Annotated in this window: 53 protein-coding genes and 1 pseudogene (1 of these 54 running past the window's edge); 27 read left to right on the top strand and 27 right to left on the bottom strand. The window is 72.8% G+C overall.

Annotated elements, in window-relative coordinates:
• A protein-coding gene (locus ABZ861_RS24445) for a BadF/BadG/BcrA/BcrD ATPase family protein (RefSeq protein WP_361633710.1) crosses the window boundary here: on the bottom strand, positions 1-200 show its 5' portion. 820 nt of this gene lie to the left of the window's left edge; the window shows 200 of its 1,020 coding nt (coding positions 1-200); its start codon is at positions 198-200; its stop codon lies off the left edge, out of view.
• Positions 201-406: 206 nt separating this feature from the next.
• Between ABZ861_RS24445 and ABZ861_RS24440 the strand changes: the two genes are divergently transcribed.
• Positions 407-1,354, top strand: coding sequence for a MurR/RpiR family transcriptional regulator (locus ABZ861_RS24440; protein ID WP_361633708.1), 948 nt, complete (start codon positions 407-409; stop codon positions 1,352-1,354).
• Positions 1,355-1,578: 224 nt separating this feature from the next.
• On the opposite strand, the gene ABZ861_RS24435 is transcribed toward ABZ861_RS24440, so the two are convergent.
• The gene (locus tag ABZ861_RS24435; RefSeq protein ID WP_361633705.1) at positions 1,579-2,310 is read right to left on the bottom strand and encodes a helix-turn-helix domain-containing protein; all 732 of its coding nucleotides are present in this window, start codon (positions 2,308-2,310) and stop codon (positions 1,579-1,581) included.
• Between the two features lie 84 nt (positions 2,311-2,394).
• Between ABZ861_RS24435 and ABZ861_RS24430 the strand changes: the two genes are divergently transcribed.
• The 5 genes from ABZ861_RS24430 (at position 2,395) to ABZ861_RS24410 (ending at position 6,420) form a co-directional block, all read left to right on the top strand.
• Positions 2,395-3,258 (top strand): SDR family oxidoreductase, encoded by an 864-nt coding sequence (locus tag ABZ861_RS24430; protein WP_361633702.1) that lies wholly within the window; start codon positions 2,395-2,397, stop codon positions 3,256-3,258.
• A 121-nt stretch (positions 3,259-3,379) separates the two neighbouring features.
• Positions 3,380-3,697: a hypothetical protein gene (locus ABZ861_RS24425; RefSeq protein ID WP_361633699.1), complete on the top strand. Its 318-nt coding sequence runs from the start codon at positions 3,380-3,382 to the stop codon at positions 3,695-3,697.
• A 366-nt stretch (positions 3,698-4,063) separates the two neighbouring features.
• Positions 4,064-5,257, top strand: coding sequence for an acyl-CoA dehydrogenase family protein (locus ABZ861_RS24420; protein WP_361633696.1), 1,194 nt, complete (start codon positions 4,064-4,066; stop codon positions 5,255-5,257).
• A 138-nt stretch (positions 5,258-5,395) separates the two neighbouring features.
• Positions 5,396-5,953 carry a pyridoxamine 5'-phosphate oxidase family protein gene (locus ABZ861_RS24415; protein WP_361633693.1) on the top strand — a complete coding sequence of 186 codons (558 nt, stop codon included), beginning with the start codon at positions 5,396-5,398 and terminating at the stop codon, positions 5,951-5,953.
• 155 nt (positions 5,954-6,108) lie between these two features.
• Entirely contained in the window at positions 6,109-6,420 is a 312-nt protein-coding gene (locus tag ABZ861_RS24410) for a DUF6400 family protein (RefSeq protein ID WP_361633690.1), read from the top strand.
• A 252-nt stretch (positions 6,421-6,672) separates the two neighbouring features.
• On the opposite strand, the gene ABZ861_RS24405 is transcribed toward ABZ861_RS24410, so the two are convergent.
• Positions 6,673-6,957 (bottom strand): hypothetical protein, encoded by a 285-nt coding sequence (locus ABZ861_RS24405; RefSeq protein ID WP_361633687.1) that lies wholly within the window; start codon positions 6,955-6,957, stop codon positions 6,673-6,675.
• Between the two features lie 266 nt (positions 6,958-7,223).
• Between ABZ861_RS24405 and ABZ861_RS24400 the strand changes: the two genes are divergently transcribed.
• The 4 genes from ABZ861_RS24400 to ABZ861_RS24385 all read left to right on the top strand — a co-directional run bounded on the left by ABZ861_RS24400 (position 7,224) and on the right by ABZ861_RS24385 (position 10,358).
• Complete coding sequence (locus ABZ861_RS24400) at positions 7,224-7,538, top strand: hypothetical protein (RefSeq protein WP_361633684.1); 315 nt, start codon at positions 7,224-7,226, stop codon at positions 7,536-7,538.
• 26 nt (positions 7,539-7,564) lie between these two features.
• Positions 7,565-7,867: a hypothetical protein gene (locus ABZ861_RS24395; protein ID WP_361633681.1), complete on the top strand. Its 303-nt coding sequence runs from the start codon at positions 7,565-7,567 to the stop codon at positions 7,865-7,867.
• 378 nt (positions 7,868-8,245) lie between these two features.
• Positions 8,246-9,229 (top strand): response regulator transcription factor, encoded by a 984-nt coding sequence (locus ABZ861_RS24390; protein WP_361633679.1) that lies wholly within the window; start codon positions 8,246-8,248, stop codon positions 9,227-9,229.
• Positions 9,230-9,239: 10 nt separating this feature from the next.
• Positions 9,240-10,358, top strand: a complete 1,119-nt coding sequence (locus ABZ861_RS24385) for a HAMP domain-containing sensor histidine kinase (RefSeq protein WP_361633676.1) — start codon at positions 9,240-9,242, stop codon at positions 10,356-10,358.
• Between the two features lie 81 nt (positions 10,359-10,439).
• Here ABZ861_RS24385 and ABZ861_RS24380 read toward each other — a convergent pair whose 3' ends face one another.
• The 3 genes from ABZ861_RS24380 to ABZ861_RS24370 form a co-directional block, all read right to left on the bottom strand.
• Positions 10,440-11,507 (bottom strand): NAD-dependent epimerase/dehydratase family protein, encoded by a 1,068-nt coding sequence (locus ABZ861_RS24380; protein ID WP_361633673.1) that lies wholly within the window; start codon positions 11,505-11,507, stop codon positions 10,440-10,442.
• Between the two features lie 275 nt (positions 11,508-11,782).
• Positions 11,783-13,075 (bottom strand): discoidin domain-containing protein, encoded by a 1,293-nt coding sequence (locus tag ABZ861_RS24375; RefSeq protein WP_361633670.1) that lies wholly within the window; start codon positions 13,073-13,075, stop codon positions 11,783-11,785.
• Positions 13,076-13,422: 347 nt separating this feature from the next.
• Complete coding sequence (locus ABZ861_RS24370) at positions 13,423-13,971, bottom strand: GNAT family N-acetyltransferase (RefSeq protein ID WP_361633668.1); 549 nt, start codon at positions 13,969-13,971, stop codon at positions 13,423-13,425.
• Between the two features lie 466 nt (positions 13,972-14,437).
• Here ABZ861_RS24370 and ABZ861_RS24365 point away from each other — a divergent pair, with 466 nt between their 5' ends.
• Together ABZ861_RS24365 and ABZ861_RS24360 are read left to right on the top strand one after the other, a co-directional pair.
• Positions 14,438-14,974, top strand: coding sequence for a hypothetical protein (locus ABZ861_RS24365; RefSeq protein WP_361633665.1), 537 nt, complete (start codon positions 14,438-14,440; stop codon positions 14,972-14,974).
• Between the two features lie 229 nt (positions 14,975-15,203).
• Positions 15,204-15,980 (top strand): alpha/beta hydrolase, encoded by a 777-nt coding sequence (locus tag ABZ861_RS24360; protein WP_361633662.1) that lies wholly within the window; start codon positions 15,204-15,206, stop codon positions 15,978-15,980.
• A 59-nt stretch (positions 15,981-16,039) separates the two neighbouring features.
• Here ABZ861_RS24360 and ABZ861_RS24355 read toward each other — a convergent pair whose 3' ends face one another.
• Positions 16,040-16,534: a cupin domain-containing protein gene (locus ABZ861_RS24355; RefSeq protein WP_361633659.1), complete on the bottom strand. Its 495-nt coding sequence runs from the start codon at positions 16,532-16,534 to the stop codon at positions 16,040-16,042.
• Positions 16,535-16,614: 80 nt separating this feature from the next.
• Here ABZ861_RS24355 and ABZ861_RS24350 point away from each other — a divergent pair, with 80 nt between their 5' ends.
• The 11 genes from ABZ861_RS24350 (at position 16,615) to ABZ861_RS24300 (ending at position 29,283) form a co-directional block, all read left to right on the top strand.
• Entirely contained in the window at positions 16,615-17,466 is an 852-nt protein-coding gene (locus ABZ861_RS24350) for a LysR substrate-binding domain-containing protein (protein ID WP_361633656.1), read from the top strand.
• Between the two features lie 845 nt (positions 17,467-18,311).
• Positions 18,312-18,857: a GNAT family N-acetyltransferase gene (locus tag ABZ861_RS24345; protein ID WP_361633653.1), complete on the top strand. Its 546-nt coding sequence runs from the start codon at positions 18,312-18,314 to the stop codon at positions 18,855-18,857.
• A gap of 210 nt (positions 18,858-19,067) precedes the next feature.
• The gene (gene ssuE / locus ABZ861_RS24340) at positions 19,068-19,625 is read left to right on the top strand and encodes an NADPH-dependent FMN reductase (protein ID WP_361633651.1); all 558 of its coding nucleotides are present in this window, start codon (positions 19,068-19,070) and stop codon (positions 19,623-19,625) included.
• Between the two features lie 47 nt (positions 19,626-19,672).
• The gene (locus tag ABZ861_RS24335; protein ID WP_361633648.1) at positions 19,673-20,776 is read left to right on the top strand and encodes an LLM class flavin-dependent oxidoreductase; all 1,104 of its coding nucleotides are present in this window, start codon (positions 19,673-19,675) and stop codon (positions 20,774-20,776) included.
• Between the two features lie 231 nt (positions 20,777-21,007).
• Positions 21,008-22,213, top strand: a complete 1,206-nt coding sequence (locus ABZ861_RS24330; protein WP_361633645.1) for an LLM class flavin-dependent oxidoreductase — start codon at positions 21,008-21,010, stop codon at positions 22,211-22,213.
• A gap of 20 nt (positions 22,214-22,233) precedes the next feature.
• The gene (locus ABZ861_RS24325; protein WP_361633643.1) at positions 22,234-23,637 is read left to right on the top strand and encodes an NtaA/DmoA family FMN-dependent monooxygenase; all 1,404 of its coding nucleotides are present in this window, start codon (positions 22,234-22,236) and stop codon (positions 23,635-23,637) included.
• 207 nt (positions 23,638-23,844) lie between these two features.
• Entirely contained in the window at positions 23,845-24,972 is a 1,128-nt protein-coding gene (locus ABZ861_RS24320; RefSeq protein WP_361633640.1) for an LLM class flavin-dependent oxidoreductase, read from the top strand.
• 211 nt (positions 24,973-25,183) lie between these two features.
• Positions 25,184-25,873: a GAF and ANTAR domain-containing protein gene (locus tag ABZ861_RS24315; RefSeq protein ID WP_361633637.1), complete on the top strand. Its 690-nt coding sequence runs from the start codon at positions 25,184-25,186 to the stop codon at positions 25,871-25,873.
• Positions 25,874-25,899: 26 nt separating this feature from the next.
• Positions 25,900-26,337 (top strand): hypothetical protein, encoded by a 438-nt coding sequence (locus tag ABZ861_RS24310; RefSeq protein WP_361633635.1) that lies wholly within the window; start codon positions 25,900-25,902, stop codon positions 26,335-26,337.
• Positions 26,338-26,716: 379 nt separating this feature from the next.
• A complete protein-coding gene (locus ABZ861_RS24305; RefSeq protein ID WP_361633632.1) occupies positions 26,717-28,042 on the top strand; it encodes a hypothetical protein in 1,326 nt (441 codons plus the stop codon).
• A complete protein-coding gene (locus tag ABZ861_RS24300) occupies positions 28,039-29,283 on the top strand; it encodes an MFS transporter (protein WP_361633630.1) in 1,245 nt (414 codons plus the stop codon). The genes ABZ861_RS24305 and ABZ861_RS24300 overlap by 4 nt, the downstream gene beginning before the upstream one ends.
• Positions 29,284-29,613: 330 nt before the next feature.
• Here ABZ861_RS24300 and ABZ861_RS24295 read toward each other — a convergent pair whose 3' ends face one another.
• From ABZ861_RS24295 to ABZ861_RS24250, 10 genes are all read right to left on the bottom strand, one after another.
• Positions 29,614-30,516, bottom strand: a complete 903-nt coding sequence (locus tag ABZ861_RS24295; protein WP_361633627.1) for an aminoglycoside phosphotransferase family protein — start codon at positions 30,514-30,516, stop codon at positions 29,614-29,616.
• A 14-nt stretch (positions 30,517-30,530) separates the two neighbouring features.
• The gene (locus tag ABZ861_RS24290; RefSeq protein WP_361633624.1) at positions 30,531-31,826 is read right to left on the bottom strand and encodes an MFS transporter; all 1,296 of its coding nucleotides are present in this window, start codon (positions 31,824-31,826) and stop codon (positions 30,531-30,533) included.
• Positions 31,819-33,003: an ATP-grasp domain-containing protein gene (locus ABZ861_RS24285; RefSeq protein WP_361633621.1), complete on the bottom strand. Its 1,185-nt coding sequence runs from the start codon at positions 33,001-33,003 to the stop codon at positions 31,819-31,821. The genes ABZ861_RS24290 and ABZ861_RS24285 overlap by 8 nt, the downstream gene beginning before the upstream one ends.
• Complete coding sequence (locus tag ABZ861_RS24280) at positions 33,000-34,223, bottom strand: ATP-grasp domain-containing protein (protein WP_361633618.1); 1,224 nt, start codon at positions 34,221-34,223, stop codon at positions 33,000-33,002. The genes ABZ861_RS24285 and ABZ861_RS24280 overlap by 4 nt, the downstream gene beginning before the upstream one ends.
• 100 nt (positions 34,224-34,323) lie before the next feature.
• Positions 34,324-35,550, bottom strand: a complete 1,227-nt coding sequence (locus ABZ861_RS24275) for an ATP-grasp domain-containing protein (RefSeq protein ID WP_361633615.1) — start codon at positions 35,548-35,550, stop codon at positions 34,324-34,326.
• A gap of 48 nt (positions 35,551-35,598) precedes the next feature.
• Positions 35,599-36,390: an SDR family NAD(P)-dependent oxidoreductase gene (locus tag ABZ861_RS24270; RefSeq protein ID WP_361633612.1), complete on the bottom strand. Its 792-nt coding sequence runs from the start codon at positions 36,388-36,390 to the stop codon at positions 35,599-35,601.
• Between the two features lie 52 nt (positions 36,391-36,442).
• Positions 36,443-37,435: an aldo/keto reductase gene (locus tag ABZ861_RS24265; protein WP_361633609.1), complete on the bottom strand. Its 993-nt coding sequence runs from the start codon at positions 37,433-37,435 to the stop codon at positions 36,443-36,445.
• 34 nt (positions 37,436-37,469) lie between these two features.
• Positions 37,470-38,711 (bottom strand): FAD-binding protein, encoded by a 1,242-nt coding sequence (locus tag ABZ861_RS24260; RefSeq protein WP_361633606.1) that lies wholly within the window; start codon positions 38,709-38,711, stop codon positions 37,470-37,472.
• Positions 38,708-39,757, bottom strand: a complete 1,050-nt coding sequence (locus ABZ861_RS24255) for a polysaccharide deacetylase family protein (protein ID WP_361633603.1) — start codon at positions 39,755-39,757, stop codon at positions 38,708-38,710. Before ABZ861_RS24255 ends, ABZ861_RS24260 begins: the two co-directional genes overlap by 4 nt.
• An 11-nt stretch (positions 39,758-39,768) precedes the next feature.
• Positions 39,769-40,578: a phytanoyl-CoA dioxygenase family protein gene (locus ABZ861_RS24250; protein ID WP_361633600.1), complete on the bottom strand. Its 810-nt coding sequence runs from the start codon at positions 40,576-40,578 to the stop codon at positions 39,769-39,771.
• 148 nt (positions 40,579-40,726) lie between these two features.
• Here ABZ861_RS24250 and ABZ861_RS24245 point away from each other — a divergent pair, with 148 nt between their 5' ends.
• Positions 40,727-41,977: an ATP-grasp domain-containing protein gene (locus ABZ861_RS24245; RefSeq protein ID WP_361633597.1), complete on the top strand. Its 1,251-nt coding sequence runs from the start codon at positions 40,727-40,729 to the stop codon at positions 41,975-41,977.
• Positions 41,978-42,092: 115 nt separating this feature from the next.
• Here ABZ861_RS24245 and ABZ861_RS24240 read toward each other — a convergent pair whose 3' ends face one another.
• From ABZ861_RS24240 to ABZ861_RS24215, 6 genes are all read right to left on the bottom strand, one after another.
• A complete protein-coding gene (locus ABZ861_RS24240; protein WP_361633594.1) occupies positions 42,093-42,971 on the bottom strand; it encodes an aminoglycoside phosphotransferase family protein in 879 nt (292 codons plus the stop codon).
• A 15-nt stretch (positions 42,972-42,986) separates the two neighbouring features.
• On the bottom strand, positions 42,987-43,214 hold the full coding sequence (locus ABZ861_RS24235) for a hypothetical protein (protein ID WP_361633591.1): 228 nt from the start codon (positions 43,212-43,214) through the stop codon (positions 42,987-42,989).
• Between the two features lie 272 nt (positions 43,215-43,486).
• On the bottom strand, positions 43,487-44,497 hold the full coding sequence (locus ABZ861_RS24230; protein WP_361633588.1) for an alpha/beta hydrolase: 1,011 nt from the start codon (positions 44,495-44,497) through the stop codon (positions 43,487-43,489).
• Between the two features lie 17 nt (positions 44,498-44,514).
• On the bottom strand, positions 44,515-44,739 hold the full coding sequence (locus ABZ861_RS24225; RefSeq protein ID WP_361633938.1) for a Rid family hydrolase: 225 nt from the start codon (positions 44,737-44,739) through the stop codon (positions 44,515-44,517).
• Positions 44,740-44,773: 34 nt separating this feature from the next.
• Positions 44,774-45,946: a cytochrome P450 gene (locus ABZ861_RS24220; protein ID WP_361633585.1), complete on the bottom strand. Its 1,173-nt coding sequence runs from the start codon at positions 45,944-45,946 to the stop codon at positions 44,774-44,776.
• 205 nt (positions 45,947-46,151) lie between these two features.
• Complete coding sequence (locus ABZ861_RS24215) at positions 46,152-47,048, bottom strand: TauD/TfdA family dioxygenase (protein WP_361633582.1); 897 nt, start codon at positions 47,046-47,048, stop codon at positions 46,152-46,154.
• 379 nt (positions 47,049-47,427) lie between these two features.
• Between ABZ861_RS24215 and ABZ861_RS24210 the strand changes: the two genes are divergently transcribed.
• The 3 genes and pseudogenes from ABZ861_RS24210 to ABZ861_RS24200 all read left to right on the top strand — a co-directional run.
• On the top strand, positions 47,428-47,697 hold the full coding sequence (locus ABZ861_RS24210; protein WP_361633936.1) for an acyl carrier protein: 270 nt from the start codon (positions 47,428-47,430) through the stop codon (positions 47,695-47,697).
• Complete coding sequence (locus tag ABZ861_RS24205) at positions 47,694-47,924, top strand: YqcI/YcgG family protein (RefSeq protein ID WP_361633579.1); 231 nt, start codon at positions 47,694-47,696, stop codon at positions 47,922-47,924. Before ABZ861_RS24210 ends, ABZ861_RS24205 begins: the two co-directional genes overlap by 4 nt.
• A pseudogene (locus tag ABZ861_RS24200) lies at positions 47,921-48,196 on the top strand (MOSC domain-containing protein); the annotation flags it as partial. The gene ABZ861_RS24205 and the pseudogene ABZ861_RS24200, both read left to right, overlap by 4 nt.
• Before the next feature lie 91 nt (positions 48,197-48,287).
• On the opposite strand, the gene ABZ861_RS24195 reads toward ABZ861_RS24200, so the two are convergent.
• The 4 genes from ABZ861_RS24195 to ABZ861_RS24180 all read right to left on the bottom strand — a co-directional run bounded on the left by ABZ861_RS24195 (position 48,288) and on the right by ABZ861_RS24180 (position 56,101).
• Positions 48,288-49,988, bottom strand: a complete 1,701-nt coding sequence (locus ABZ861_RS24195; RefSeq protein WP_361633576.1) for a RecQ family ATP-dependent DNA helicase — start codon at positions 49,986-49,988, stop codon at positions 48,288-48,290.
• Between the two features lie 240 nt (positions 49,989-50,228).
• The gene (locus tag ABZ861_RS24190) at positions 50,229-53,162 is read right to left on the bottom strand and encodes a hypothetical protein (RefSeq protein ID WP_361633573.1); all 2,934 of its coding nucleotides are present in this window, start codon (positions 53,160-53,162) and stop codon (positions 50,229-50,231) included.
• A gap of 2 nt (positions 53,163-53,164) precedes the next feature.
• Positions 53,165-55,012: an HSP90 family protein gene (locus tag ABZ861_RS24185; RefSeq protein ID WP_361633570.1), complete on the bottom strand. Its 1,848-nt coding sequence runs from the start codon at positions 55,010-55,012 to the stop codon at positions 53,165-53,167.
• A 102-nt stretch (positions 55,013-55,114) separates the two neighbouring features.
• Complete coding sequence (locus ABZ861_RS24180; protein WP_361633567.1) at positions 55,115-56,101, bottom strand: hypothetical protein; 987 nt, start codon at positions 56,099-56,101, stop codon at positions 55,115-55,117.
• Between the last annotated feature and the right edge of the window lie 295 nt (positions 56,102-56,396).

The raw sequence follows: 56,396 nt of genomic DNA, 5'->3' as shown, positions 1-56,396 counted from the left end.
GCGCGGCGCCGCTCCAGCAGCGGCAGGACGGCGGCGCGCACGGCGGACCGCGCCGCTCCCACTCCGCCGTCGGCGGCGAGCCCGGGAGCGCCGGGCGCCTCGCTGACGTCGCGGGTGCGAGCGCCGCCCGCGTCGCCTTCCTCCCACAGCACGGCACGGCAGCCGGTCTTCCCCAGGTCCACAGCCACTGCTGCTGTCATACGGCACGCCTCGCGTCTGCCAGGGATCCGTCGCGTCGGGCGGTCAGGGCGGCGGGCCGGTGACCGGGGCGGATCGCGGTCCAGCGAGTATCGGAAGGCCGGCTACCGCATGTCAATAAGTAACCTCATGCAAGCTGGTACGTAATTTTTTGACGCCCCGTGGGTTCCTGATTAGTCTGTCGATCACACCACCAGGAGGTCGGTCCATGGCCCGTAAGGAACCACCCCGCACACCGGACCTCCCGGCTGCCGACGCCTCCGCCGCCGACACGCTGGCCCGCATCCGGGCCTCGCTGCCGGGCCTGGCGCCCTCGGAGCGCCGGGTCGCTCAGGCCGTGCTCGCCGATCCGGCCCAGGCGTCGGAGCTGTCCATCAGCGCCCTGGGCGAGCGCGCCGACACCTCGGTGGCCACGGTGATGCGCTTCTGCCGGGCGATCGGCGTCGGCGCCTACCCGCGACTGCGCCTGGCGCTGGCCGCGGCGGCCGCCCGCGAGCACGCCCTCGGCGGCGAACGCCCGGCGCCCGGCGCCGACATCGACGCCGCGGACACGCTGAGCGAGATCGTCGGCAAGATCGTCTACAACGAGGTGCGCGCCCTGGAGGACACCGGCGCCGGCCTCGACACCGAGGCGCTGGGCCGCGCCGTGGACGCCATCGCGGGGGCCCGGCGGATCGACGTCTTCGGCGTCGGCGCCAGCGCCTTCGTCGGCCAGGACCTGCACCAGAAGCTGCACCGCATCGGTCACATGGCGTTCATCTGGACCGACCGGCACGCCGCCCTCACCGCTACGGCGCTCCTCGCGCCCGGCGACGTCGCCCTGGCCGTCTCCCACTCCGGGGAGACCGAGGACACCGTCGAACCCCTCCAGGCCGCCGCGGAGCGCGGCGCCACCACCATCGCCCTCACCAACGCCCCGCACTCCACCCTCGCGCGCAGCGCGGACCTGGTCCTGGCGACCTGCGCCCGGGAGACGCCGTTCCGCTCCGGCGCGACCGTCAGCCGCATCGCCCAGCTCGCGGTCGTCGACTGCCTGTTCGTCGGCGTCGCGCAGCGCTCCCTGGACGCCACGACCGAGGCGCTGGAACGGACCTATGGAGCGGTGCAGCGACGCGGACGCAGGCAGCCTCCGCGCCGGACCCCGGCCGGAGACTGACCGTCGTTCGCGGTCAGAGCCGCTGCGGACGCCTCCAGGGCGTCTGAGCACGCAGGCGCTCAGCGGCACGGCGTGCGAGGGCGCTGCGCATGCGGGCGTTTCGCATGCGGGCGTTTCGCGTACGGCCGCTTCTCGTGCGGGCGCTTCTCGTGCGGCCGCCCCTCGTGTGAGGCGTCATCCTTTTGCCGCGGCCCCGGGCCTCGCGACGGTCCGGGCGCCCCGGCTCACGGCGCCTCGTCCGCGTCTCCGTCCCCGTCCCCATCCGCGGGCAGGGCGCGCCGCAGCCACTCGTCCAGCAGCGCGCCCTCGACCGGGGTGAGGCGCGGCAGTTCGGGCACGAGGGCGCGGAACGCGGCGACGGCCGCGGCGACGTCGCCGGTCGGCAGGGCGGGCTCCTCGGTGAGGATCACGCGGGTCACCGCGTCGTACATCGCGTCGGCCAATCCGAGGTCGCGTTGCTCCGGCGGCAGCGCCAGCAGGGTGTGGACCACCCCGGTGCCCGCGGCGCGCATGAGGTCGACCGCCCGCTGCTCGCTGACGCGCAGCCGGCCGGCGGCGGCGATGCGGTGGACGCGCGCCGCCAGGAGGCCGACGCCCCGGGCGAGCGCCGGGGTGCTGCGGGCGCGGGCCGGGTCGGAGGCGAGCGCGAAGGCGGCCGGGTTCGCCAGGCCGAAGCCGACCTGCGTCCGCCAGCCCGCGTACAGATCGGCCACCGGGTCGTCCTCGTCCGCCGCGGCCTCCTTGGCGGCGACGTGCTCGGCGAAGACGTACTCGACCGCGGCGTCCAGCAGCGCGTCCTTGTCCGCGAACAGGCGGTAGAGCGCGGGCGGTTGCAGACCGGCGGCCTGCGCGACCGCGCGCGTGGTGACCGCGGCGACGCCCTGCGCGCTCAGCAGTTCGGCGGCCGTGCGGACGATGCGGTGCCTGGTGTCCTCGCGCTGCTCTCTCACCTTCACGTTAACGACGATACCGCACGTGTCGGTCACTGATGTTATCGTTGAAAACGTCGGAACGTTTCCAATGGAACCAAGAGGCATCTCATGATCATCGTCACCGGCGCCACCGGACAGCTCGGCGCCCGTACCGTCGACCGCCTCCTCACCCGCGTGCCCGCGGCGCGGATCGGCGTGAGCGTGCGCGACCCCCGTAAGGCGTCGCACCTCGCGGACCGGGGCGTGCGCGTCCGGCAGGGCGACTTCGGCTCACCCGAGACGCTCGCCCACGCCTTCGAGGGCGCGGAGCAGGTGCTGGTCGTCTCCGCCATGACCATCGGCCCGGAAGCCCGCGTCATGCACGCCGCCGCGATCGACGCCGCCCGCGACGCCGGCGCCCGCCGCGTGCTCTACACCAGTCACCAGGGCGTCAGCGACACCTCGCGGTTCGCGCCGATGCCGGACCACGCGGCCGCCGAACGCCGTCTCGCGGCGTCCGGCACAGCCCACACCTCGCTGCGCAACGGCTTCTACGCCTCCACGGTGCCGGGCCTGGTCGCGTCGGCGCTGCGGACCGGAAAGCTCGTGGCCCCCCACGACGGCCCGGTCTCCTGGACCGCGCACGACGACCTGGCCGAGGCCGCCGCGGTCATCCTCGCCGAGGAGGGCCGCTTCGACGGCCCCACGCCTCCGCTGACCGGACCGCAGGCGCTCGACCTCGACGACGTCGCCGCCCTGCTGACGAAGCTGACCGGGCGGACCGTCGAGCGCGTCACCGTCCCGGAGGAGGAGTACGTCGCCGCGCTGCGCGAGGACGGCGTGCCCGAAGCCGTCGCCCAGCTCACCCTCGGCATGTTCCGCGCCTTCGGCGACGGCGACTTCGACACCGTCACGGACGATCTGTCCACGCTCATCGGCAGGCCCGCGACCCCGCTGCGCACCCTCCTGGAGACGGTGGTGGCGGCCCAGTGAGCCAGGCGCGTCCGCGAGAGCCGCGAGAGCCGGGAGGGTGGAAGTGAAAGGCCCCGGAGGCGCCGTCCGGGATCTTGCCGCCGGACCGGGGTAAGCGGAAGGGGACCGAGGGAGGAATGCCATGACGACGTACGTCATCTCGGTGCCCGGTACGTTCACCGGCGGCGCCGGGCAGGGCACGCGGGACGAACTGACCCGGGCGCTGCGCCCGGCGGACCCGCACCACACGCACATCGGCAGCGAGGAAGACCTCGACGTCCTGACCGTGAACGACGACGACACCTTCACCGTCCGCCTCACCGTCGACGCCGACAGCGGTCCCGAGGCCGAGCGGGAGGCGCGTCGGCTGGCGGAGTCCGCCCTGAGCGCCGTGGGCATGGACGACCGCAGCGCACCCCTGGGCCCGGCGGTGATAACGGGCATCGACTCCGAGGCATGAGGCCGCGGCCGCCGACGCGGTGAGCCGGGCCGCGAGCGTCCGGTCACCGCGTAGCGGGGGCGGGGCGCGGGCCTGCTGGGGCCGCCCCCCGATCGACGAGGACGCGCGCCGCCGCCCTCTCGTCGGCCGGGCGGCGGTCCGGGTCGGCCCGCGCCCCCGCGACCACGCTGGGCGCCCGGTCACGGCGCCCGCCGCCCGGCCACCGCGTCTGGCCCCCGGCGACCGCGCCGTCCACGCGTCTTCCGCTCCCTCCCCGCTCTCCCCGCCTTCCGCCGTCTCACGTGCCCGTCCTCGCCGACGACGGTCTGAGAGCGGCCGCCGTTCTCGGGCGCGCATCGGACGGCCCGAGCGTGGAAGAAGGGCCCCATGACATCTCTTACGGATCATGGCCTCACCGCCGACTTCTACGACTTCGAGTCCGCGCTCACCGAGGAGGAGCGGAAAGTCCTGCTCAAGACGCGGCATTTCATGCGGGACGAGGTTCAGCCCCTGGTCGCCGAGAGCTGGGAGAAGGGCGCCTTCCCCAAGGAACTGATCAGCCGTTTCCGGGAGAGCGGGCTGGTCGGGCTGGCGTACGAGGGCTACGGGGAGCACGGCCCCGCGGCCAGCCATCTGCTCACCGGGATGATGGCCATGGAGATGAGCCGTGTCGACGCCTCGGTCGCCACCTTCTACGGCGTCCACAACGGGCTCGCGATGTACGCCATCCACCACGGCGGCGACCAGGCCCAGCGCGACCGCCTGCTGCCGGCCATGGCGAGGATGGACGTCGTCGGGGCGTTCGCGCTCACGGAACCGCTCGACGGCTCCGACATCGCCGCCGGCATGCACACCACCGCCCGGCGCGACGGCGACGCATGGGTCCTCAACGGCGCCAAGCGCTGGATCGGCAACGCGACCTTCGCCGACCACGTCGTCGTCTGGGCCCGGGACGTCGACGACGACCAGGTCAAGGGCTTCGTCGTGAACAAGGGAACCCCTGGGTTCACGGCGGAGAAGATAGCCCGCAAGACCTCGCTGCGCATCGTGGAGAACGCCGACGTCACCCTCACGGACGTCCGGGTGCCGGAGAGCGACCGGCTTCAGAACGTCTCCTCCTTCCGCGACGTCGCCGAGATCCTGCGCGCCACACGCAGCGGCGTCGCCTGGCAGGCCCTCGGCGTCATGATCGGCGCCTACGAACTGGCCCTGCGCTACGCCTCCGAGAGGGAGCAGTTCGGCCGCCCGCTCGCCGGTTTTCAGCTCGTGCAGGACCTGCTGGTCAAGTGCCTGGGCAACATCACGTCGAGCTGGGGCATGCTGCTCCAGCTCGCCCGCCTCCAGGACGCCGGAGTGTTCAAGGACGAGCACTCCTCGCTGGCCAAGGCGCACGTCACCGCCCGCATGCGCGAGGTCGTCGCCTGGGCCCGGGAGATCTTCGGCGGCAACGGCATCGTCCTGGACTACGACGTCGCACGCTTCTTCGCGGACGCGGAGGCCATCTACTCCTTCGAGGGCACCCGGGAGATGAACACGCTGATCGTCGGAAAGGCGATCACCGGCCAGAGCGCCTTCGTCTGACCCGGCTCAGGGGCGGCGCCGACGGCGCGGAGGAGGGCGTTCGGGGGAAGTGCGGCAGCTCGTGCAGGCGCCGGCAGAGGTGGCGATGAGTTCTGCGCGGGAAACCGGTCTTCAAGAGCGAGAGGGAGGAGACCCGCCATGGCCGCACACGAACCCGCTCGGGGCCCGACCGCCGAGCTGGACGCCCGCTACAGTTCCGCGCTCCATCCCCGTCCCGGCGCCGAGGACGTCACCGCCGCCGAGTGGGCCGAGGCCCGGCGGCTGATGGAGGCCGCCGAGATCTTCTGGGCGTCCACGGTGCGCCCCGACGGCCGGCTGCACGTGACTCCCGTGCTCGCCGCCTGGCACGACGGCGCGCTGTACTTCTCCACCGGCCCCGGGGAGCAGAAGGCGAAGAACCTCGCCCACGACGGACACTGCGCCCTGACCACCGGGGGGAACGCGCTCACCGAAGGACTCGACCTCGTGATCGAGGGCACGGCGGAGCGGGTCGTCGATCCGGCGCTGCTGGAGGAGGTGATCACGGCGTACGAGGCGAAGTACGGCGCGCACATCACCTCGCCGGAAGGCGCCTTCCACGGGATAGGCGACGCCTTCCGCAGAGGCGACGTGCTGGTGTTCGCGGTGGCCCCGGCCACGGCGTACGGCTTCGGCCGCGACGACGGCGTGTACACCCACACCCGCTGGTCGTTCTGACCGCCCCGAGCCCGCCGACCGCCGGCTGACCCGGCTTCCTGCCCGCATAAACGCGGGAGGAAGCGGCAGTGCGACCGCCGACCTCCGACCTCCGAGCTGTGACGTCTCCCACCCGCCCTTGCCTCGGCCCGCGCGCCTTCCTTACGTTCGGTGGTATGTCCACCCATGAGCCCTTCCGTCCCGGCGAACCGGATGAGCCCGCCGGACCGAGCGGGCCCGCCGCGACGCCGTCCGATGCCGCGCTGGTCGACTTCGCCTTCGACCTCGACGCCCACGAGATGCTGCGGCGCACGCACGTCCTCGCCGCCCTGGGCCCCGACTGGGACCCTGTCGCGGCCCTGCGCGGCGAGGAAGAGGCGTACGACCTGCTGTACTCCGGTCTCAGCGCGGAGCAGCAGCGCATATACGACGAACTCGTCGCCGCCGGTGTGCTGCCGATGCGCGGAGGCGGCCCGGCCGCGGCATGACCGGAGCACCGCAGGCGTGTGCCGCCGTCACCGTGGACACGGCGTGACCTAGGCGCCGCGAGCGCTTGTCGCCGTCACGCCGGGTGCGGTGACGTGGGCGGCATGTGCGCGGGGGCGCCTCGTCCGCAGCGGTCCCGTCGGCGGTGGCCTTCCCTGTCCGTCCGGCCCGCACGCGGTTCGGGTCCGGGCCGGACGTCGGGTCGTTCTGCGCGGGCCCCAGCCCCGGGCTCGCGGCGTTCCTCCTGGCAGTCGTCACCTGTCGTCGTAGCGGGTGGGTGGATAGGCGTCGCGTGCGGCGTCGTCCGAGGGGATCACGCCCTGCCGCACCTGCCGGTCCACCTCTGCCTCCGCTTCGGTGTACGCCGTCTCGTCGATCTGCTGCGCGGACGGGGCGTCCGACGGCGTCAATCCGGCCTCCTGGCGGTCCACTTCGGTGCGCACCCGGAGTTCTTCCTGATCGGGGCGGAGGGGCAGGCCGCGACCGTGTCCGAACTCGGGGTTTCCTTCGACTTCCTGGTTCGACTTGTGGTGTCCCATATCTCCTCCTCATCCCATTGTTCGCTCCGTTTCCCGCGGCCCCGCAACCGGCCCCGCGCCGGTCGCGGGGCGTGCACGGTTCGCGTACGCCCGGAGTCCTTCCGCCCTGCCCCGGCCCTGTCTCCGCGTTGCTGCGCTCCTTGCGGCGACGGGGCGCCCGGACGCGGTGCACATAGGGGCGCCGACGTGATCTGTTGCGAGCATGCCAACCGCGCTACGGTGTGTCCGCGTCACTGAGCTCTCCCCCCACGAGGAGTGGATGCGCCGTGCCCGTCGTCAGAAAAATCCTCGCCGCCGCCGTCCCCGCGCTCGCGACCGCCGCACTGCTCCAGACGCCCGCCCATGCCGTGGTCGTCCCGGAGCACGCCGTCATCACCTGCCAGAGCGCCAGCTTCTACGCCAACTACGACAGCTCCTCCGGGCCCACCGGCCTCATCCGGACACTGTCGTACGGCGACAAGGTCGGACACACCCGCGGCGTCCACCCCGTCTACAACGGCTGGGCCGCCACCTTCGACTTCGGTCCCAACGACTGGGGCTACGTGCGCTACGAATGCATCGGCGGCTACGGCTCGTGGTGAGCCCCGGTTCCGGAGGTAAGAAGACCATGACGGTATCCCTCGCCGCCCTCGCCGCCCCCGCCGTCCGCGCCTCCGTGCTCGCGGCGGCCGTCGCCGCCGTCTTCGCCGGCTCCGTGGACGCGCAGGCCGCCAACGGCACGGTCGGCGTCCGCGAGACCGTCTGCGCCCAGGACCTCTTCGTCCGCACCGATCCGGGAGGCGCCTGGACGGGCACCCTCAGCAAGGGGCAGACGTTCCTGGTGGAGAGCAAGCAGTCCGGGTGGGCGTACGGCTTCGCCTACGGCGACATCAACCGCCACGGCTGGGTCCAGGACGGCTGGTTCTGCTGAGCGGATCACCTCCGTCGGCGCGCGCACACGCAGGACGAACGCGCACGCGTTGAATCCCCGTGCCACGACAAGGCTCCCGCCCAGCCGCTGGACGGGAGCCTTGTCATGGCCTCGCGAGCCGGGATCGGCGCCGCCCGACGGGGACACGGGCCAGGACCCACGGCAGGCCCGCGGCCTCGTCGAGACACGGCACAACGACGCCGACAGCGGGCGCCGCGGCGCTCGCGGCGCCGTCGGGCGGGGGAGGAGGGATCACGTCGTCACCCCGCGGACGCGTATCGGACCTGAGCCGCGACCGCTCCTTACGAAACGCGGACATCGCCGCCCGGCGGGCGCCTCCCCGATGACCTGCCTCGTCGCCGGTGCGAGTCTGGTCCCATGCGCACATCACCACAGGGCGGCCGCATCCTGGTCGTGGAAGACGATCCGACCGTCGCCGAGGTCGTCGAGGGCTACCTCGTCCGCAGCGGACACGACGTGGACCGCGCCGCCGACGGGCCCGGCGCCCTCGCCCGCGCCGCCGCGCACTGGCCCGACCTGGTGGTGCTGGACCTGATGCTGCCGGGCATGGACGGCCTGGAGGTCTGCCGGCGGCTGCGCGCCCGCGGGCCCGTGCCGGTGATCATGCTGACGGCGCGCGGCGACGAGGACGACCGCATCCTCGGTCTGGAGGTCGGCGCGGACGACTACGTGACCAAGCCGTTCAGCCCGCGCGAACTCGTGCTGCGGATCGAGTCCGTGCTGCGCCGCAGCGGCGCGGCCGCGCCGGTGGACCGCCCCGGGCCGCTGCGCGTCGGCCCCCTCTCCCTCGACGTCCGAGCCCGCCGCGCCACCGCGGACGGCAGGGACCTGGCGCTGACCGTCCGCGAGTTCGATCTCCTGGCGTTCCTGCTGCGCCACCCCGGGCGCGCCTTCACCCGTGAGGAGCTGATGCGGGAGGTGTGGGGCTGGGACTTCGGCGACCTGTCCACGGTCACCGTCCACGTACGGCGGCTGCGGGGCAAGGTCGAGCGTGACCCGGCCACGCCCCGGCTCATCCAGACCGTCTGGGGCGTCGGCTACCGCCTGGACGCCCCCGGAGACGAGACCGCGGGCGAAGACCTCAGCGCCCCCGCGCACCCCGCCGACTCCCTCGGCCCGGCACAGGACCGCCCGCACCGCTCGCACGACCCGTACGACCCGCACACCCTGAACGAGCCGGACGGACCGCACGTACCCGACCCCTTGAACCGCCCGCACGGTTCAGACGATCCCCACGGCCCAGACGGTTCGCACGGCCCCCACGGACCGAACACCCCGAACGGTCCGCGGCGCCCGGATCCGGCCCCCGACCCCAACCCCACACACGAACCGAGGAGTTGACGGACCCGCCGTGCACGACATCCTGCTCATCGCCCTGTACGCGCTCGCCGGGGCCGCCGGCGCCGCCGTCGTCGGGGCCGGGGCGCTGCTCGCTCTGCGCCGCCGCTCCCTGACGGTCTCGCTCGCGGTCGTGGTCTGCGTCGCGGTGACCGCCATGCTGGCGGGCACCCTGACCGTCGCGTGGGCGATGTTCCTCTCCCCGCACGACCTGACGGTGGTCACGACCGTCGTCGCCATGGCGGCGGTCGTCTCGCTCGCGGTCGCGCTGCCCCTGGGACACTGGGTCGTGGCCCGCAGCAGAGCCCTGACCGCCGCGGCCCGCGCCTTCGGGGAGGACGGCGGCTTCACCGCGCCGCACGCCCCGGCGACCGCCGAACTCACCGCCCTCACCGCGGAACTGGAGGCGACCAGCCGCAAGCTGGCGGCCTCCCGCGCACGCGAGCGCGCCCTGGAGGACTCACGTCGCGAACTGGTCTCCTGGATCTCGCACGACCTGCGCACCCCGCTGGCCGGTCTGCGCGCCATGTCCGAGGCCCTGGAGGACGGCATGGCCGCCGACCCGGCCCGCTACCTGCGCCGCATCAGAACCGAGGTCGAGCGGATGAACGCCATGGTCGGCGACCTCTTCGAACTCTCCCGCATCCACGCCGGCGCGCTCGCCCTGACCACCTCCCGCATGTCGGTGTACGACCTGGTGGGCGACGCCCTGGCCGGCGCCGACCCGCTGGCCCGCGAGCACGGCGTCCGCCTCGTCGGCGACGGCGTGGAATCCGTGCCCGTGGAGGTGGACGGCAAGGAGATGAGCCGCGTCCTCGGCAACCTCCTCGTCAACGCGATCCGCCTTACCCCGGCCGACGGGACGGTGGCGGTCGCCGCCCGTCGCACCGACGACGGCCACCTGGTCGTCCTGTCGGTGACCGACGGCTGCGGCGGCATCCCCGAGGAGGACCTGCACCGGGTCTTCGACACCGGCTGGCGCGGCGCCAGCGCCCGCACCCCGCCGTCCGGGGCCGGACTCGGCCTGGCCATCGTGCGCGGCATCGTGGAGGCCCACCGCGGCCGCGCCGACGTCCGCAACGTCTCCGGCGGCTGCTGCTTCGAAGTCACCCTGCCGACCGCGGCGACCTGACCTCAAGGGGAGGAGCGCCGCGCGCCCCTCCCCCCGGTTCCGAGCCGACGGCCAGGGTCACGCCCTTACCGCAGACGCCCCTCACTGCATGGCCGCGCCCGCGAACTCCGCCACGCCCTCGGTGAAGGGGACGCGCGCGGACCACCCCAGGTCCCGGGCGATGGCCGCGGAGTCGGCGGTGATGTGCCGTACGTCCCCCAGGCGGTACCGGCCGCTCACGCGCGGGGCGGGCCCGCCGCAGGCGTCCGCGAGGGCGCTCGCCATCTCGCCCACCGTCCGCGGCCGGCCGCTCCCCACGTTGTACGCGGCGAACGCGCCGGTCTCCCGCTGCGCGACGGCCTCCAGCGCCAGCACGTTGGCCCGCGCCACGTCCCGTACGTGCACGAAGTCCCGCCGCTGCGCCCCGTCCTCGAAGACGTCGGGCGCCTCGCCGCGCGCCAGCGCGGAGCGGAAGAACGACGCCACACCCGCGTACGGGGTGTCGCGGGGCATGCCGGGCCCGTACACGTTGTGGTAGCGCAGGGCGAGCGCCCGCCCGCCCGTCGCGCGCGCCCATGACGCGGCGAGATGCTCTTGGGCGACTTTGGTGGCGGCGTAGACGTTGCGCGGGTCGAGCGGCGCGTCCTCACCGACCAGGCCGGGCCGCAGCGCCTCCCCGCAGCGCGGGCAGCGCGGTTCGAACCGCCCGGCCTCCAGATCGCACTGAGCCCGTGGGCCGGGCCGCACCACGCCGTGCTCGGCGCAGGTGTAGCGGCCCTCGCCGTACACCACCATCGAGCCCGCCAGAACGAGTCCGCCGATCCCCGCCGCGGCCGTCTCCGCGCAGAGCACCGCGGCGCCCAGGTCGTTGCTGGTCACGTAGGCGGGCGCGTCGGCGAAGTCCTTGCCGAGGCCGACCATCGCCGCCTGGTGGCACACCGCGTCCACCCCGGCCAGCGCCTTCCGCACCGCCGCCGCGTCGCACACGTCGCCGCGCATCCGCCGCACCCCGTCGGCGAGGGCCGCGCCGGCCTCCCACCCCGCCGGCGGACGCGGATGCGCCGAGCCGAGCAGTGCGTCCAGGACGACGATCTCGTGCCCCGCGTCGAGGAGTTCTGCCACGATCGCCGACCCGATGAACCCGGCTCCGCCGGTGACCAGTACACGCATGCCGCCACGCTAGAGCCGGGCGGACGCTCCCACGGACCGCAACGCGCGGACGTCACCGCTCCGTAAGCCTTCCCCCCACGCCGCCGCGGACCACGGCACACCGGCGCCGACGACTGAGACCGCGACTGCCTCACGCACGGACGAGCCGGCTTACGAGCGGCGATCCGCTCGGTCGGAGAACGCCCGTACCGGAGACCTCTTCGGCCATCGATCAACGGCGCACCCCTGCTCCAAGACATGGCCTGGAGAAGGGGTGCGCGGTGCGCCGCGATCCGTCAGGCGGGACCGTTGCCCGGGGTGACCGACATGCCGACCGACCCGTAGCCCGAGCCGACCGTGTTGTCGCTGTAGAACTTCACGCCGGTCGAGGCCGAGGTGACCTCCATGACATGGTCCGAGGAGCCCTCGAACTTGTTGCGGGTGACCGACACGTTGTCCGGGCCGTCCAGCTTGACGGCCTGGTTCCAACTGTCGCCGACCTCGTTGTCCGCGACGATCCAGTTCTTCATTCCGTCGGTGTCGCCCCCCGAGTTCCCGCCGCGGCCGTAGTCCTCGGCCATCAGGAACTGGTGGATGCTGGGCACGCTGTTGTCGCGGCTCGGGTTCGCCGGGCCGACGGCCTTGTTGCCGCGGATCTGCACGTCGTCACTGGCGGTGGGGTGCGAACTGGACACCCACGTCTGGATGAAGTCGGTGTGGCTGTCGCCCGGGTCGCCGGTCACGAAGTTGATCGCGGTGTTGTACAGGATCTTGTGACCGTTGCCGAAGAACGTGATGGCGTTCAGGTCGCCGGGACCCTTGACGCCCTTGATGTCGTTGTTCTGGATGGTGACGTTGGTGTTGTTGTCCGAGTAGATGCCGTACTGCTGCTGGGCGTCCACCCGGCAGTTCTGCATCACCACGTTGTCGGCGTCGATCACCACGCCGCCGTGGAGGGTGTTGCCCTGGCAGTCGTAGACCTTGGGCGCGGTCGCGGTGCCGCCGGAGGTGATCGTGTACTTGGAGTTCTGTCCGGCGACCAGAATCGCGCCGGGCGGAGTCGCCACACCGCCGACGCCGGGAGTCTGCTTGGGCGGAGGCGGACCGGTGGGCGATCCGGACACGGTCGCCTCGGTGATGCTCGTCCACTTGGCCGAGTCGGAGGAGGAGTTGCCGTGCCCGACGATCCGCACGTAGCGAGCCGGCCCGTCGGCGAAGTCGTACGTCTCCAGGCTGCGCGTGGCGCCGCTGCTGGTCGCCCGGGACAGCACGGTCGACCAGGTCGAGCCGTCCTGGGACAGTTGCACGTCGAACGTCGACCGCCGGCTGTCCCCGTCGTACCAGGCCAGCGACACCGAGTCGACGGTGGTGACCGAGCCGAGGTCGAAGCGGATCCAGACGCCGTCACCGGCGCCGGACCACCGGGTGGACAGGTTGCCGTCGATCGCGTTGGCCGGCCCGTTGCCGTCGTCGGAGCTGGCCGTCGCCGCGACGACGGGCAGCGTCGCCGCCGTTGCGGGCGGACCGAGCAGCACCACCGAGCTGAGCGCCGCGCCCGCGCACAGCGCGGCGGTCAGAATACGTCTCACCGGTGCGCCTTTCCTCGGAACGTGCCTGTCGGACGGGGGAGTTGAGCGTCTGGCAAGCGCCGCCGGGGCGGCATCGGGGCGGTCTGATCGTTCACGTGCGTCTCCTCGGAGTGGGGTCTCTCCGCCGGCCGGAGCCTGCGGCGTGCGCGTGACTGAGCGATCGGAACGTGCGACGCCACGCTACGCACACCCGGCACGGCCGTCTATGCCGCTCACAGCCGCAACCCCCGGCCTTTCGAGGGCCGTCCGAGCGGGCGACTCGACGGCGGAATCGCGTCGTTCCGCAGGCGCCGCAGCCGTCCGGCCGCCGCCATCAAGAGCACTACCACAGCAGGCCGGGCGCGCCGTCAGTCGCCGGTCCCCGGCCGGTCGACGCGGTACAGGTAGTGGGTCGAGTCGTCGATCGGGTTGTCCGGCACCAGGTCCCCGACTCCGACCCGGCGCAGCCCGGCCTTCTCCAGTGCCCTCCACGAAGCGCGGTTGGCCGCCGCCACGGGGACGAGAACGCACGGGGCGGCCGTGTGCTCGGCCCAGGTGCGCTCGATGACGGAGCGGATCATCGCCGTCCCGATGCCCCGGCCGGTCTGCCGGAGGTCGCCGATCAGGTAGTCGATGGTCATCGCGCCGTCCGGCACCGAGACGATCTCCGCCAGCCTGGCGAGGTCTTCGGGATAGTCACATAGGCGTGAACGCTGTGTCAGGCCGAGCGGACGGCCGTCGAGGGACGCGAGGAGATCCTCCGACGGCTCCTCCCCTCGGGCGACGGGGCCGAAGTCGCGCGCCACCGCTTCCGCCGTGGTCTCGTGATTCCACCAGCGCTGCACATGGGGCTGCTGCAGCCAGGTCCGCAAGAGCGGGAAGTCCCGCTCCTCGAGCCGACGCCACGTGATCACCATCAGACCGCTCCCGGAATGCTCCGCCGCACCGCCGCCCGCTCTGTCGGAGATTACGTGCGGCGCGGGCGCGTTCCAAGGGCCTGGCGCCGCGTCGGGGTCGCTGTCGGCGGGTTCGGGGGCGCCTCGGGACGTGCCGTCCCCGGCTCCGCAGTGCCCCGCACCACCGGGGTCCTGCGTGACCGTCGGCGCGGGATCGACACGGTGAGGAGACCGGCCAGGCTGAGGGTGTCGGTGAGGATCCACGGCAGGAGCATCAGCGGGGGAGACCGCCCGGAAGACGCCGGGCCGGGGTCCGCGCGGCGCCGAGAGGGGATCGCCGAGAGAAGCCCCCGAGGAAAGCCGGAAGGAGGAACCGGAGCCCAACAGAGCGCCCTGTTGGGAAGACCAGTCCGACGTCTGGCTCAACGGCCGCCTAGGGTGCGGGGACGCCGAGCTGTCCACCGCAGTCGTCCGAGGAGGACCCCCTGTGTCATCGCCCTGCGATCCCCGGCACGCTCCCGTAGGCGACGTCGGCGCGGCGCTCATGATGATCGACTCGCAGCTCAAGAAGATCCGCGGCGGCACGACCGCACTCGATCCCGCGCAGCAGGCGCTGATCGACCAGTTCGCCGCGTCGCTGAGCCCGGAGGGCGTCGACGACGTGCTGGACGGCGTGTGCACGCTGATCTACGTGTTCATGAAATGGTTGCGCGCGGCCTACGAGGCCCACGACAAGGACGTCATCGAGCACGTGGTGCCCCACCTCGTGGCCACGCTGCGCAAGATGCCCAAGAGCGTCCGCCCCGAGACCGTGCCGACCATGGCCGGCCTGGTCGTCGCCGCGGGCCTCGGTCTGAGCCCCAGCCTGTGGCGCCGGAGCTACGGACCCTGGACTCCGCACGAGATGAACTCTCTGGAGGCCACCGCCGTCCTCATCGCGGAGCACATCGACAGCTTGACCGACGACCCCGACTTCGCCACCCGCCTGATCACCGACGCGCTGTCCAAGGCGGACGAGGGCTGACGCGCCGCGTCGGCCGCCGGCTTCCCGCCGGCAGCGCAGACCCGGCGGCAGTCAGCCGCTGGCTTCAGGCGGTACCGCGCCCGTCGGCTGACAGGTCATCCGCCTGATCGCGGTCCCCCGTCCAGTTTTCCCCATCACGCCAAGATTCTCCGCGATGCCCTGGAACGTCTCCAGGGGTTCAATGGGTAGGCGGCACATCCGCCTCAGCGCATTGACCGAGGAAGTTGCGATGAACATGGCACAGCAACAGCCCCTGCCCGCTTACGATCATCGACCGGGGACCGGACCCACTCTGGTGTTCCTCCACTACTGGGGCGGTTCCTCCCGCACCTGGGGCCTCGTGGTCGACCGTCTCGCGGGTCGCGACATCCTCACTGTCGACTTCCGCGGGTGGAGCCGTTCGAGCCATCTGCCCGGCCCCTACACGCTCGGCCGGCTCGCGGACGACACGCTCGCCGTGATCGCCGACGCGGGCGTCACGGACTACGTCCTGGTCGGCCACTCCATGGGGGGCAAGGTCGCGCAACTGATCGCGGCGACCCGGCCCGCCGGCCTCCGCGGGATCGTCCTGGTCGGCCCCGGGCCGGCGAAGCCCGCCGCGATGATCACTCCGGAGTACCGGGAGACTCTGTCGCACGCCTACGACTCCGACGAGTCCGTCGCCGGCGCACGGGACCACGTCCTCACCGCGACCGAGCTGCCCGAATCGATCAAGTCGCAGATCGCGACCGACTCGCGTGCCAGCGCCGACGCGGGCCGCACGGAGTGGCCGCTGCGCGGCATCGCGGAGGACATCACCGAGCACACCCGCGAGATCAGCGTCCCCGCCCTCGTCGTCGCCGGAGAGAACGACCGCGTCGAACCCGTCGACGTGCTCCGCGACAACCTGGTGCCCTACCTCTCCGAAGCTGACTTCATGGTCATCCCGGACACCGGTCACCTCATCCCGCTGGAAGCTCCGGCCGAACTGGTCGACGCGATCTCCGCTTTCGCGCCAGCCGACTGACGAGCCAGGACAGCGAGAAGGCCCGGGTCTGTGAAGGGACCTGGGCCTTGTCGGCGGCTTCAGGCCCAGTCGGCGGCGGGTTCGGTCGCGTAGCGGCTCATCACGTCGATGCTGGCCTGCGGGGTCAGCGGCCGGCCGTCGGCGAGCTTCTTCTCGAGGTCTCGGAAGTACTGCACGTACAGGTCGGGGGTGAAGGTGCTGAGCATGACGGCGGGCTGGTCGGTCACGTTGGCGAAGGTGTGGGGAGTGCCGGGCGGAACCATCACGAGCGTGCCCGCGACGGCGTCGTGGTCCTCGTCCCCGACGGTGAACCGCACGGCGCCGGAGAGGATGTAGAAGCCTTCGTCGTGTCCGCCGTGGCGGTGCTGCGGCGGTCCCTGAGTGTGCGGGGCGAGGACGCACTCGGCGATCGCGAGGCGGTGCCCGGTGTGGCTGCCGTCCTCCAGAACGCGCATGCGCGTGGCGCCCAGCACGATCGTCTCGCCGCCGCCGGGACCCACCACCGATACGGCGGGGTCGGTCGGATGCTCGCTGGTCTTGGCGTCTTCGGTCATACCCACGAGTGCACCGCCAGGCCCCGCCGGTGTCCAGAACCCATTGCGCCGCGCCGATACCGCTTGGGTATCGTTGCAGCATGGAGCTGTGGAACCTGCGGTACTTCGTGGCAGTCGCCGAGGAACTCCACTTCGGCCGGGCCGCCACCCGACTGCACATGAGCCAGCCGCCGCTGAGCCGGGCGGTCAAGCGGTTGGAGGCCGACGTCGGGGCCCTGCTCCTCGTCCGCTCGCCCGCCGGCGTCACGCTCACCCCGGCGGGCGAGGTGCTGCTCGACGAGGCGCGCACCCTGCTCGACCACGCCGACCGCGTCCGGTCACGCGTGAGCGCGGCGGCCGGCGCGGCGACCCTCTCCGTCGGCATCCTGGGCGACGGGACCGACCCGGGAGTGGCGAGGCTGGCCGCCGCCTACCGACGCGCCCATCCCGGCATCGACATCCGCATCCGCGACACCGACCTGACCGACCCCACATGCGGGCTGCGCGCCGGACTCGTCGACGTCGCCCTCACCCGGGCGCCGTTCGACGAGACCGCTCTGACGGTGCGTACGCTGCGGAGCGATCCGGTCGGCGTGGTCCTGCGCGCCGACGACCCGCTGGCCCGCCGCGACCGGCTGCGGCTGGCCGAACTGCGCGACCGGCGCTGGTTCCAGTTTCCGCAAGGCACCGACCCGCTGTGGCAGTCGTACTGGAACGGCGGCAGGCCCCGCGAGGGCCCGGTGGTGCGCGGCGTCCAGGAATGCCAGCAGGCCGTGCTGTGGAACGGCACGGTCGGCGTGGCCCCGCTCGGACACGACCTGCCCGCGGAACTCGCCGTGGTACCGCTGACCGACATGGCGCCGAGCAGAGTGGTGGCGGCGTGGAACGAGGGGGACGCCAATCCGTTGATCCGCTCCTTCGTCGAGACCGCGACAGCCGCGTACCGCCACTGAGCGCCGGCGACCGGTGCTGCCGCAGCTCGTCGACGCCGCGACCGCCGGGACCCCCGGGACCGCCTCGCGAAGCGGCAGTGGGAATCGCCGTCGGCGCCTTCGTCGCGGCCTGCTCCTGCCGACTTTCGGGCCCGACGGCCTCTTCCTGCTGGGCGCACTGCTGAACCTGGCGGCCTTCGCCGTGCTGATCAGCGAACGGCTGCGGCCCGCCGAGAGCGGGGCGGAATCACCCCGGGAGGGTCACAGTGCGCAGGTGGCAACTGGCCGATAGCTGCTCGTCGTTCGTCCGGCATTCGGGCGGCAGTTGACGAGATGCGAGATGTACTGCTGAATTGGTCGCATGAATGCCGGTCAGCGTCTGGTCACTCGTGACCACATCGACTTCGGTCGAGTGTGGTCCGCCTCGTGTTGCGCCTGAAGCGGCAGTGGGCTGTCTGATCGGCCCTTCCCTCCCTCGGTCACCCCGTCGTGGGCCGAGTTCCTCTCCTCGTAGCACCGTCGCACGCCTGCGCTGACACGCGCTGAACCGTCGTGGGCCGCGGTGCTCCGAGACCGGACACGCGCTGCCGCCGCCCTGCCTCGCCGAGGTCTGCCGCCCCGGTGTCGTCGCCTTCGCCCGCCTCCGTACCCGATGCGCGTTGCCCCCTGGGCCGCGGGGTGCTCCGCCGTGCCGACCTGCCGCCTCGCTCGTGTCGGACGCGGCGCCGAAGACTTGAGGAAAGGCCACCCCTCATGCCAGTGCAGATCCTGCCCGCCCACCGCACGAACGTCTCGTACCCGACCTTCGCCGCGCAGACGTTCGCCACGCTCGACCCGAGGACACAAGCCCTCGCGGTGGTGGGCGTATGACTTCAGCACCTCAACCACCGCCTCCAGCAGTGGACTTGCACGTCGTTCACGTCCCGGTCTCCGACCCGCGTGTCAGTCCCCTCCTGCGTGAACTCGGCCACGAGTACGCGACCCGCTACGGCAAGAACGCCCAGGCCGAGATCGCCCGTTACCCCGACGAGGAGTTCACCTCACCGTATGGAGGACTGCTTCTCCTGCTGCTGGAGCACGGCGAGGCCGTCGCGGGCGGCGCCTTCCGCCGCTACGACGCCCACACGGCTGAACTGAAGCGGATCTGGACGCACTCCGCCCACCGGCGGCGCGGTCTGGCCCGACGCGTCGTCGCCGAGCTGGAACGCGAGGCGAGCACGCGCGGCTACCGGCGGATCTGCCTGACCACCGGGCCGCGACAGCCCGAGGCCCGCGGCCTGTACCTGGCCACCGGCTACATCCCGCTGTTCGACACGGAGGCGGACCCGGAGACCATCGGCCCGCTGCCCTTCGAGAAGCGCCTGCCCGCCGAACCGCTTGCCGCACACGGGGGAAAGGCAGCCGACCAGTGAACCGCCGAGCGATCAGGACCCGTCTGCGCGTCGCCGCCGGCATCGCCCTGCCGCCCGTACTGGCGCTGACCGCCTGCGGCGCCGACGACACCGGCGGTGCCATGGGAGGCCGCAGCCGGCTCGCCATGGGAAGCCGCAGCCGGCGTACGCGGCCGCAGCGCGCGGTCCGCACCGACTCCCCGCCCCGCCCACGCGCCAGAAGGGTCCGTCATGGCCACCGTCCTCTCCGTCTCCGGAAGCCCTTCGCCCACCTCTCGCACCGCCCGTCTGCTGCGCTGCCTGGACAGGCGGCTCACGGCCCAGGGACACGAGGTGATTCCGCTGGACGTCCGCACGCTCCCCGCCGAGGCCCTGCTCCGCGCCGACTTCGAGCACCCGGCGATCGTCGAGGCCACCGCGCTCTTCGACCACGCCGACGGAGTCGTGATCGGCACTCCCGTCTACAAGGCCGCCTACTCCGGGCTGCTCAAGTCGCTGCTCGACCTCCTGCCGCAGTACGGACTGGCCGGCAAGACCGTCCTGCCGCTGGCGACCGGCGGAACCACGGCGCACGTCCTGGCGATCGACTACGCACTGCGCCCGGTGCTCAGTTCCATGGGCGCTGCGCACATCGTCCAGGGCTGGTTCACGCTCGACAAGGACATCGCGGTGGGCGACGACGGCACGCTGACCGTCGCGCCGGGCCCGGCCGAGGCCCTCGCGCAGGTCGTCGACCAGTTCTCCGCGGCCCTCTGGGGCCGTCCGGCCCTGCTGGCGGCCGCCGGATGAACCCGGTCGTGACCGCCGACGACGACGAGCGAAAGGCGTGAGCTGCCGTGAGCCTCACCTTCCACTGGTTTCTGCCCACCAACGGCGACAGCCGTCATGTCGTCGGCGGCGGCCACGGCGCCCCGAACTCCGCTTCGGGACAGGACCGGCCGCCCACCGTGGCCTACCTGAGCCAGATCGCCCGCGCCGCGGAGGACCTCGGCTTCACCGGCGCCCTGACCCCGACCGGCGCCTGGTGCGAGGACGCCTGGCTGACCACCGCCATGGTCAGCCAGAACACCGAGCGGCTGAAGTTCCTGGTGGCCTTCCGGCCCGGCTTCGTCTCGCCGACGCTGGCCGCGCAGATGGCGTCCACCTTCCAACGGCAGACCGGCGGCCGGCTGCTGCTCAACGTGGTCACGGGAGGCGAGTCGCACGAGCAGCGCGCCTACGGTGACTTCCTCGACAAGGACGCACGGTACCGCCGTACCGGCGAGTTCCTGCATGTCGTACGGGAGTTGTGGAAGGGCGGGACCGTCGACCTGGACGGCGAGCACCTGCGGGTCGAGGACGCCAGGCTCGCACGGCGCCCCGACCCCGTCCCCGACGTCTACTTCGGCGGCTCCTCGCCCCTCGCCGGCGAGGTCGCGGCGCGCTACGCCGACGTGTATCTCACCTGGGGGGAGCCGCCCGCACAAGTCGCCGAGAAGGTCGCCTGGATCAGGGGGCTGGCCGCCGAGCAGGACCGTGCCCTCCGCTTCGGAATCCGGCTGCACGTCATCACCCGCGACACCTCCGCGCAGGCGTGGGCCGAGGCGCACCGACTCCTGGACGGCTTCGACCCGGAGACGGTGCGGTCGGTGCAGGCCGGACTCGCCCGCAGCGAGTCCGAGGGCCAGCGGCGCATGCTCGCCCTGCACGGCGGCGGCCGCGAGGCCCTGGAGATCCACCCCAACCTGTGGGCCGGCATCGGCCTGGTGCGCGGTGGCGCGGGCACGGCGCTGGTCGGCAGCCACGCCGAGGTGACCGAGCGGATCAAGGAGTACCACGACCTGGGCATCGAGGAGTTCGTCCTCTCCGGCTACCCGCATCTGGAGGAGGCGTACTGGTTCGGGGAGGGCGTCCTGCCGAGACTTCAGGCGCAGGGCCTGTGGCGACGTCCCCATGCCTGACAGAGAGACGCTCGTCGGCGGCGCCCACAGGCGCGCCGTCCCCGCTGCGTACACGTACGCGTCGACGGCACCGCGCGCTCCTCGCCCCCCCCGGGCACCGCCCACCGCACTCCTTCGCCCCGGCCCTCGTGTTCAGGCCGGGGAGACCTCGCCGCGCGCACCCGCCGCCGAACCCTCCCCGCGAGGGCCGGTACCGACCGATGAACAGCCGCCCAGGAAGGCACCTTTCTCGTGTCCGCACCTTCTCCGCTTCACCTTGCCGTCGCGCTCGACGGCACGGGCTGGCACCCGGCCGCTTGGCGTGAACCGGGCGCCCGGCCCCACGGCCTGCTCACCGCCGTTTACTGGGCCGATCTCGTGACCGAGGCCGAACGCGGCCTGCTCGACTTCGTCACCTTCGAGGACGCGCTCGGGCTCCAGTCCTCGCACCCCACGGCGCCGGACGGACGCACCGACCAGGTACGCGGCCGGCTGGACGCCGTACTCATCGCCGCCCGGGTCGCACCGCTGACCCGGCACATCGGGCTGATGCCGACCGTGGTCGCCACCCACACCGAGCCGTTCCACACATCTAAGGCGATCGCCACCCTGGACTACGTCAGCGCCGGTCGCGCGGGCCTGCGGGTGCAGGTGACGGCTCGTCAGAACGAGGCGGCGCACTTCGGCCGCCGCACCGTCCCGCTCTTCGGCGCCGAGGACCAAGACATACCGGCAGACGCGGTGTTGAACAGCGCGCTCTTCGAAGAGGCCGCCGACTACGTCGAGGCGGTGCGCCGCCTGTGGGACAGTTGGGAGGACGACGCGGAGATCCGCGACGTCGCCACCGGCCGCTTCATCGACCGCGACAAGCTGCACTACGTCGACTTCGAAGGCCGGTACTTCAGCGTCAAGGGGCCCTCGATCACCCCCCGGCCCCCGCAGGGTCAGCCCGTCGTCAGCGCGCTCGCGCAGCACCAGGGTGTCCCGCGTCGATTGGCAGGCCAGTCCGCCGACATCGGCTACGTCACCCCGCACGACACCGACCAGGCGCGGGCGGCCGTCGCCGAGATCCGCGCCGCCCAGGCGGCGGCGGGACGGGCCGAGGCGCCGCTCCACGTCTTCGGAGACCTGGTCGTGTTCCTCGACGACGAACCCAAGCGGGCGAAGGACCGCAAGGCCCGTCTGGACGACCTCGCGGGATACGCCTACACCAGCGACGCCGAGGTGTTCACGGGGACGCCCGGACAACTGGCGGACCTGCTGCTGGAACGGCGCCGAGCCGGCCTGAGCGGCTTCCGGCTGCGCCCCGGAGCGATCGGGCACGACCTGGAGCGGATCACTCGCGGCCTGGTGCCCGAACTGCAACGCCGAGGCGCCTTCCGGCGCGCCTACGCGGCGGACACCCTGCGCGGGCTCCTCGGACTTCCCCGCCCCGTCAACCGCTACGCGGCCGTCTGAGTCTCAGGAGTCCCACGACCATGAGCAAGCCGATCACGCGCCGTCCCCTCAAGCAGATCCATCTCGCCGCTCACTTCCCCGGGGTCAACAACACCACGGTGTGGAGCGACCCTCGTTCGGGCAGCCACATCGAGTTCAGCTCGTTCGCGCACTTCGCGCGGACCGCCGAACGCGCCAAGTTCGACTTCCTGTTCCTCGCCGAGGGACTGAGGCTGCGTGAACAGGGCGGCCGTATCTACGACTTGGACGTGGTGGGACGGCCCGACACCTTCACCGTCCTGTCCGCGCTGGCCGCCGTCACCGACCGGCTCGGCCTGGCCGGCACCATCAACTCCACCTTCAACGAACCCTACGAAGTGGCCCGTCAGTTCGCCAGCCTGGACCACCTCTCCGGCGGACGCGCGGCCTGGAACGTCGTCACCTCCTGGGACGCCTTCACCGGCGAGAACTTCCGCCGCGGCGGCTTCCTCCCCGAGGAACAGCGCTACTCCAGGGCTGAGGAGTTCCTCGCCACCGCCACCGAACTGTTCGACTCCTGGCGCGGCGAGGACATCGTCGCCGACCGCGCCTCCGGCCTCTTCCTCGAAAACGCCCAAGCCGGCGCCTTCGTCCACCGAGGAGAGCACTTCGACGTCGCCGGCCAGTTCAACGTCCCGCGCAGTCCCCAGGGCCGTCCCGTGATCTTCCAGGCCGGCGACTCCGACGAGGGCCGCGAGTTCGCCGCGTCGAGCGCCGACGCCATCTTCAGCCGGCACAGCACCTTGGAGGCGGGACGGGACTTCTATGCGGACGTCAAGGGACGCCTGGCCCGCCACGGCCGAACCCGCGACCAGCTCCTGATCCTGCCCGCGGCGACCTTCGTCCTGGGCGACACGGACGCCGAGGCGCACGAGCGGGCTCGCGAGGTGCGACGCCAGCAGGTCAGCGGTCAGACCGCCATCGCCTACCTGGAGCACGTCTGGAACCGGGACCTGTCCGGCTACGACCCGGACGGCCCGCTCCCCGACGTCGACCCGGACCCCGGCGAGAACACCATCGCCCGCGGCCGGGCCAGCGTCCGCATGTTCCGCGATCCGCTCGCCGTCGCCAGGCAGTGGCGTGAACGCGCGGCGGCCGAGAACCTGTCGATCCGCGAACTGGTCATCGAGACCACCGGCCGCCAGTCGTTCGTCGGCTCCCCGGCCACCGTCGCCAAGACCGTCAACGCCCTCGTCCAGGCGGACGCCTCCGACGGCTTCATCCTGGTCCCGCACCTCACCCCGGACGGTCTGGACGAGTTCGCCGACACCGTCGTCCCGCTGCTCCAGGAACGCGGCGTGTTCCGCCACGACTACACCGGCGTCACGCTCCGCGACCACCTCGGCCTCGCGCACCCCGACCACGCCCGCGCTGAGCAGGAGGAGAACCGGCGGGCAGCGTCGTGAAGTCGCCGGCCCTGACCACCCTCATCGTGCACGCCTCGACCCCGGTGACCGGCGTGCGCAAGTCCGCCTACAGGCGCTTCCGAGAGGCGGAACGGGAGTTCGCCCCCGCGTGCGCGTGCGCGTGCGCGTCCGTGCCCGCCTCAGCGTCCCTGCCCGCTGCTCCCTGACTGCTGACTGCTGACCCCTGACCGCTAGGAGCATCCGATCATGGCTGGCATCCCCCTCGGGGTTCTCGACCTCGTCCCGGTCCCGTCCGGGTCCACCGCCGCCGAGGCCCTGCGCGACACCGTCGACCTCGCCCAGCAGACCGAGCGGTTCGGCTACGCCCGCTACTGGTTCGCCGAGCACCACCTCAACCCAGGCGTGGCCGGAACCTCTCCCGCCGTCGTGCTCGCCCTGACCGCCTCCGCGACGTCGACGATCAGGATCGGCTCCGGGGCCGTACAACTCGGTCACCGTACCGCCCTGCCCACCGTCGAGGAGTTCGGGCTGATCGACGCCCTGCACCCCGGGCGTCTCGACCTGGGGCTGGGCCGTTCGGGAGGCCGTCCCAGCGGACGGACGGCAGGGCCCCGGCCGACTGCTGCTCCCGTAGTCGACGGGCGCACACCGAACGGTCTGAAGATCCCACCAAGGTTCTCTCCCGAGCATCTGATCGCTTCGCCGCGATTCCGGCTCCAGCAGCAGTTGCTGCACCAGCCCGGCGCCGTACCGCAGGACTATGGCGAGCAGGTCGACGACATACTCGCGCTCCTGCGCGGCGACTACCGCTCGCCGGACGGCGTCGAGGCGCACGCCGTACCAGGCGAGGGCGCCGATGTGCAGGTGTGGATACTCGGCAGCAGCGGCGGCGAGAGCGCCGGCGTCGCGGGCCGCAACGGCCTGCGTTTCACCGCCAACTACCACGTCAGCCCCGCCACCGTGCTGGAGGCCGCCGAGGGCTACCGCGCCGCGTTCCAGCCGTCCGATCATCTCGACGAGCCCTACGTCAGCGTCTCCGCCGACGTGGTCGTCGCCGAGAACGACGCGACCGCCCGCGAACTGGCCGCTGGCTACGGCCTGTGGGTCCGCAGCATCCGGACCGCTGAGGGCGCCATTCCCTTCCCGACACCGGAGCAGGCCCGCACCCACGCCTGGACCGAGGCGGACCGGGCGCTGGTGGCCGACCGCGTCGACACCCAGTTCGTCGGCTCTCCGGGCCGGGTCGCCGACCAGCTCGAACGACTCCAGGAAGCCACCGGGGCGGACGAGCTGATCATCACCACGATCACCCACGACCACGCCGACCGAGTGCGCTCCTACCGACTCCTGGCCGAAGAATGGCAACGCCGATGAACTAGCCCCGCGAGCCAGGCCGTCCAGTGTCGTGGCCGTGCCCGCAAGTCTGGGCATCGCTCTCTGGGAGCACGTCGGGAGCACGTCGGGAGCGACCGGCACGGCTCCGCATCCGGACGGCGCACCGCGAGCGCCGGCGTCTGCATCGGACGTGGACGCGTACGCTCGGTCAGACATCGCCGAAGGGCTCGACCGGAGAACAGGAGACGCGATGGAATGGCAGCAGTTCGCCCAGCAGATGGCCGCCATGGCACGTAACCTGCTGGCGCAGCCGTCGGTCGACGCCACCTTGAAACAGATCACGAACTCCGCCGCCGACCTGGTCGAGGGATGCGACGCCTCCGGCATCCTCCTCCTGGACGGCTCGCAGGCGCAGACACTGGCGCCGACCGGCGATCTGGTGGTCCAGTGCGATCAACTCCAGGCACGTCTGTGCGAGGGGCCGTGCTTCGACGCGGCACGCCGCTCGGACGAGGAGAGGGTGTTCCGGATCTCCGACTTCACTCAGGACGAGCCACGCTGGCCGCGTTACGCACCGGCCGCGCGCCGTCTCGGAGTAGGCAGCATGATGGGCTTCCTGCTGTACACCGAAGACGAGGACTTCGGTGCGCTCAACTTCTACTCACACGAACCCGGCGCGTTCACCGACGTCAGCGAAGCCGCTGGCTGGCTGCTCGCCTCCCATGCCGCCGTCGCCCTGTCCAGCGCCCGCACCCACGCGCAGATGGAACAGGCCGTGGCCACCCGCCACCAGATCGGCGAAGCCATGGGCATCCTCATGGCCGGCCACCACCTGACCGAAGACCAGGCCTTCAGCGTGCTGCGCCGCTTCTCCCAGGAGAACAACGTCAAGCTGCGCGAGGTGGCCCGCCAGGTATGCGAACAGGGCGACCTGACCTGACCTGGTGAGATCCCCACGGTCCGGTGGTGGCGCTGGTGAAGCGGGCCGCCGCCGACCTGGAGAAGCGGGGTGCGACCGTCGTCCCGATCTCCGATCCGGACCGGACGCTGCTGGGCGACAGCTCCGTCATCACCGACGAGTCCCGGCGCGACGTCGACGACTTCCTGCGCCGGCAGGGCCCCGGCGTGCCGGTCCGGTCGTTCGCCGCGTTGTACGCCAGCGGCTCCTACAGCACGTACGCCAAGGAGTCCTACGACCGCGAGATCAAGGTCGACCCCGCGACGCTGCCGACGGATCCGGCCTACCGCAAGGCGCTGGCTCACCGGGCCGCCCTGCGGTCGTGGCCCGCGGACGTGGAGTTCCTCGGGCGCCCGTTCGCGGAGGCGTCCATCATCGGCGTCGCGAGCGCGTACGAGGCGGCGACCCACCGGCGTCACGCGCCGCCGCTGCCGTCCATCGGCTGAGCGCGATACGCGCGGTGGCCCACCCGGCCCGGGGATCGGTCCGGCCCGGGGCCTGCGAGGTACTGGGAGACCGCATCAGACAGGCTCAGCACCGGCCCCCGTCAGCGAACACCGCACTCTCCCAGAGGAGTTGAACGCTGCCAGCCTCGGCAGCGGTGTCGCACGCGCCCATCCCACCTGGCGAAGAGGCCAGTTGAGGACCGGGCACGACGGACACGCCTGTAGCGCCATCCCGCCAGGCCACGCCCTTGCCAGACGAGGGCAACATGATTTGCCGTGATTGACAACACGCTTCCCGTGCTGGATTAATGAGAGCTGCCACGCGTTTGCCGGAATTGACAACTTCGGGCACGGCTCCAGAGCACGAGGAAGGAAGCGCATGGAGAGCGCAAGTCCCCCCAGGATCCTGATCGTGGGCCTTGACCGCTACGGCATGCGGGCATGCGTCCGCCTCGGCCTGGAGGTCACCGTCGTCTGCGGGGCGGCAGTCTGGGACCAAGGCCACATCGCGATACCGGACGAGGTCACGGTGATCCGCGTCGACGACCACAGCAGCGCCGAGGCCGTCCTCATGGCGCTCGCCCGCGCCGGGCTTACCTCCGAGTCCTTCGACGCCGTGTACACCACCGCCGAGGACTCCCTGGTGATGGTCGGTCTGCTGGCCGCCCACCTCGGCCTGCCGGCCGTACCGCCCGACGTCGCCGTGCGCTTCCGCGACAAGTCGGTGCAGAAGCGGGAGATCAGGGCGGCCGGCGTGGCCACGGCCGGCGCCGTGGTCGTCGACGACGTCCACGACGTCGCCGGGATCACCGAACTCGCCTCCGCCAAAGCCGTGCTGAAGCCGGTCGCGGGTGCGGCCACCGAGCGGACGACCGTCGTCTCCTCCATGGCGGAGCTGCGCGCCCGCAGCGAGGAGTACCGGCGCCAGGGCACCGCGCAGCGCACCTTCATCCTGGAGGAGTTCGTCCGGGGCGAGGAATGGATCGCCGACGGCGTGCTGTACGAAGGCGAGCTGCTGTTCTGCGCCCTCGGCCGGTACGGGGACCCGTGCCTGACCGCGGTCGACAGCGGACGCCCGCTCAACTTCCGCCACTTCGACCCCGCCGACGAGAACTGGGCCTACGACCGCGCCCTTCCCGTGATCACGGCCTCGCTCGCCGCGCTGGGCCTGCGGGACGGGATGTTCCACATGGAGCTGTTCCACGACCCCGACACCGGTGCGCTCACCTTCGGCGAGTGCGCCGCGCGCCGGGGCGGCGCACTCGTCCAGGAGGTCGTGCACGCCAAGTTCAACGTCGACCTCGCCGCGTGCGCCATCCAGGTCGCGCTCGGACGGCGTCCCGAAGTCGACGTCAAGATCCGCCCGGGAGCCATCGGCGGCGCGTACCTGACCGCCGGTCCGGGGCTGCTGCTCGACTGCCCTTCGGCGGACCAGGTCATGGCGCGGCCGGGGGTCGAATTCGTCCGGATCGAGCGGCCCGTCGGCGGCCGCACTCCGGCCGTCGCCGGCACGGACCACCGGATCGGCCAGTTCATGGTGGCGGCGGACACCGCCGAGGAGCTTCAGCAGCGGTTCGCCAAGGTCTGGGACTGGTTCGGCCCGCAGGTGAAGATCGTCCCGGACGGCCTCACCCCACGCGAACTGCGCGCGCTCCAGCCCGCCCTGCGCCCCGGCGTTCACTTCGGGGACGCGCTGTGGCGGTGACGACGACCGCGCCCGCGCCCGCCCGCGGCGGCCCGCGCAGGCTCCTCCCCACAGCGCCGGCGCAACGGATCCTGACCTTCGCCACCTTCGCCAACAGCTTCGGCGGCGGGATGTTCACCACCGCGAGCGCGCTCTACTTCACACGCGTCGTGGGGCTGCACGCCGGACAGGTCGCCACCGGCCTGTTCGGCGGGGCCATGATGGGCCTGGTCGCCGGGGTCCTGGTCGGACGGCTGGCGGACCGGTGGGGACCCAAGCGCGTCCACGTCACGGTCATGCTCTGCGGCGGTGCGGCGATCTCCTGCTTCACCGTGGTCGGTTCCTTCTGGTCCTTCTTCGCGGTCTCCCTGGTCTCGGGAATGATCATTCCCGCGGACGTGGCCAGCAAGGCGCCGCTCATCCGCGGGGTGACCGACGGGAATCCGACCGTGTTCATCGGCTACCTGCGGTCGGTGACCAACCTGGCCCTCGCGCTCGGCTCGGTCGCCGCCGGTTTCGCGATCCAGATCGACAGCCGGCTCGCGTACCTGGCCCTGGTGGTCTGCCGGGCCTTGGCCTACGTGAGCTGCGGACTCATCCTGCTGAGGCTGCCGAGGATCGCGGCCGCGGCCGCCGAGAAGGCGGAACGAGGCTGGACCGCACTGCGCGACCGCACCTACCTCAGCGCCACGTTCGCCAACGCGGTGCTGTCGCTGAACTACGCCGTGTCCGGGTTCCTGCTGCCGCTGTGGATCGTCGCGCACACGAGCGCGCCCCGGTGGGTGGTCTCGGCGGTCCTGGTGCTCAACATGGCCTTCGTGGTGCTGCTTCAGGTCAAGGCCAGCCGCGGGGTGAAGGACGTACGGACCGCGGGCCAGCGCATGGCCTGGGCCGGCGCGGCCTTCGCCGCCGGGCTCGTGCTCATGGCCCTGGCCGGCGGACCCTCCCGCTGGGCGGCGACGGGGCTGCTCCTGGGCGGCATGGCCGTCTTCGCCCTCGGCGAGCTCTGGTACGCGGCCGCCTCGACCGAGTACTGCTTCGGACTGGCGCCCGCCCGTCTACAGGGCCAGTACGCCGGGGTGTTCGGGCTGGGCAGCGGGGCGGTGGAGGCCGTCGCCCCGGCGGTGATGAGCCTGCTGCCGCTCGGTATGGGACTGCCCGGCTGGCTGCTGCTGGGCGCCCTCCTGCTGTTCGTCGGCCTGGGCAGTCGGCCGCTGGTGGCCTGGGCGGACAGGACCCGGCCGACGGCGCCGACCGGATAGCAGGACACGACGCGGCGGCGGAAGCGGACAGGGCGCCGGGCCGGAGAGTGCATCTCCGGCCCGGCGCCCGCGCGACCTGCCGCGTGCCACGCCTCTGCCCGCCGCCCGCCTGAGAGGGCTCGACGGCGACGGGGATGTCGGGGACGCGCCTCTGTCTTCGGCCAAAATGAGGTGGGCGGGTGGCGCGCCGGCTGTCGTGAGCGACGACGTGTCTGTTCTCGCGTCGGCTGGTGAGGGCGTGCGGCCGTCCACATGAGGTCGTGCGTCCGCGCCCATGCGGCGCCACTAAGGCAGCAGGGGAGGGCACGAGAAGGCAACGGGGGAGGGGCGTCAGAGGCGGTGGTGGTCAGCGATGGCCTCGGCCGCCGCGCGATGGCCGACCGCCGCCAGCACGGGGTTGGCGCCGCCGCGGTAGAAGCGCTCCGCCGTGAGCCCGAAGCGCAGGGCCCAGCCTCGCCCCCGGACCCATGTGGCCTCGTCCACGCCTGCCGCCTCGCGGAACGCGTCCCGGGTCTCGGCGGTCAGCAGCGTCCAGGCCGCCATCACATCGCACGCGGGGTCGCCGACGCCCACGAGCCCGAAGTCGATGACGGCCGTGAGCCGGCCCCGGCGGCCGAGGAGATTCCCCGGCAACAGGTCGCCGTGCAGCCATACGGGTGCGTCCCGCCACCGCGGCGCCCGTACGGCCGCCTCCCAGGCGGCGGTCGCGGCCTCCGCGTCGTGCGTGCCGTCGGCGCCCAAGTCCCGGATCGCGGCACGGACCTCGTCGTCGGCGGTGTCCACCGGACCGCCGCGGACCGAGCGCGGCGCCCCGGCGGCGCCGACGCGGCGGAGCGCCGCGAGGAAGCGCCCCAACCCGGCGGCGGCGTCGTGGAGTCCGCCTTCGGGGAGGGGCCGGTCGTACAGGTTCTCGCCGTCGAGCCAGCGGTACACCGACCAGGCGAACCCGTACCCCTCGCCCGGCGCCCCCAGCCCGAGCGGCACAGGCACGTCGAGCGGCAGGTGCGGGGCGAGGCGCGGCAGCCACCGCTGTTCGGCGCCGACCTGCCCCGCGGCGTCCGGCACACGGGGCAGGCGTACGACCATGTCCTCGCCCAGCCGGTACATGGCGTTGTCCGTGCCGGCCGAGCGCACCTTCCGCACGGGCAGCCCCGCCCACCGCGGGAACTGCGCCGCGACCAGCCGCTCGACGAGCGCCTCGTCGACGTCGGCCTCGTCGGCACGCGTCTTCACGCGAGACCTCTCCTTCAGGACGACGCCGGCCGCATCTCCGTCTCCGGCAGCCTCGTACAGGCCACGACGAACAGCACCCAGCCCGCGAACGACGCCACCGCGAAGACCAGCAGGGAGTTCCACAGCCCCAGCCGCTCGCCCAGCACGCCCCCGAGGAACGCGCCGAGCGGGAACGGCCCGTACGTGAGCATCCGGTACGCGGCGGTCGCGCGGCCCAGCACGTCCGACGGGATCACCGTCTGCCGGAACGCCACGACGTGGACGTTGTAGACGGTCAGCCCGAACCCGTAGACGGCGAACGTCAGCGTCGCCAGCGCGAAGTTCCAGCCGGCGGTCGTACCGGTCGGCAGCAGGAGCATCGGCGCGATGGACGAGGCGCTGCTGGCCAGGATCAGGATCCTGGGGAACCCGAACCGGTTGCCGGCCCGCCTGGCCACCGTCGCCCCGGCGAGCGAGGCGACGCTGCCGGACGCGAGGACGAGACCGACCCCGCCCGCGTCCATGTGCAGTTCCTTGACCGCGTAGACCAGGAACAGCGTGAGGATCGCCTGTTCGCACATGTTGAACCAGCCTGCCCGCAGGCTCAGCATGCGCAGGATCCGGTTGCGCCACAGCAGCCCGAAGCCGGTGACGACGTCCGCCAGGCGCGGCCTGGCGGCCGCCTCCGGGTCGCGCGCCGGCTCCCGGTGCCGGATCAGGAACATCGCGACGAACGCCGCCAGGTAGGCCACGACGTTGGCCAGGATCGCGCACCACGCGCCCAGCATCTTGATCAGCAGGCCGCCCACGCCGGAGCCGCCGATCTGGGCGACGGCGTACGAGCCCTGAAGCTTGCTGTTGGCGTCCACGAGGTGCCGCTGCGGCACGAGCGCGGGGAGGTACGCCAGGTAGCCGACGTCGAACACCGCGGTGCCCGAGCCGACGACGAACGCGATCGCGCACAGCGCCGGGACGCTGAGGCTGTCGGTCAGGTAGAGCACCGGCACCACGGCCAGGGCCGCGGCCCGTACCAGGTTGGCCACCAGGATGATCAGCCGGCGGTCGAACACGTCGATGACCAGTCCGGCGAACGGGGTCACGCACAGCGCGGGCAGGAACTGCATCGCCGTGACGAGGCCGACCTGTGCCGGGCTGCCTCCCAGGGCGCCCAGCACCAGCAGGGGGAGGGCTAGCTGGGTCACCTGGGAGCCGAGCGCGGCGACGCTCTCGCCCGACCAGAGCTTCAGGAAGTCGTGGTTGTGCCACAGGCTCCGGCCGGTCCGGCCGGGCCCGGTAGGCGCGCTCGTCGCTCGGATCTGAGTGCTAGTCACCGCGGTACTCCTCCGTGCCGTCGTCGAGAGCGGCCAGCGCCGCCGCGGTCTCCTCCCGGGTACCGGCGAAGATCGCGTACCCGAGCCGGTCCTCCGGGCCGCGCGGCGCCCGCGCCACCGTCCCCTCGCCCGCGAAGTAGCGCAGTTCCCGCAGCGCGCCTGCCAGCGGCGGCAGGCTCGCCGTCTCCCACGTCACGGGATGGCGGAACGGCGTGCGGCCGTCTCCGACGAAGAAGCGGACAGCCGAGGACTCGGCGGCCGGAGTCCCCTGCGTGATCCGCGTCCCTGCCACCGCCGCGAGTTCCGCGGTGTTCAGGTTCCAGCCGGTGGCCAGCTCGACGAGCCGCGGGATCTGGCCGCCCGCCGGGCGCCCCGCGATCTCCATCAGGACCGGGCCCGTCTCGGTCATGCGGAACTCCGCGTGCGAGACGCCCGCCTCCATGCCGAGCGCGTCGAGCGCGCGGACCGTCGCCTCCGACAGCAGCGCGCGCTCCGCGTCCGAGACCGCCGCCGGGGAGACGTGGCCGACCTCGATGCAATACGGCGGCCTGGTCAGGTACTTGTCGGTGATCGCGAGGATCTGGGAGTCACCGGGCGCCCACGTCACCGCTTCGACGCTGTACTCCGTGCCGGTCACATAGCGGTCCACCGCGACCCGGCCGCTGGCCGCCAGCGCGGCGGCGGCCCGGAAGGCGTCGGCGAGGTCACGGGGATCGTCGACGACCTGGACCCCGCCGCTGCCGCCGTAGTCCGTCGGCTTGACGACGACCGGGAAGCGGCCGTCGGCCAGGGACACGCACTCCTCCAGCGTGCGGGCCACGCCGAGCTGCGGGGAGGGCACGCCCTGCGCCCGCAGCCGGCCGTGCATGACGCCCTTGTCGCGGAAGTGGCCGGCGGGCATCCGCGGCGCCGGCACGCCGAGCTTGCGCGCGACCTCACGGGCGATGTCGGTGGACAGCTCCTCCCAGCACAGGACCGCGTCCCACGCGAACCCGGCCGAGTTCGCCGCTTCTAGCATCGAGTCGACGGAGAAGCGGTCGCCCGCACGCCACCAGTCGCACAGGTTGGCGGGGACGCGGTGCGGCAGGTCGATGATCCCGACGAAGTGCCCCGCGTCGCGCAGCGACTTGAGTCCGAACTCCTTGTTGTCGCCGAGTCCGGCGATCAGCACCTTCACAGCGCTTCCGCCTTCCCGCCAAACACGCCGAAGCCCTGCTCCAACTGGCGGAACGCGGACTCGACCGAGCAGCGCAGCAGGCCCGCGGCGTCGAGATCCTTCACCCAGCGCTTGGCCGCGTCCAGGTCGCCGACGGCGGTGACCAACTGCATGCGGTCGGTGTTGACGAAGCAGCGGTTGGTGGGCTTGCGCGCGGTCACTCGCATGACCTCGGCGCCCTCGGGGTGCGCGGGCACCTCCACGCCCGGGATCTCGACGGACGGCAGCTCGATCGCCACCGCGCGCGTCCGCGCCTGCGGCAGCGGCTCGCCGAGCGCGGCGGCGGTGAACACCGCGTGCGGGTCGGCGCCGCTGCCGGTGGCGCCCAGGTCGGACAGGCCGCCCAGACGCGGGTTGATCTCCAGGACGACGATGTCGTCCCCGACGACCGCGAAGTCGATCTGCCACGGGCCGTACGGGGCGAAGTTGTCCTGGACGTCGTTCAGAAACGCCTCAAGACGCTCCGCGGCACGCTCCGGGAGCGCGTACGGGGTGACCCGCGCCCGCTTCGAGGGGTCGAGCCCCGCGTCCAGCGGGCCCATGGAGACGACCGGCCAGCGCATCAGCTCGCCGCCCGCGCTGATCAGCTCGATCCCGGTCTCCTCACCGACCTCGAACGCCTGCACGATCGCGGGGAACGCGAGGCCCGCTGCGAGCACCGCGTCGAGTTCCTCGGACGAGGCCGCGAAGAACCGGCCGTCGCCCGCCTGGGCTTGGGCCTCCTTGATCACCAGCGGGAAGCCCAGCTCCCGGGCGGCGCCGGCGACCTCGGAGACGTCCGCGCAGACCGCTCCCGCCGGGACCGGCCAGCCGCGCTCGACGCCGGTCTCGTGCAGCTTGACCTTGTCGCAGGCCACCTCGGCGAACTCGGCGGAGTGGGCGACGAACCGGCCGTCCCAGCGGGCGGCCGCCCGGCCGTAGACGATGGGCAACTGCTCCTGGCCGTGGGCGTACGGGTTGGCGATGGCCACGTCGGGCCGCTCGGCGTCCAGCACGCGGAGCACGTCGTCCGCGTCCCAGTCCAGGCTCAGCGGCTTGACCTCGACGCCGGCCGCGTCGAACTCGCTGGCCGCGTCGAACGCGACGGCCGAGTACACGACGAAGTCCGTGTAGCCGCGGTCGCGCAGGACCGGCAGAAACCTGGCGATCTTGTACTCGCCGAAGATCAGGGCCTTCTTCATGGGTGTGTCTCCATCTGTACGGATGGCGGGGAATGTGAAAGGGGTGAAGCGGGAAAGGGGCTGAGTGGGAAGCGGGAGGGCGCTCAGCGGGGGAGAGGGCTCAGAGGGGCAGCGGCTCGCCGAGGACGGCCGCGCCGTCGGCGAGCTTCAGCAGCCGCGCGTCGATCTCCTCGATGCCGCAGCCGGTGGCGATGACGTATCCGGCGCGGCCCAGGAACTGCCGCGGTGGCAGCCGCAGTTCGGTGCCCGGCTCACTGACCCGCCGCACCTCGCGCACCCACGGCTCGTCGGCGAGCGCGGCCGGGACCTCGATGTCCTCGAACACCAGGTCCTCGGCGGGGTAGAGGAAGCGGATGCCGACCATGTGCTCCGGCCGAGGGATCGGGTCGGGCTCGCGGCCGGTGGCGACCGCGCCGAGGAGCGCCCCGACGGACAGGCCCGGGATCGCGATCTCGGCCAGGCGCGGGATCAGCTCACCGCCGAGGCGGCCGTTGACCTCGACCACCTTGGGTCCGTCGGCGGTGAGCATCAACTCGGTGTGAGTGACCGTACGGTCGATGCCCAGCGCCCGGTGGGAGCCGATCACCACCTCGCGGACCGCGGCCTCGGTCTCGGGGTCGAGGACCGTGCCGACGACGTGCGCCACCTCCTCGAAGAACGGCGCGTAGCCGGTGCGCTTCAGCGCGATCGCGTACGGCTCGACCCTGCCGTCCAGCACCCAGCAGTCCACGCTGATCTCCGGGCCGACCAGGAACTCCTCGATGAGCACGAGGCCGTCCTCGATGGCCGCGTTCTCCGAGCTGCGGGCGAAGTCGAACGCCGCGCGCAACTCGGCCTCGGAGCGGACGATCTGGACCGCGACGCTCGCGGCCCGGCCGCGGGGCTTGACCACCACGGGGTAGCCGATGGCGCCGGCGGCCTCGACCGCCTCCCCGACGGAGCCCGCGAGGTGGAACCGGGCCGACGGCACGCCCGCCTCCTGGAAGCGCTTGCGCTGCTCCGCCTTGTCCCGGCAGGCCCGCGCCGCGTCGAGCGGCATGGTCGGCACGCCCAGCCGGGCGCCGACCGCGGCGGCCCGCGCGATCAGCATCTCCTCCCAGGTGAGGACACCGACGATGCGGTTGCCCGCGGCCAGTTCGTCGGCGGCGGCGAAGACCGCCGCCTCGTTCTGGAGGTCGGCTTCCCGGTACTCGGCCGCGTACGGAAGCTGCCAGTCCAGCGGTCGCTGTCCGATGAGGACGACGCGGTGGTGCTCCGCCAGTCCGCGCAGCGCGTACTCCCGGAAGTGCGGGTAGCCCGAGCCGATGACGAGGACGCTTTCCAACATGTGCTCACTCCTCATGAGGTCGTGGGGGTCGTGCGTTCACCCGGCGCCTCACCGGGAGGCCCGTTGCGCGTCGACGACGCGCCGGCCGCTGTCGTCTGAAGCGCCCTGCCGCTGGAGCCAGGCCGCGACGGAGGGGAACTGCACCGACAGGGCGCAGCGCAGCCGCAGCTTGAGCGGCGCCACGTTGATCTCGCCGCGGTCGTGTGCGATGGCCTGGAGCACCGCCGACGCCACCTGGTCCGGTGTGACCGCCCGCGCGCCGCGCGGCAGCGGGGCCCCGGTCCGGGCGAACATGCCCGCTTGTGCGACGAAGCCGGGCTGGATGAGCGACACCCCGACGCCGGCCGGGCGCAGGTCGAGGCGCAGGGCGTGGGCGAAGCCGCGCAGTGCGAACTTCGACGCCGTGTAGAGCGACGCGCTGGGGGTGGCGGCCTTCCCCGACATCGACCCCACGAACGCGAGATGCCCTCGGCCCGCCTCGGCCATCGCGGGCGCCAGCAGCCGGGCCAGCACGACCGCCGAGCGCAGGTTCACCGCCAAGGCGCGGTCGACCTGCTCGGGCGTGTACTCCAGCAGGTCGCCGCTGGCGGGCAGGGCGGCGTTCGCCACCAGGACCCCGGCGCCGGCGCATTCCTTCGCCAGGCGTTCCACGTCGCAGGGGTCGGCGAGGTCGGCGGCCGTCCACCGGGCGCCGAACCGGTCGGCGAGCGCGCGCAGCGCCTCGCCGTCGCGGCCGGTGACGATCAGGTCGGCGCCCGCCTCGGCGAGCCGGGCGGCGAGCGCCCGGCCTATGCCTCCGGTCGCACCGGTGAGGAGGACGGTCTCTCCGGCGATCTTCATCCTGCGGCTCCTGTGAACTCCTGGGAAGGGGAGGGCGGTTCGGGGCCCGCGGTCACCAGCGGTGGTGCACCTGGGCGCGGATCCGGCGGTCGTACAGCTCGCGCAGCAGTTCGCCGGTCTCCTCGGACAGCGGCTCCATGGACCCGACCGCGGCGTTGCAGCGGGCCTGCGCCACCGAGGTGGCGCCCGGGATGACCGTGGTGACGCCGTCCTGCTGGGTGACCCAGCGCAGGGCCAACTGCGCGGGCGTGACGCCCGCGGGCGCCAGTGCGGCGAACTCGTCGGCGGCCGCCAGACCGCTCTCGTAGTCGACGCCGGAGAAGGTCTCGCCGACGTCGAACCGCTCGCCGTGCCGGTTGTAGGCGCGGTGGTCGCTCGCGGCGAAGACCGTGTCGCGGCGGAACTTCCCCGACAGCAGGCCGGAGGCCAGCGGCACCCGGGCGATGACGCCCACGCCCGCGGCGCGGGCCGCGGGCAGCACCTGCTCCAGCGGCTTGCGCCGGAACACGTTCAGGATGATCTGCACCGACGCGACGTTCGGCCGCGCGAGGGCGGTCATCGCCTGGGCGCAGGTCTCGACGCTGACGCCGTACGCCTTGACCCGGCCCTCGTCGACCAGGGCGTCCAGGGCGTCGAAGACCGCGTCGGACGCGAACACGGCGTCCGGCGGGGTGTGGAGCTGTACGAGGTCGAGCGTGTCCATCCCCAGGTTCTCCCGGGAGCGGTCGGTCCAGGCGCGGAAGGCGTCGAGGGTGAACGTCCCCAGCTCCTGGGCGCCGCGGCGCCCCAGCTTGGTCGCCACGGTGGGCCGCTCGTCGTGCGAGGCCCGGAACTCGCGCAGGAACCGCCCGATCAGCCGCTCGCTGCGGCCGTCGCCGTAGACGTCGGCGGTGTCGACGAAGTCGACGCCCGCCAAGGCGGCTTCGTCGAGGATGGCCCGGACGTCGTGCTCGCGCACGTGGGCCCATCCGTCGCCGAACTGCCAGGCGCCGAGACCGACGACGGAGACCTTCCGCTCGGCTTTGGCAAGTAGTCGCTTTTCCACGTGCGTGCCTTCCGCGGTCGCTGGGACGAGGGGGTCATCGGGACACGGGAGAGAACAGCCCGTCGACGAGTTCGTTGGCGAACTTGCCCCCGGGGTCGGACTTCGCCAGCAGCTCCGCGAAATCGGACGCGCGGCGGTAGCAGGACCGGATGTCGGCCCCGGTCATGGTCGTGAGCTTCGCCCAGTGGGGCCGCGCGCCCAGCGGTGCCAGAAGCTCCTCCACGGCGCCGACCGCCGGCAGCACGCGAGCGGTGTCCTTGACCCAGGTGAAGTGGAACGCCACCGAGTCGCGTGCGTACGCCGGGCTCAGCCACAGGTCGTCGCCGCGCACGGTCCGGACCTCGGCCACGTGCAGAACCGGCTCCAGCAGAGCGCCGATCCCGCGCAGCGCGTCGAACGCGGCCGCGGCGGCGTCCCGCGGCAGGAAGTACTCCGACTGGAGTTCGTCGCCGGTGTCCGGGGTGGCGCCGGGACGGAAGTGCGGCAGCCGCAGATGCCATGGGCCCGGCGCGCCTAGCTGGGCCGTGCACGAGGCCGGGTCGGCCCCGGGCACCGGATGCAGCGGGCCCGGCGCGGGGGTTCCGAGGTCCAGCTCGGTCACGGGGCGGTCCGTGCGGCGCTTGAGCCACACGGACGCGTCGTCCCGCCACGTGGTGAACACGCTGACGCTGTACGCGGCGCCCGAGACCTCGTCGAAGCGGTCCCGTATCTCCTCGAGCGGCGCCGCCGTCCGCACCGACTGGGCCACCTCGAACGCCGGCTCGATCTCCAGGGTCACGCGAGCGGCGACGCCCAGCGCTCCGAGGGAGACCACCGATCCGGCGAAGGCGTCCCGGTCCACGTCGCGGCGCAGCTCGATCAGGTCGCCCTCGGGACCGACCAGTTCCAGCCCCACCACGGCGGCCGCCAGGCTCCGTTGGGCGTCACCGGACCCGTGGGTGCCGGTGGCGGTCGCTCCGGCGACGGAGAGGTCCGGCAGGGACGCCAGGTTCGCCAGCGCGTGGCCCGCCGGGTGCAGTGCCGCGGCCACGTCGGCGTAGCGCATGCCGGCGGTCACCGTGGCGGTGCCCGCCTCCGCGTCGACGTCGACGCCCGGGGGCAGCCCGTCGAGCCGCACGAACGTGCCCGCCGTCGCCAGGACTCCGCTGAAGGAGTGGCCGGCGCCGAGCGCGCGGACCCGTTCGCTGCCCGCGACGACACGCCGCAGCTCGTCGACGGAGCCAGGCCGCGCGACCGGGGCCGCGCCGAAGTCGATGTTGCCCGCCCAGTTCCTCATGACGCCGCCACCAGTCCCGTCCGGGTCCGCTCGATCATGTCGTCCGCCCGCACGAACGCGTAGCCGCGTTCCAGCAGGCCCTCGATGAGGGGCGGGAGGGAGGCCACGGTGGGCGAGCGGTCGCCGCCGCCGTCGTGGAGGAGGATCACGGAGCCGGGCCGGACCTCGGCCAGCACGTCGCGCGCGATGGCGTCGGCCTGTCGCAGAGCCCAGTCGTCCGGCGCGACGTCCCACAGCACGGTGGTGGCGTCGAGGTCCGTGAGCCAGTCCACCACCTGCGGTGTCCGCGCTCCGTACGGGGGCCTGAACAGCCGGGTCGTCTCGCCGCCGCTGGCGTCGGCGACGGCCTCCGCGGTACGGCTGATCTGCTCGGCCAGTTGGGGCCGCGTCAGCTCGGGCAGGAACGGGTGCGACCAGGTGTGGTTGCCGATGGCGTGGCCCTGCTCGCGCATCCGGGTCAGCTCCTCGGAGAACCCGCCCGCGTGGATCCCGACGCAGAAGAACGTGGCCGGGACGCCGTAGCGCTCCAGGACGTCGAGGATCTGCCCGGTGTAGGGCGGCAGCGGTCCGTCGTCGAAGGTGAGCGCGACCTCGCGGCGCCCGCGATCCCCGTGGCTGAAGAGGCGGCCCGCCCGGATCAGTTCGCGGTCCGCGTCGGCGGACGAGGCGATCTGGGCGGCCAGTTCCTCCTCACGGCCGGTCTGGGTGCCCCGGTGGGGCTCCAGCCGCACCAGGCCCCGTCCGCCGCGCAGGCTCGCGAGGGCCAGTTCCTCCGCCGGGACCGAGCCCAGCAGCGGCCGGTCCGGCAGCAGCCACGGATCGGCGCGGTGCACGCGCAGGCCGGCCGCCATCAGGCGGCCGTCCAGGGTGCCGTTGGTGCTCTCCACGACGATCCCGAGCCGGTCGCCGAGCCCGCGCAGTCGCGTGATCAGCTCGTCCGCGCGGTGCGAGGCGTAGTCGCCGGGCACGGGGACGCGGCGGCCGTCGGGGCCGACCACCGCGAGGCGGTACCCGCCCGCGTGCCAGGAGATTCCCGCGTGCAGCATCTGGTCCTCCCTCATTCGGGCCGGGTGTATTCGCTGAAGTGGTGCTCGGCGAAGAGGTCCGGCCAGTCCGCGCCGCCCAGCCCGAGCCGGCGCGCCCGCCGCAGCATCTCCCGCCAGTACGGCTTGACCGGCGGCCACAGCGCCCCCGCCTCGCAGTAGGAGGCGTCGACGAAGTAGCGCGGGCGGCCCGGGAACTGAGGCTTCGCCCGCCGGGCGTGGAACAGGGCGGAGTGCAGCAGCACGGTCGATCCGGCCGGCAGCTTCCCCAGGTAGACCTCGCGGGGCAGCACGTCGGTGCCCAGGTGGGCGCGCGCCGTCTTGTCCGCCACCTCGCGGTGCGATCCGGGCAGGACGGCCAGCCCGGCCATGTCCGGGTCGATGCCGTCGAGGTAGTGCAGCGCGTGGACCATCGTGTGGGTCCGCCGCGACGTGGAGCGCTGCTCGTAGTCGTGGTGCCACCCCTTGCCGGGGAGGTCGGGGGCGTGCCGGTCGCTGTGCATGTGGTGGAAGCCGAACCCCGGGCCGAGCAGTCGCCCGACCACGTCCAGCAGCGGCCGATGGGTCAGGAGTTCGCCGTGGCCGGGGAGGTCGAACTCCAGGACGTCCGGCGCCCCGTGGGCGGCGTGGTCGAGTACAGCGGCGATGGACCGGGCCCGCAGCCCGGTGTCGACCCAGGTGTCGACCTCCTGTTTGACCCGGGTCACCAGGTCGTTCGGGAGGAAGCCTGGCAAGACGAGGAAACCGGACCGTTCGAACTGGGCCGTCTGCGCGTCGTCGAGTGCGGGCGGCCCAGTGGAAGTGTGCAGCGTCTGCACGGACATGGGTGAGAGCTCCGTTCTTCACTGAGGAACTGGCTTGCGGCTCGATCGAAGGGCTCTGTCCAAAAAGAGTGACAGAAGTTGCCTCACTGGTCAATAATCTTGGCAACTAACATTGCCCAATGAGGCAACTGGATGCCACGGAGGCAGCATGCGAGCCGAACACCCCTTGGTCGTCCTCGTCGACGCGTACGGGACGGGCAGACACCTCCGGGCGGCCTTCGCCGGACTCGGCGCCGAAGTCGTGCACCTGTCCAGCACGCCCGAGCCGTTGAAGTCCCTGAAGGCGCCCGACCTGAGCGCCTACGCGGCGGCCCTCGTCGCCGCCGACCCCGTCGAGACCGCCCGGCGGCTCGCCGGACTGCGCCCCGCGCTCGTGGTGGCCGGGCAGGAGCCCGGCGTACCGCTCGCCGACCGCATGTCCGAGATGCTCGGCCTGCCGACCAACGGCTCCGCGCTGTCGGCGGCGCGCCGCGACAAGTACCTCATGATCGAGGCCGTACGGAAGGCCGGCGTGCGCTGCGCCCGCCAGTTCAGGTCCGACGACGCCGACGCCGTCGCCGCCTGGGCCCGGGAACAGGACGGCCGGCCGGTCGTGGTCAAGCCGCTGGCCGCCTCCGGCGCCCAGGGCGTGTCCATCTGCACCGACCCGGACCAGGCGCGCGCCGCCGCGCGGGCCGTCCTCGGCGCCGTCACCATGTACGGCGAGACCAACACCGAAGTGCTGGCGCAGTCCTACCTCGCGGGCACGGAGTACATCGTGGACACCGTCTCCTGCCGGGGAGAGCGCTACGACGCCGGGGTCTGGCGCTACGACAAGCGGCGCAGCGGCGCCCACAACGTCTCCCACCGCGACGTGCTCGTCCCGCCGGACGACCCGGTGGTCGCCGAGCTGACCGCCTGCGCGCACGACGTGCTGGACGCCCTCGGCATCGAGTTCGGCGCCGCGCACGCCGAGGTGATGATGACGCCCGAGGGACCCGCGCTCGTCGAGATCGGCGCCCGCATGAACGGGGCGATGCACCCGGACTTCGACGCCGCGTGCTGCGGCGCCGACCAGGCTCGGGCGAGCGCACTGGCCTGGCTGCGCCCGGAGGAGTTCGCCGAGGAGTTCGCGGGCCGCGCCTACCGCCGGCTCCGGGAGGCGTTCGTGTACCACGTGGCCACCGACCTCGCCGGCGTCGTGGAGTCCGTGGACGCGTCGGCCCTGGCGCGGATCCACGAGGTCGAGTCCGTACGGGCGGTCACCGTGAAGCCCGGCCCCGGCGACCGGCTCCGGCCCACCGTCGACCTGCCGTCCAGCCCGCTCACCGTGCACATGGCCCATGCCGACGCGGCGGCCCTGGCCCACGACCAGGCCCGGGTCCTGGCGCTGTCCAAGGAGGTGTTCCGGCTCGTGTAGCCGCCGGACACGCGAAAGGGAGGGGGCGGGGCGCGATATGCGCCCCGCCCCCTCCCTCTGACGCGGGCCTCAGCAGATGAGTTGACGCTGCATCAATTTATGAGCTGACGTCGCATCAGCTCACGAGAACCTGACGGATCACATAGCGGGCGTTCGCCGAGATGACCGGGTTCGTCTCGCGGTAGTAAGGCAGTTGGACGACGGCCATGGACAGCGCCCACCCGCGGCCGCGGGCCCAGGAGGCGTCGTCGGTGTCCACGGCCTCGCGGAAGACCTGCCGCGCGGCGGGGGGCAGCAGGTTCCACGCCGGGATCAGGTCGACGGCGGGATCGCCGAGACCCGCGGTCCCGAAGTCGATCACCGCGGCCAGCCGGCCGCCGTCGCCCAGCAGGTTGCTCGGCATGAGGTCGGAGTGGATCCACCGCGGCTTCCCGGACCATCCGGGGGCGGCGAGCGCCTCCTCCCAGGCGGCGAAGGCCGCTTCGGCGTCGAACGGCTCGTCCGTGTGCCGCAGTTCCTCGATCGCGTTCCGGGTCTCCTCGTCGGCGGCGGCCAGCGGTTCGCCTCGGTGCGCCGGGGGCCCGGCCCCCAGTTCCGCACCGCGCAGGGCGGTGACGAACCCCGCGAGGTCGCGGGCTAGCCGCTCGGGCGCCTCCGCCTGCCCCTCGACCAGCACTTCGCCGTCGACCCAACGGTGGACGGCCCATCCCCACGGATAGCCCTCGGCGGCTTCTCCCAGCCCGACGACCTCCGGGACGGGAACGGGCACCAGGGGCGCGATCCGCGGCAGCCAATGGGCCTCCTGCTCAAGGGTGTCGGCGCCGCCCGCGGTGAGCGGCAGCCGGACGGTCAGGTCGGCGCCGAGCCGGTAGATCGCGTTGACGGTGCCCCCGGACTCCAGGCGCCGCACCGGCAGATCGGCCCACTGGGGAAACTGTCCGCGCAGCAGCGCCCGGACGAGGTCCGCGTCGGTCTGCGCTTCGTCAGCGTGCATGGTGGCCATGGGTCGTCAGAGCCCGCCGCCGACGCCGGTCTCGCCGCCAGGGGCGCTCGTTGGGGCGGGAGGGGGCGCCGGCCAGTCGATGGTGTCGCCCCCGCCGCCCTGCCCGGCGCTGACGGCCCGGACCGAGGACGCGGCGGGCCAGTCGACGCCGGGCGCGGCGCCGGTGGCGACGGTGGCGGCCGCGGCGACGGAGAGCAGCGCTGCGGCGGAGGTGACGAGGACGCTTCTGGACATGGACGGACTCCAAACAGAGGATCCCACGGCGCGGGATCGCGATATGGGGGAGGTACCGGCACGAGATCTGCTTCAGGCGGCTCGGCCTCGTTCAACCTAGATCCTCCGAGTCCTGCTGGCAAGGTAACTTGCCAGATATTGCCAAGCTGTCCTCCGGGAGTCGGCAGGACGGGGGAGCGGCCCGTGGATTCCGCCGGGCACGCGCTCGGCACGCAGTCCGCCTACGGGTTCGGGGGGCGCTCAGCGGGCGCTGACCGGCAGCGGCGGAAACCTCAACCGGCGAGCACCCGTCGCATCCACGCCACGCGCGCCTGATGCGCGGCCCTGGAGACCACCGCGTCCGGAACCCACTCGTCGAAGCTGTGAAACGCCCCCGACCACACATGGAGTTCGGCCTCGCCGCCGGTCTGCCAGATGCGGGACGCATACGCGATCCCCTCGTCGCGCAGCGCCTCCACGGAGCCGACCTCGATGAAGGCGGGCGGGAGCCCGGACAGGTCCTCGGCCCGGCCCGGGGCCGCGTAGCAGGAGACGCCCGGCGCGCCCCGCCGCTCGCCCAGCAGGGCCGTCCACCCCGCCCGGTTGGACTCCCCGTCCCACAGCCCCACGCGCGCCATCTGCCCGGAGGAGAAGGTGTCGCACCGGTCGTCGAGCATCGGGAACTGAAGGACCTGGCCGACCGGGCGCGGTCCGCCGCGGTCCCGCGCCAGCAGTGCGAGGCCCGCGGCGAGGGCCCCGCCGGCGCTGTTGCCGCTGAGGAAGACGCGGTCCGGGTCGAGACCGAGGTCGTCGGCGTGCTCCGCCAGCCAGCACAGCCCGGCGTAGCAGTCCTCCACGGGCGCGGGGTCGGGCTGCTCGGGGGCCAGCCGGTACGCGACGGAGACCACGGCCGCCCCCAGCTCCTGCGCCCGGTCCAACTCCCCGACCAGTTCGGTGCTGCGGTGGCTGCCGGCCACCATGCCGCCGCCGTGCGTGTGGTACACGACCGGCACAGGCCCAGGGGCCGACGCCGGCCGGCAGACGAGCAGGGTGATCGCGGGGGCGCCGGCCGGGCCGTGCGCCGTGCGCTCCTCAATCTCGAACGCCCCGCCGCGGCGTATCAGCTCGTCGCTCAGCCGTCCCGAGGCGGAGCGGCGGCGCCGGTCAGGGATCAGGTCGGGGGTCAGGGGCATCGGGAGTCCGCCGAGGATCCGGCCGATCGGCCCGGCCAGCTCGGCGTCGAAGGGCGGCGGCGGAGCCTGCTGCCCGGCGTGCCGCGCGGAGGTGGAGGCGGTGGCAGTCATGGTGTGCGTGGTCCGATCTACTCGACGGGCAGCAGGACGAAGGCGTCCACCTTCAGCAGCGGATCGGGGCGGCAGAGCGCCGCGATCTGGACCACCGCGCTCGTCGGCGGCCGCTCGGTGTCGGTGAATTCCCCGCGTGCGGCCAGGATTCGGGGGACGAACGCGATGTCGGTGACGAAGCGGGTGAGCTGGAGGACGTCGTCGAACGCGGCCCCGGCGGCGGCGAGGCAGCGCTCCGTCAGATGTGGGGGAGGGGCGCCATGGCTCCGGCGGCCGTCACTTCGGGATGAGGCGCACCGGCAGCGTCTCGGGGCCGCTCACCTCGATGGACCGCAGCCGCCGTACGGGGCCGTTCTGCTCGATCCGGCCCACGGTGTCGAGCAGTTCCGTGAACAGGACGCGCATCTCGGCCCTGGCCAGCGTGCTGCCGATGCAGAAGTGCTCCCCGGCGGCCAGGGCGATGTGCCGGTTCGGGCTGCGGGTGATGTCGAAGAGACACGGATCGGTGAACACGTCCTCGTCGCGGTTGGCCGAGGGCAGCCACAGGACGACGCGGTCACCGGCCTCGATCCGCGTGCCCCGGATCTCCGCGGAGCGAGTGGCGACCCGCATGCTGTGCGTCGCGCTGGAGGTCCAGCGCAGGATCTCCTCGATCGCGCCGGCCGTCAGGCGCCGGTCGGCGGCCAGTCGCCGCCACTGGTCCGGGTGCTCCAGGAAGGCCTGCATGCCCCCGATCAGGGCCAGCCGGCCGTTCTCGGTGGCCCCGATGAGGTTCTCGCAGTTGAAGACCGCCTCCGCCTCGGTCAGCAGCTCGCCGTCCACCGTGCCGTTGACGAGGGCGCTCACCAGGTCGTCGGTCGGCTCCTCCATCCGCTGGTAGAGCAGCTCCATGAAGTACTCCACGAGCAGGGGGTGCGAGACCAGCGACGTATGGGCCTCGAACGCCTCGTTCGTCCACCGGTACAGGTCGTCGTGGTCCCGCTCGGGGATGCCCAGGATGTGGCAGATCACTGACAGCGACAGCCGCCCCGCCACGTCGTCCGCGAAATCACAGGCGCCCAGCTCCACGGCCCGCCCGAGGACGCTGCGCGTCGCTGCCCGGATGTAACCCTCCAGGCCCCGCACGGAACGGGTGTTGAACCAGTCCGCCATCAGGCCGCGCAGACGCTTGTGCCGCGGGGCGTCGGTCAGGGCGAGCGTCATCCCGCCGCCCGGGTCGTCGCCGGAGCGCAGCAGCACGCCGCGCGCCGAGCTGAAGCCGGCGGCGTCCTGGTACACCGACCGGATGTCCTCGTGACGGGTCAGCGAGAAGAACGCGGGCAGTTCCGCCGCCTCGTGGCGGTGCACCGGGGAGTGCGCGCGCATCCACCGCCACACGGCGTGCGGATCACCGCTCGCGTGCAGTTGGGGGTCGGTCAGCACGGCGGGCGATACGGCGGTCGTCGTCATGGCGTGACTCCTGGGAAGAGGGTGTGTACGCGCTTCGCGAAGCGCTGGGAGACCTCCCGCGCGGAGCTCTCCGCGGCGGCGCCGGACCGGAAGACGGTGTGGGCGAGCGGCCCGCCGTCGTCCGCTCGCCGCGGCTCGGCGCCTGCGTACCCGTGTCTCCGCCCTGTCCGAGGCCGTGGTCGCTGCGGCCGAGCGGCGCCGTCGCTCAGTCCCGGCCCGTGCTGTAGGAGGAGGTGTCGCCGCGCAGGGCCGTGCTGGGGCGGCCGTCCACGCCGACCGGGGTGGGGGCCACGACGGTGACGCGCTCGCCGCGGCGGTACTGGTTTCCGTAGTCGTAGATGGCGTAGTGCGCCGTCGACTGGTTGTCCCAGACGGCGATGTCGCCGACCCGCCACTGCCAGCGCACGGTGTGCTCCGGCTTGGTCAGGTACTCCTGCATGACCCGGATCAGGTCGCGGGAGGCCTGCGGGGCGTATCCCACCACCCGGCGGGCGAACCCGCCGAGCAGCAGCGAGCGTTCGCCCGTCTCGGGGTGGACCCGGACCGCGGGGTGCTCCGCCTCGTACGGGGTCGAGATGTAGGCCCCGCGCTCGATCACGGTGTCGTCGGTGAAGTCGCAGTCGTTGCTGTGCACGATCCGCAGCCGGTCGGCGAAGTCGCGCAGCTCCGCCGGCATGCTGGCGTACGCGGTCGCGGCGTTGGCCCACACGGTGTCGCCGCCCACCGGCGGGATCACCTTGCTGTGCAGGAACGCGAAGGCCGGCGGGCGCTCGATGAACGTGAGGTCGGTGTGCCAGTGGTTGGCGCGCGTGCCCTGCTTCGAGTCCATCTCCCGAAGATTCGGGCGGCCTTCGGGGGCGTCGTAGATCGGGTGACCGAGCGTCAGCTTGCCGAAGCGCGAGGCGAAGGCGGTCTGCGCGGCGTAGTCCAGGTCCTGGTCGCGCAGGAACACCACCTTGTGCTGGAGCAGGGCCGCGCGGACCGAGGCGATCGTCTCGTCGCTCAGCGCGTCGCCCGCGTCCACGCCGCCGATCACGGCGCCGATGTTCCCGGTCAGCGGAGTGACCGTCACACCGGTCTGCGCGTGCAGGGTTTCCGTCATGGCTCTTGCCTTTCCCCTGGGGATCCCGGTTCACCGAACGCTCCGGTGCACCGGACTGACTTTCCAATCTTGGCAAGAGATTGTCATAAGTGTGACTCTCCTGGCAATGTTGCCGGGCGTGATGCTTCCGAAGACGCGGACCGGCTCTGAGCCGTCTCGACGAACAGTGGAGGACTCCCGATGGCCACGCCGACTCCGTCCGCCCCTCCCGGGTCCCCGGCCGACGCGCTCCGCCCTGCCGGAGAAGGCGAGCCCCCGCCTGTCGGCCCGCGGCCGCCGGTACACCGGCTCGTCGCGGGATTCGCCCGGACCGCCCCCGCCCGCACCGCCGTGAGCTGCGGCGCGAGCGGCATCGCGTACGGGGACCTCGACGCCTGGGCTGCCCGCGTCGCGGCCGCGCTCACCGAGGCGGGCGTCCACCGCGGCAGACGCGTCCGCCGAACTCACCCTGCTCCTCACACTGCTGCGAACCCAGCTCCGCGCGCCGGACTTCGGCCCCGACGAGGATTTCCTGGCGCACGGCGGGGACTCGCTCGGCGCGCTGCGGATCAGCGGGACACTGCGCGAACACGGCCTGCGCCTGCGCCCGTCGGACCTCCTGACGGCGCAGGACGCACGGACCGCGGCCTCCCGCATCGTGCGGCCTTGAAGAAGCGCGCGGTCAACGAGTTCTCCTGCCTGGGCGCCAAGTCCGCACTGCGCCGCCAGAGCCTGCGCCAGGTACACGTGGGAGTCATGGGCACCGACAGCGCGACGGCCGAACTTCACGCCGCTCTCACGGAGTTCGTCGCCAACGACCTCAACCCTGAGCAGAACTTCGCGACCGTGGTCGCCGTCTTCGAGGGCCCGCTCGCACTGCCGGAGCCCGACGCGTGAACGACCCGCACGCCCGCGTCCTCAGCGTCAACGCCGGCCGGGCCCGCGCGGTGCCGTACACGGACGCCCCCGGCGGCGCGACGGGGATCGACGAACACCCGGTGGACGGACCGGTCCGGGTGGCCCCGGCAGGGTCGCCCGGCGTCGGGGGCAGCGGAGTGCGCGGTGACGCGATGTGCGACCTGCGCTCCCACGGCGGCGCCGACCGCGCCGTGTACGCCTTCGCCCGGGAAGACCTGGACGACTGGCAGCAGGAGCTGGACCGCCCCCTCGATGGAACGCGAACAACGGGAGATCGCCCAGCAGTACGCCGCTAAATACGCCACCCGCGCCACCGGCTAGGCGGCCCGGGAGCCGGGACGTTCAGCACTCGGTGAGCAGGTTGTTCTTGGTGACGACATTGAGAGAGAGGGTGCGGTAGCCGACGGTGTCGAACAGCACGGTCAGGCGTTCCTCCTCCTCGCTCATGACCGAGCCTTGCCCCCAGTGTTCGTGCCGGACGTGGGTGCCGGGCGCGAAGGGATGCTGGTTCTCGCCGGCCGGGGGAGACGCGGGCCTGGGGAGCCGACCGCCGGTGCCGGCCAGGACGGTGGGGCCGCCCTCTGCTCCTTCCTGGACCAGTTCGGCCGCCGCGCACCGGTCGCAGGCGCCGCACGCCTCGCGGTCGTCGACTTGGCCGAAGTAGCCCAGCAGGAACCGGCGCCGACACCCGGTGGTCTCGGCGTAGCCTCGCATCATGTCGACGCGGGAACGCTCGAGTTGCTGGTGGGCGTCGCCCAGTTCGATCGCCTGCTGTGCCGCACGGGCCGCACTCGTGGCGCCGGTGGGTTCCAGGTCGCCGTCGTCGGTGGTGCGGACGGCGTCGACCTGCTCCAGGAGGTTGACGACGGCCGTCAGGCGGCTGGCCGTCAGGTGGGTCTCTTCCCGCAGCTCGGTGGGCGCGACGGGCCCGTCGTGTTCTTCCAGGGTGCTCGCGACCTGAGTCACGGTGTCCGGGTCAGGGCGGCCCGCGGCGAAGAAGCGCTGCATGCCGAGATCCTGAGCGCGGTAGGCCAGGATCGCGCGGGAGTCCTCGCCGTCGCGGCCGGCGCGGCCGATCTCCTGGTAGTAGGCGTCCAGGGAGCCGGGGACGGAGGCGTGCAGCACGAAGCGGACGTCCGGCTTGTCGATGCCCATGCCGAAGGCGGACGTCGCCACGACGACGTCCAGTTCGCCCGCCATGAAGCGGTCGTGCACACTGCCCCGCTCCCGCGCGGGCAGCCCCGCGTGGTAGGCAGCCACGTCCAGACCGAGCTGGCTCAGCTCCTCGGCGTACTCCTCGGCCTCTCGGCGGGTGGCCGCGTACACGAGGCCTGGCTTGACCTCCGCCGCGGCGCGCTCGATCACGGCGCGCTTCTTGACCGCCGCGTCCCGGAAGGGGATCACTTCCAGGTGGATGTTGGGGCGGTCGAAGCCGGTGACGACCTCGCGCACGTCCCGCATGCCGAGCTGCGCGACGATGTCCGCCCGCACCGGCGCGGCGGCACTCGCCGTCAGAGCGAGCACGGGGGGCCGGCCGAGCCGGTCGATGACCTGCCCGAGCCGCAGGTACTCCGGACGGAAGTCGTGACCCCAGGAGGACACGCACTGGGCCTCGTCGACCACGAACAAGGCCGGCTCGGCGGCCGCGAGCTGCTCGATCACCTCGTCCTTGGCCAGTTGTTCGGGCGCCAGGAAGAGAAAGTCGACGTCACCCTCGCTGATCCGGTCCCAGACCGCCGCGTTCTCGCTGCCGCTCTGGGTCGAGTTCACCGCGGCCGCTTCCGCGCCCTCCCGGCGCAGCAGCCCTTGGACCTGATCCCGCTGCAAAGCGATGAGCGGCGACACTACGACGGTCGGTCCCGGCAGCAGCAGGCCCGGTACCTGGTAGACGGCCGACTTCCCGGATCCGGTCGGCATCACCACCAGGGTGTCGCGCCGCTCCATCACCGCCTCCATCGCCACCAACTGCTCCGGCCGCAGTCGCTCCCAGCCGAAGACATCACGCGCGCTCTTCCGCAGACGCCGCGCCGACGCAGTAGTCATCGTGATCACCTTGTGTTTCCCGCCCTGGGCAGACCACTGGAGTCGGCGCCCGAGTGACCAACCGATACCCCCTCGATGAGGGTCTAGCGCTCCCGGAAGTCGCAGATTGGGAAGGGGAACGGAGCCCTGGCCCGGCTGTGCGGCCTCCTTACGGCTCGAAGTGCGGCCTCCCTGCGGCTCGATGTCGAAAGGTTGAGTGCGGCCAGCGAGCAGGACCCGGTCGCGCGCCAGAGCCGCGCTTCACTCCTCGTCCCGCAGCCGGGACGCAAGCGAGGTCAGCGGCTCGGCCTCGTCGGTGCGACCGTGCGCGGTCAGCAGGGAGACCGCCGCGTCGAGCCGGGCGAGGGCTTCGGCCGGGCGCTCCTGGTAGACGCCCTCGACGACACCCGCGAGGCGGACGCACTCGGCCCACTCGCCGGCGTGGTCGTCCTCCGCTCCCGGCTCACCGAGCAGCACGAGGGTCTTGTCCAGCGCGGCCAGTGCGTCGTCGTACGCCCCGGCGTAGGCGTTGACCCGGCCGTACTCGTAGGCCAGGGCGGTGTCCAGGGAACGGCCGCGTGCCTGGTGACCGGCGGTGCGGGCCTCGTCGGCGATCCGGCCTGCCGCGGCGAGGTGGGCGAGGGCGTCGGGCAGGCCCTCGGCGCCCTGGCTCTGGGACCGCAGGCGCGCGAGTTCCCGCAGGCAGCCGCTGAGCTGCTCGTAGCGCGGGGCGCGGGCGTGCGCGGCGAGCGCCTGGTCCGCGACGTCGCTGGCCCGGCCGAAGTCGCCGGACTCACCGAGAAGGACGGCGGTCCTCGCGGCGATCACGGCGTGGCTTCCGGGATCGTCGTCCCAGTCGGCGGACTCGGCCGCGAGGACGGCCAACTCGGCCGTGGCGGCCTTGAGGTCGCCTCCCTGGTGCAGGGCGTCGGCGCGGGTCAGGCGCAACTGGGCGGCGAGCCGGTCGTCCAGTTCTCCGGCGGCGACGGCCGGTTCGGCCAGCAGGGAGTCGAGCAGCGCGATGCAGTCCTCGACGCGGCCCAGGTCGAGGCTGAGCCGCGCCGCGTCGTTGTAGGCGCAGAACGCCTGCGTCCGGCTGCCGTGGCGCAGGTCCAGCTCGGCCGAGCGGGTCAGGCGCCGCAGTGCCTCGTCGGGGTGGCCGAGACGCATGCACGCCTCGGCGAGGTCGGCGTGGAGGCGGGCGGCGCCGGATGCGACCGCCGGCCAGTCGGCGGCCAGGCGCACCCCCTCGGTCAGGTCTGCGTGGGCGCCCTGCGCGTCGCCGAGGCCGAGCTGGATGCGGCCGCGCAGGCGGAGGGTACGGGGCAGGTGCCAGGCGGGACCGTCCGCCCTCAACCGGTCGAGGAGGCCGTCGATCTCGGTGAGCGCGGCGGGCAGGTCACCGGAGAGGGCGTGGGCGCTGGTCCGCAGCAGCAGCGCGCCGGAGACCTGGCCGGCGATGTCGTGCCGGACGGCGAACGCGTGCAGCAGGTCCGCCTCGGCCAGGACCGGCGCGACGTGCTCCTCGTCCCTCGTCACCTGGAGCCGCAGGCCGAACGCGGTCGCGCGCAGCCGCAGCAGGCGGGCCTCCTGGTGCGGCGTGAGGCCGGGCGTCTCCTCCCGCAGGCGGACCGCGGTGGCGTGGGCGGCGCTCAGCGCGGCTGCCGTCGCCTCGGCCGCGCCGTCGCCCGGCGCCGCGATCTCGGCGGTGGCGAGGACGGCGGCGGCGCGGCAGACCGCCGCCCGCCCCGGCTCTCCGGCCTCGTCGTACAGGTCCGCCGCCTCCTCCTGGAGAGCGGCGGCGACGGCGGACTCGTCCCTCTCGCCCGCCTGGCTCGCCTCGTCGGCCAGCAGGTCCGCGCGCAGCCGGGCGAGGGGACCGACGGCGGGATCGTCGGGGTGGGTGTAGCCGGGGGCGGCGAGCAGCGTGCGCAGCCGTGCCCAGCGGGCAGCCGCGTCCGGGTGCCCCTCGTCGTCCAGTTCCCGTGCCTCCCTGATGAGTTCGCGGAGGTCGTCGGGGACGGCGGAGGCCGTGCGGGCGGCAGGCGCGACGGCCGGGGCAGCCGGGGTGACGTCGTCGAGGCCGCGGGTGCGCAGGGTCAGTTCCAGCGCGTCCAGGAGCGGGGCGCGCTCGAGGCGGGCCCGACGGCGGTCGGTGTGGGCGGCGGTCGTGTTGCGGGCGTCGAAGCGGGCGGCCAGGTCGTCGGCGCGGCCTCGCACCTCGGCGCGCAGGCCGGCCACCGTCCAGGTGCGGCCCGCGTATCCGGCGGCGGGCAGCCCGCCGTGGCCGAGCGATTCCACGCGCTGGAGGAGGACCTCCACACCGGTGAGGAAGTCGAGCAGGTCGGCCGGCGAGTCCACCTCGCCGAACAGGCTCCGGTTCTCCGCCAGCAGCTCCAGACCGCGGGCCTCGTTGCCGGTCAGGGCGCAGAACTCCAGGTGCCGGCCGACTTCGCGGGACATCGAGGGGTTGCGGCGGCAGCGGCGGTAGCCGGCGAGGTGCAGTTCACGGGCCCGGTCGGCGCGACCGGTGCGCAGCAGGGGAAGCAGCGCGTACGAGACGGAGCGGGCCGGCTCCTCCTGGCAGGACTCCTTCCCCGCGAGGACCGGCTCCCAGGCGTTCAGCGCCCGCTCGTCATGGCCCGCCGTGAGGTGGTACAGGGCGCGCTCGCAGATCTCGCACGCCTCGCAGTCGCTGAGCGGGGTGCGGGCACGGCCGGCCCACAGCTCGAAGGCGGGGGCCGCGTCCTCACCCGTGTGGGCGGCGAGCTGGTACGCCTGTCCGTAGTAGGGCTGAAGGCCCAGGCCGGCCTTCTCGTACCGGTCGCGCATCTCCGTCAGCCACTGACGCAGGGCGGCGAGCGGGATCTCGGGCAGCGCGCGCAGGGCGGTCGCCACCCACTTGAACCGCCAGAGCAGCGTGCGGTGCAGGCGCTCGTCGAAGACGTCGGGCTGCTCGTCGTACAGGGTGAGCAGACGGGCGAAGACGACCGGCGACTTCCGCGGTTCGGAGCCGTAGGTGTACGCCTCCTGGAGTTCGAGGAGCGCGTGGACGAGCGGCAGGGGCTCGTGGAACTGCTCGGCCGCGTCGACGAGTTCCTCGGCGCTGACGGTGCGGACGCGCCCGTAGGGGCGCTTGTCGTTCTCCTGGAGCGCCTCGTACAGCTCGTCGGTGGTCTGGGGTGCGGTCGGCATCGTCATCTGTCCTTGCGCAGGGCGTGGGCGAGAAGGTCGAGGAAGGAGCGGTTGATGAGGCTCGACTCGGCGGGCCGCAGCGGGCGCCGGGACAGCAGCGCGGCCTGCCCGTAGAGGGCTTCCGCGCTGGTGCGGGCCAGCTCGGGCTCGTCGATGGCGACGGCGGTGCGGACCAGCGGGTTGAGCTGGTTGAGGATCAACTGGGCCTGGGGCGCCTCTTGGCGCAGGGCGCCGAGGATGTCGCCCCACAGGCCGCCCTCCTGCTCGCGGGCGAGCCGGGAGCGGGTGCGCTCGTGCCGGGCCTCGCGGCTGTCGACGAGCAGGGCGGGCGCGGAGGCGGGCTGGAAGGTGCGCAGCGCGACATCGCAGTCGAAGGCGGCGAGAGCGTCGCGGGCCTGCGCGAGGTAGGCCGCGGCGGCCAGCTCCGTCTCCCGGTCGACGGAGTCGAGGTGGGCGGTGAGGGTGGCCGGGTCGAGGTCGGCGACGGCGGTCCCGGACCTGATCTCGGGCAGCCGGTGGACCAGTTCGCGGTCGTAGGTGTAGCCGCCGTTGACGACGCCGAGCCCGGCGGCCGAGGCGATCGCCGCGACCTGCCGGAACTCCTCCACGCTCGACGTCACCAGCACGGTGCGGTGGGTGCGCGCGAACTCGTCGAGCGTGGCGTGCCCGTCGGTGGTCTCGAACGGCAGCCAGGGCAGCAGCATCCGCAGGATCTCGTCGTCGTGCACCGCGAGCGACTTCACGGCCAGGTGGTGGGCCCGCAGGAAGCGGGCGAGCAGGTCCGGGTCGCTGGCGGCGGTCCGGGCGATCCAGGCGCGCAGCCGGTCGGCGAGGGCGTCGCGGACGGCGGCGAGCGTGTCGTCCTCGTACAGGGACTCGCGGGACGCCGTCGGGCGCAGGTTCTCGGCGTCGACGACGCAGCGCACGAAGAACGCCCAGTCGGGCAGGATCTCCTCGGCCTGCTCGGACAGCAGCATGCCCTTGACGTGCACGCGGTGGCCGTGGCGGCGGCTTGCCGGCGCCGTCTCGGGCAGCACGCACGCGATGCCCTTCAGGCCCACGGCCGGCAGGTCCAGCTCGATGGTGTCCAGCGGGGCGAACCCGAGGACCTCCTCGCCGTAGGCGGCCAGCGCGCGGGCGCGGGCGCCGGGCGTGGGGTGCGTACGGGCCCAGGGGGCGGGCTCGGGGTTGACGGGCGCGCCGGCGCCGTCGGCGCGGTCCGCGAAGGTCACCGGGTGCCGCAGCAGGGAGCCGAAGTGCCGGGCCAGCGCGTGCACTCGCTCCGGCGCGGTCCACTCGACCGCGTCGGAGCGCGGCGTCAGGGTCACGGTGGTGCCGGGCCGGGGGCGGGCGGTGGCGGGCAGGGAGCGGACGGTGTAGCTGCCGTCGCCGCGTCCCCGCCACTCCACGACGGGGGCGTCGGGGGTGCGGGCGGAACGGCTCAGGACGTGGATCTCGTCCGCGACCAGGAAGCAGGAGAGCAGGCCGATCCCGAACTGGCCGATGAAGTCGCCGCGTTGCTCGGCGATGCGTTCGGCGCGTTTGCTGCTGCGGCCGATCGTGGCGAGGAAGGTGTGCACGTCGGCCTCGGTGAGACCGACGCCGTCGTCCTCGACGCGCACGACCGAGCCGTCGGCGTACAGCCGGATGCCGAAGTCAGCCTGGGCCGAGGCCGGTTCGAGGGCGTGTCGGGCGGTCAGGGCGTCCACCGCGTTCTGCATGAGTTCACGCAGGTAGACCCGGGGGCTGGAGTAGAGGTGGTGGGAGAGGAGGTCGACCAGGCCGCGCAGGTCCACCTGGAAGGTGCGGTCGGCGCCGGCCGGGGGCGTGGAGGTGTCGGGAAGAGTCATTGCGAAGTCCGGGGTGGGGTCGTCGAAGGACGACTGGCGGAGTGGGTGCGCTAGGAGCGGCTGGTGGCGCGCGGGGCGCGGGGAACGGTTTGGCCCGCGGGCTCAGGCGCGGCGCCGGTAGTGCGTGTACCTCTGCTCGGGCTGGGCCATGTAGTCCCACGGCCGCGGAGTGTAAGCGCCGTCCAGTTCGTGAAAGACACGCGGCGCCACGACGTCCTCGCCGGCCAGCGACAGGGCCATGGCGAAGACGTTGAAGTCCTGCTGCCAGCCTGGGAACCGCTGGTAGGCGGGATTGAGGATGCTGTGCTCGGCCGCCTCCCGCAGTTCGGTCTGGATGTGCCCCGCGTCCAGGCAGCCCTTGTCGTCGGACTCTACCCAGTCCTCGATGTGCGCCATGGCGAGCACACAGCCGAGGCGATGGCCCTCGGGCGCGCTGTGGAACGCCTTGCGCGCGAACGCCAGGGCCTGGCCGGGCTCGCCGCTCCACCGGGGTTGCAGGTACGACACCCACTCCATGTGGGTCTCCAGGTCCAGCGGGTCGCGGCGCAGGGCGGCGTCGCGCCGGACCTTGTTGACGTCGGGGCCGAGCGACATGCCGCGGCCGGACGTGAGGAGACGGCGCCACGGGGTGACCCACTCAGGGCGCAGTTCGGCGGCTTCCAGGAGGTGTTCTTCGGCGACGCGCAGCCGCTCGTAGAAGACCTGCCACTGTTCCCGCGAGACGTTCACGGCCCGGTCGCCGGTGCGCGCCTCCCAGCCCCAGATGACGTGCCGTGCCCCGGAGATCAGCAGGGCCGTCGCCCGGTGTTCCGCGTCCTCCTCGGCGGCCCGGCCGATCCAGTCCTGCACCCCTGCCACGTCGGACAGTTCGCTCAGGATCTGGTGGTTGCGGCCGAGGTCGAAGGGGACGAGCGCGGCCTTGACCGCGTCCCAGTCGCCCTCTTCGGCCGCCCCCAGCAGCGCGGCCACCCGCAGGTCCCCGAGCGCGGACAGCTCGTAGGTCCCGCCGCCGCGGCGCCGTACGGGCATCGCGTGCGGATCAAGCACCGCCGCCCCCTTGCCACTCCCCCCGAACAGCCTGCCGAACATGCCACACCCTCCCCTGGTGCCGGTGATCGTCCGGGGCAGCATAGACGGCGCCATCGCCCGCCTGGCCACGGGGTTTTCGCGGGGCGGGGGGCGGGCGGCTGAGGCGGGAGCGCGGGGTCGGCCGCGGCGGGGTCGGTGCGGGGGTTGCGCGGGGTGCCCGCGCCCGGCTCCGTGTGGTGGGGCGGGGGCTGTGGGGTTGCTGGGTGGGGGTTTAGGTGGTGGGTGCGGGGTGGCGGGTGGTGTGGGTGGGGGTGGGGGTGGGGGTTTCGGTGGTGGGGGCTTGGGTGGTCTCGGT

It is taken from the genome of Streptomyces sp. NPDC046985 (assembly GCF_040644415.1).
Taxonomy (GTDB): Bacteria; Actinomycetota; Actinomycetes; order Streptomycetales; family Streptomycetaceae; genus Streptomyces.
Note: the sequence above shows the minus strand (reverse complement) of the source record. Positions and strands in the feature narration are given on the sequence as shown.

Bases quoted from the DNA above. Each gene is read 5' to 3' on its own strand.
- ABZ861_RS24440 (WP_361633708.1), top strand. From the start codon at position 407: ATGGCCCGTAAGGAACCACCCCGCACACCGGACCTCCCGGCTGCCGAC.
- ABZ861_RS24430 (WP_361633702.1), top strand. From the start codon at position 2,395: ATGATCATCGTCACCGGCGCCACCGGACAGCTCGGCGCCCGTACCGTC.
- ABZ861_RS24425 (WP_361633699.1), top strand. From the start codon at position 3,380: ATGACGACGTACGTCATCTCGGTGCCCGGTACGTTCACCGGCGGCGCC.
- ABZ861_RS24420 (WP_361633696.1), top strand. From the start codon at position 4,064: ATGACATCTCTTACGGATCATGGCCTCACCGCCGACTTCTACGACTTC.
- ABZ861_RS24415 (WP_361633693.1), top strand. From the start codon at position 5,396: ATGGCCGCACACGAACCCGCTCGGGGCCCGACCGCCGAGCTGGACGCC.
- ABZ861_RS24410 (WP_361633690.1), top strand. From the start codon at position 6,109: ATGTCCACCCATGAGCCCTTCCGTCCCGGCGAACCGGATGAGCCCGCC.
- ABZ861_RS24405 (WP_361633687.1), bottom strand. From the start codon at position 6,957: ATGGGACACCACAAGTCGAACCAGGAAGTCGAAGGAAACCCCGAGTTC.
- ABZ861_RS24395 (WP_361633681.1), top strand. From the start codon at position 7,565: ATGACGGTATCCCTCGCCGCCCTCGCCGCCCCCGCCGTCCGCGCCTCC.
- ABZ861_RS24390 (WP_361633679.1), top strand. From the start codon at position 8,246: ATGCGCACATCACCACAGGGCGGCCGCATCCTGGTCGTGGAAGACGAT.
- ABZ861_RS24380 (WP_361633673.1), bottom strand. From the start codon at position 11,507: ATGCGTGTACTGGTCACCGGCGGAGCCGGGTTCATCGGGTCGGCGATC.
- ABZ861_RS24370 (WP_361633668.1), bottom strand. From the start codon at position 13,971: ATGGTGATCACGTGGCGTCGGCTCGAGGAGCGGGACTTCCCGCTCTTG.
- ABZ861_RS24360 (WP_361633662.1), top strand. From the start codon at position 15,204: ATGAACATGGCACAGCAACAGCCCCTGCCCGCTTACGATCATCGACCG.
- ABZ861_RS24355 (WP_361633659.1), bottom strand. From the start codon at position 16,534: ATGACCGAAGACGCCAAGACCAGCGAGCATCCGACCGACCCCGCCGTA.
- ABZ861_RS24350 (WP_361633656.1), top strand. From the start codon at position 16,615: ATGGAGCTGTGGAACCTGCGGTACTTCGTGGCAGTCGCCGAGGAACTC.
- ABZ861_RS24345 (WP_361633653.1), top strand. From the start codon at position 18,312: ATGACTTCAGCACCTCAACCACCGCCTCCAGCAGTGGACTTGCACGTC.
- ssuE (WP_361633651.1), top strand. From the start codon at position 19,068: ATGGCCACCGTCCTCTCCGTCTCCGGAAGCCCTTCGCCCACCTCTCGC.
- ABZ861_RS24325 (WP_361633643.1), top strand. From the start codon at position 22,234: ATGAGCAAGCCGATCACGCGCCGTCCCCTCAAGCAGATCCATCTCGCC.
- ABZ861_RS24320 (WP_361633640.1), top strand. From the start codon at position 23,845: ATGGCTGGCATCCCCCTCGGGGTTCTCGACCTCGTCCCGGTCCCGTCC.
- ABZ861_RS24315 (WP_361633637.1), top strand. From the start codon at position 25,184: ATGGAATGGCAGCAGTTCGCCCAGCAGATGGCCGCCATGGCACGTAAC.
- ABZ861_RS24305 (WP_361633632.1), top strand. From the start codon at position 26,717: ATGGAGAGCGCAAGTCCCCCCAGGATCCTGATCGTGGGCCTTGACCGC.
- ABZ861_RS24280 (WP_361633618.1), bottom strand. From the start codon at position 34,223: ATGAAGAAGGCCCTGATCTTCGGCGAGTACAAGATCGCCAGGTTTCTG.
- ABZ861_RS24275 (WP_361633615.1), bottom strand. From the start codon at position 35,550: ATGTTGGAAAGCGTCCTCGTCATCGGCTCGGGCTACCCGCACTTCCGG.
- ABZ861_RS24270 (WP_361633612.1), bottom strand. From the start codon at position 36,390: ATGAAGATCGCCGGAGAGACCGTCCTCCTCACCGGTGCGACCGGAGGC.
- ABZ861_RS24260 (WP_361633606.1), bottom strand. From the start codon at position 38,711: ATGAGGAACTGGGCGGGCAACATCGACTTCGGCGCGGCCCCGGTCGCG.
- ABZ861_RS24255 (WP_361633603.1), bottom strand. From the start codon at position 39,757: ATGCTGCACGCGGGAATCTCCTGGCACGCGGGCGGGTACCGCCTCGCG.
- ABZ861_RS24250 (WP_361633600.1), bottom strand. From the start codon at position 40,578: ATGTCCGTGCAGACGCTGCACACTTCCACTGGGCCGCCCGCACTCGAC.
- ABZ861_RS24245 (WP_361633597.1), top strand. From the start codon at position 40,727: ATGCGAGCCGAACACCCCTTGGTCGTCCTCGTCGACGCGTACGGGACG.
- ABZ861_RS24240 (WP_361633594.1), bottom strand. From the start codon at position 42,971: ATGCACGCTGACGAAGCGCAGACCGACGCGGACCTCGTCCGGGCGCTG.
- ABZ861_RS24235 (WP_361633591.1), bottom strand. From the start codon at position 43,214: ATGTCCAGAAGCGTCCTCGTCACCTCCGCCGCAGCGCTGCTCTCCGTC.
- ABZ861_RS24230 (WP_361633588.1), bottom strand. From the start codon at position 44,497: ATGACTGCCACCGCCTCCACCTCCGCGCGGCACGCCGGGCAGCAGGCT.
- ABZ861_RS24220 (WP_361633585.1), bottom strand. From the start codon at position 45,946: ATGACGACGACCGCCGTATCGCCCGCCGTGCTGACCGACCCCCAACTG.
- ABZ861_RS24215 (WP_361633582.1), bottom strand. From the start codon at position 47,048: ATGACGGAAACCCTGCACGCGCAGACCGGTGTGACGGTCACTCCGCTG.
- ABZ861_RS24195 (WP_361633576.1), bottom strand. From the start codon at position 49,988: ATGACTACTGCGTCGGCGCGGCGTCTGCGGAAGAGCGCGCGTGATGTC.
- ABZ861_RS24190 (WP_361633573.1), bottom strand. From the start codon at position 53,162: ATGCCGACCGCACCCCAGACCACCGACGAGCTGTACGAGGCGCTCCAG.
- ABZ861_RS24185 (WP_361633570.1), bottom strand. From the start codon at position 55,012: ATGACTCTTCCCGACACCTCCACGCCCCCGGCCGGCGCCGACCGCACC.
- ABZ861_RS24180 (WP_361633567.1), bottom strand. From the start codon at position 56,101: ATGTTCGGCAGGCTGTTCGGGGGGAGTGGCAAGGGGGCGGCGGTGCTT.